The sequence below is a fragment of the Fundidesulfovibrio agrisoli genome (assembly GCF_022808715.1).
Taxonomy (GTDB): domain Bacteria; phylum Desulfobacterota; class Desulfovibrionia; order Desulfovibrionales; family Desulfovibrionaceae; genus Fundidesulfovibrio; species Fundidesulfovibrio agrisoli.
Map to the genome: position 1 here is coordinate 1 of NZ_JAKZKX010000008.1, position 56,201 is coordinate 56,201.

Sequence of the window (56,201 nt, forward strand, 5' to 3'; positions counted from 1 at the left end):
GGCCGGGCGGAATCGATGGGCGGCCCTTGTCGGAATAGAAGGGGTTGCACAGCTTCTCGGCGAAGACGTCGAAGCCGGACTTACGTAGGATCAGCTGGAGACGGTCGTAAAAGGCGTGTCCGCGTGACCTGGGAATTTCATCCCAGGCCAAATACATCTTCCCTTGCTGGTCGCCCTGACGGTCAAGACCCATCGCTTCACCTCCGCCCGCTCGATGGCCGGATTCTCGGTCACTTGGCAGTGTTTTTCAACACGCAGCTAAGCATGTCTAGGATCACAGACTGTTTTGCGGCCACATCCTCCGGTATGAGGTGAGCGTAACGCTGGGTCATCTCAATCCGCCTGTGGCGCATGAGCGTCTGAAGCTCGTAGAGGGTCACTTTCCCGCTCTGTGCGTGCCAGCTTGCGAAGCTGTGGCGCAGGGTGTGAAAAATGGCCCTCATTGTTTCGGGGGTGTCCTCTTTGTTGAGTCCAAAGGCCGTGCAGACGCGCTGGAAGGTGTCGGAGAGGGTGACGATCCGCTTCCCGTTCCGAGCCCTGAAGAGTAGGGCGCTGGGCCCGGTGACGTAGTTCTGGAGCATCCCGAACAGGGAGCCGTCAGGATCATGGACGCGAACCAGTTCCCGCCTGCCGCCCTTGCCCGTCAGGTGGATGACGCCATGCTCTGGCTGGAGGTCTGCCCCTGTCAGGCTGAACAGCTCTGTGGCCCTCAGCCCTGTCCGCAGGGAGAGCAAGGCCATGTCATGAAGTTGTTGAGAATGTCGCTCAAGTTCCTCAAGTAACGCCTGAGCTTCCTAGGGGCTGAAGAACCTGACGCGCTCGTTGTTGAGCTTGCCGACGCTAGTTCCGCGCTTCTCGTTAAACTCAAAGGGGTTCATGTCCCGCCAACGATTCTTGACCTCCAGGGCGTGCGTCACAACGCGACGAGCCAGGGCAAGAATGTGCTTCACCGACTGAGGAGAGAGGGCCTTGAGCTTGTCGGTCTTGAACGTGGCGACGTCGCTGGGGTCGATGTGAATGAGCTTGCGGCCACCAAACGGGGCTGCGAGGTGCAGGCGGTAACGGTTCTCTTCAGGGACGATGTGCTTACCCTGCAGTTTAGCCCAGGTCCGGTAGAGTTCCCAGCAGTCATCAAGGGTGGGAGAACCCGCCTTGAGCGACGGCACTTCCCCATTAGCAATGCTTGCTTTTCGCTGGGTCAGGATTTCGAAGGCCTTCCGGGCAGTCATTCCGGTGCTGGACCGGCCCACCTTCTCTGTGACGGTTTTGCCGTTCACGAAGTAGATGATCTCCCAGGCCCGATCCGGTTTCTTGCCATGAAAAGTGGCAAGCTCCCGAAAGTAGACGCCCCTGTAGCGGTCCCCGGCCTTCTCCCTCTGCGTGGTTCCCATGCTCGGGGTCATATCCAAGGCATTGCTACTAGGCAATGCCGCTTGCTTATGTCTTGCTTTTCAAAGAAGAAGGGGTCTAGGTGTGCAACCTAAACCCCTGTAATCTTTGGCGGGCAGTACAGGATTCGAACCTGTGGCCTTTGGCTCCGGAGGCCAACGCTCTATCCATCTGAGCTAACTGCCCGAAGAGCAGATTCAACTATGCCCAGCCTGTGTGAAAGTCAACCTTGGCGTACCAGGCCGACCACCTTTTTCTGGTCCTGCACGTTGGAGACGCAGACCATGTTGCGCCCGTTGGACTTGGCCAGGTAGAGCGCCTCGTCCGCCCTGCGGATCAGCTCTTCCTTGCGTGAGAGCGCGCCCGGCGTGAGCGTGGCCACGCCGATGGAGCAGGTCACCTGGAACTGCTTGTCCGCGTACTGGAAATTCTTGTGCTCGATCTTGCGGCGCAGGCGCTCGGCCAGCACCCAGGCCTGGTCCTCGTTGGTCTGCGGCATGATGACCACGAACTCCTCACCGCCGTAGCGGGCAGCGAAGTCCGTCTCCCGGCAGGATTCCTCCAGGATGGCCCCGATGTCCTTGAGCACCAAGTCGCCCGCCTGGTGCCCCAGGGTGTCGTTGATGGACTTGAAGTGGTCCAGGTCGAACAGCAGCAGGCTCAGGCTTTGCCGATAGCGCTGGTGGCGCTTGAGCTCGTCGGCGATCTTGTCGTCAAAGGATTGACGATTATGGATGAGGGTGAGCCCGTCGTGGTCCGCCTTGGTCTTGACCTCGCGAAACAGCATGGCGTTGCGCAGGGCCAACGCCAGGTGGTTGGCGGCGGCCGTGAGCGAGGTTACGTGGTCCTTGCCGAGGCGCAGATCCTTGTCCTTGCTGATGGCCAGGCAGCCGAAGGCGCTTCCCGCGACCTTGAGGGGCAGCAGCACCGTGGTCTGCGGGGAGGGCAGGGTGAGGCAGTCCTCCGGCAGGGCCTGGTTCAGATTCTCCACCGTGAAGCCGTCCACCGGGCCTCCGGCCAGTTTGACGGAGCTTGCCAGCAGGTAGTCGATCCAGGTCTGTCTGCTTTGCTGGTCATGGCAGGGGGCCAGGAACAGCTCGCCAACCAGCCTGCCGTCGTCGCCGGGCTGCCAGAACGCGCCCTGCAGGCCGTGCACGGGGAAGAGCAGGCTCAGGTCCTCCCTGGCGTTGGCCAGGATGATGCTCGGTTCGAGCGACTGGGAGGCCCTGGTGAGCACGGTGTTCAGAAAGATGATCTGGTCCGTCTTGCGGGCCAGGAGCTCGCGCTCGAGCATGATCTCGCGGGTCATGCTGAAGATGTCGTCGTAGAGGCCGCGCACTTCCTTGGCCCTGAACACCGCGTCGCGGATCTTGTTGGTCGAGACGGGCGGGGTGAGCGCGGTGAGGAAGCCGAGCTCCAGGATCTCCTCCACGTCCGGGCCTTCGTGGGGGCCGTCGAGAATGAGCACGCGCTGGGTGAGCTCCCAGTCGCGCAGGTGCCTGCGGGAGGAGGGCGGCAGGGCGTTCCACACGGACAGAGGCACCCAGACCGTCAGGGGGCTGGTCTTGTCCATGTCGCGCCTGGAGGGCAGCGCGTTCACGGGCCAGTTGCGCATCTGATAGCCGGGGCCGAGCGCCTGCTCCAGTTCCTTCATGAATTCGTCGCTCAGGCCCAGGCCCCAGATGAGCTCGGTACGGTTGCCGCGTCGCATGTCGATCCTCCGGTTGGTGCGTGGCTCCATTTCGCCGGACATCATGCAACATGCGGGCCAGCGCTGAAAAATTCACCGTTTCCGGGCGAAGGCTGGCATGTCGGCACGCCTTGTGCTTCATAGGAGGCATGGGAATAAAGCGCATATGGGCCAGCCTGGACCCCTTCTTCGAGCAGGGGCCCGTCATGGGCAGGACACAGGCCAACGCGGGCTTTCTCGACGGGCTGCTGCGCCTGGACCCTTACGACGCCTACCGCTTCTATCTTCCCTCGAAGGCGGCCTGCGAGGCCCTGAAAACGGAGCTCGCGCGGCGGCATCCCTCTCTCCTGGAACGGGGCGGGGTGGAGGTGGCCACCCGCCGGAGCCTGCCCGCCGCCCTGGCCGCCGACGACCATCACGCATTCCATCTCTCGGACTGCATCGTGATGCCGGGCTTTTTGGCCGCGCTGCGCAACGCCCGCTCCGGGCAAATTTTTCCCATCACATCGGTCACGCATTCCCTGAGCTACGCCCGCTACGGCCAGGATTTCCTCAAGCACCTGAGCCCCTGCACCAGCCCCCGCGACGCGGTGGTGGCCACTTCCCGGGCCGGGGCCGAGGTGGTGCGCGCCTACTACCGCAGCCTGCGCGAGGGCTACGGGCTGGACCCGGATCGATTCCCCGAACCCAGGGTGGAGCACATCCCCCTCGGTGTGGACCTGCAAGGCTACGCGCCTCCAGGAGAGGAGGCCCGCCGGGCCGCGCGCGCCGAGGCGGGCTACGGCGGGGAGACGGTGTTCCTGGTTCTGGCCAGGCTGTGCCACAGCTCCAAGATGGATTTCCTGCCCATCCTGCGGGCCTTCCAGCGCGTGCTCATGGGCTGCGCGCCCCAAGAGGGCGTTCGCCTCGTGCTGGCCGGATGGACCGACGAGGAGGACTGGGGGCGGCGCGCCCTGGAGGACATGGCCCGCAACATCGGCCTGCCCCTCAGCGTGGAGGAGCGCCCCAGCCACGAGCGCAAGCTGCTGCTCTACGCGGCGGCCGACGTGTTCCTGTCGCCCTCGGACAACCTGCAGGAGACCTTCGGCCTGACCCTGCTGGAGGCCCAGGCCATGGGCCTGCCCGTCATCGCCTCCGATTTCGACGGGTACCGCGACCTGGTGCGCCACGAAGCCACCGGCCTGCTCGTGCCCGCCACCGGGCTCGGTCTCACCACCGAGGTGGATCTGCTGGCCCCCCTGAGCTTCGACAACCACACGCATCTGTTGCTGGCCCAGCGCCTGGCCGTGGACGTGCCCTCCATGGCCGAGGCCATCGCCCGCCTGGCCGGAGACGCAAACCTCAGGCGGGAGATGGGTCAGCGGGCCAGGTCCGGGATGGCCGGATACTCCTGGGAGGCCATCGCCACGCGGCACGTGGAGCTCTGGGAACGGCTCCGGGAGCTGCCCGTCCCCCGGCCGGGAGCGGCAGCGCACCCCATGTCCGTGCCTTACTCCGCCGTATTCGGGGGCTACCCGTCGCACAGCCTGGAGACGTCGCCGCCGCTGGTGCTCAGCCGCCTGGGCAACGCCGTGTACAGGGGGCAGGATTTCCCGGTGGTCTATGAAGGGCTGGAGGGCGTGCTGCCCATGGAGGCCCTGCGCCCGCTGCTGGTGCTGGCGCGCAAACCCCTGCCCGCGCTCGCGCTGTGCGAGCGGCTGCGGGCGGCGGCACCGGAGATCGATGAGGAGCAGGCCCGGGCCATGCTGCTCTGGTGCCTCAAGCACGACCTCCTGGAGCGCGGCCGTGACTGACAAGCCCGCCATTCACCACCACATGCTCCTGGAGCGTCGCGGCGGCGCGGCCGCTGTTGCCCGCTCGTTGGCTGCGGCTCAGCGCGAATCCTCCTGGGAGGTGACGCTGAGTTGCGAAGCCCGTGAGCCCGCGCCTGAAGGGGGCGATGCCCTGGGCGGCAGCCCCGATACGGTTTTGGTGGAGCCCGGGCGCGTGGCCTTCGAGGCCCCGGCCGGGGCCGTGACGCATGTGCACGCCACCACGGACTGGGCGGCCCTGCTGGAGGGCTTCCTTGCCGCCGGGCGGAAACCGCTGCTCACGGTGCACGATTGTTCGCTGTTCACAGGCGGGTGCGTTTACCCGCTGGACTGCCCCAAGCGGGAGCGGGGCTGCCCCGACCCCTGCCCCAGGGGATTCGCGGATTCCGCCAGGGTTCTGGCCGTGAAGCTCGACCTGGTGCGCAGGCTCAAGCCCATGCTGGTCTCCCCGTCGGCCTGGCTGGCGCGCCAACTGCGTCAGGTGTGGCCGGACTGCCGGGTCAGGGTGGCGCCCAACGGCGTGCGCGTCCCCCTCGAACTGGAGGACAAGCTCGCAGCGAGGGCTGCGTTCGGCATCGCCCCACAGGCCAGGACGGCCCTCTTCCTGGCCCACGGCGGCGTGCGCGCGGCCTACAAGGGCGGCGGGCGCATCGAAGACATCTTTGCCAAGCTGCGGGAGCTGGCGCCCGGCACTCTCGGCGTGGTGGCCGGAGGGGACGAGAGCCGCATGGTCGAAGGCTTGGCCGTATTTCCCTATCTCGAAGGCGAGAGGCTGCGCTCGCTCATGCGCGCGGCAGACGTGCTGGTGTACCCAACCTTGGCGGACAACCACCCGCTGGTGGTGCTGGAGTCCATGGCCCAGGGCGTGCCGGTGGCCGCATACGGGGTGGGTGGGGTACCTGAGCAGATGACGGACGGCGTGGAAGGGTTCGTGGTCCCGCCGGGTGACGAGCCCTGGCTTGCCGGAGCGTGCGCCCGGCTGCTCTGCGACCAGGGCCTGGCCAGGGGAATGGGCCGGGAGGCCCGCGCCAGGGCGCTGCGCCACTTCACGGTGGAGCGCATGGCCCTGGATTACTGGCGCATCACCGAAAAAATGGCGGCGGAAGCCCTCCGATAAGGACAACCGCCGCACCAAACCGGGTGAAGTCCACCCGGAATCAGTTTTACAGGCGGCAAAGCGCCCGCGCGGTCAGGACTGGGCGGACCAGGCGATCTCGACCTTCAGCGACCCCTTGCAGCCGCCTTCCTTGGACTTGAGCTTGCCCTTGCATTCCACTTTGACTTCGTTGCCCACCGCGATGCATCCGCCCTCGGCGGGAAACCCGCCCTGGGCCAGGGAATCGGCCATTTGGCGCAGCAGCACCGCGGCGTCGTAACGAAGCATTTTATCCTCGATGTTCAAGAAAACGGTCTTTTCAGACATGGTGTCCTCCTGTGTGGCTAATTTCAAATTTCTAGACCATCCTGCCACAGCTTGCATGACATTTGGAAGAAATTAGCGCCGGGAGCGTCGCAAGATTCCTGGCCCCGGCCCAAGGGCGAGTCCTTCACTGCCTGCTTGCCCGAGAACGCCGGAGTTCTGACACCCGAAAGGGGTCATTCGCTGTCTGCCATCCAGGAACTGTTCCGGTAGGCTATTTTTTCCCGCCTGGGCCGGAGACGGCCTCGCGGTGCCTCGCTGGGAAGCCTCAGACCACCCTTTGTGCGGGCGTGGGCGGAATTTTTTTCATCTTCCCGCTTCAGCTGACCGTATTAGCAATTACTAATAATTCTTGATTGCTAGGTGGCCTGATAAAGCCGGAGGGGCCTCGTGGCTGCCGAGCGGGCCGGCGCCTGGCGTCAGATTTCCGAGCGCAAGCGCACGGCATTTGCAGGACCACCGCAAGCGCTCCCCGGCGGGACCGTTCCACCCTCCCCAGGCCGTCTCAGATGCCTGCGGAGCTGATAGCTCCGCAAGCAGCCCCATCCCTCGCAGCCTCATCCCGCCGGAACGGCGGACTTCGGCCGCATGGCCGTCTCGTCCGCCCGTATGGAAAATCCACAACGAGGGGTAGTTATGATTTCCAAGTGCACGCTGCTGCTGGTCGCCGCCGCCCTGGCCGTCGCCGGGCCGGGTTGCGTCAGGGACACCGCCATGAACGGCAGGTTCGCAAGCGCCAAAGCCGGAACCCCGTCCGAGTCTGAGATCAGCCTGACCCACAAGCCCGGGCAGTCCAGGAACCCGGCACAATTGGGCAGAACCTATGCAGAGCTTGAGGAGGACCTCCAGACCGGCATGTTCGCCGGAATCCTGCGCTTTGTGCGCAGGGCTGGCGGGTCCAGGCGTAGCCAGCAGGCCCCGGAGGATACGGCGCGGACCGACGCGGCTGGTTCGGGCCTGATGGAGGCATCCTCTGGGATGGGCCGTGCGGTGCGTCCCGCGAGTTACGAGCCGGGCTCAGGAGGGAATCAGGCGCGGGGCCTCCTCTTCAATGATGCGGACAGGGCGGGTTCGGGCCAGATCCCGGGCCAAATACCGGGCCGTGCGGCGCGAAATTATACCCCCGTGGATCCATTGGACATGAACTCGGGAACCGTGCAAAAAGAATTCGTCGCCCTCAACCAATAAGCATCAGCAAGGGAGAAATATGCGCAAGTTTGCTTCAGTTCTCGTCGCCGTGTTCCTGCTGTCCGGGCTTTGCGCCGCCACCGCCTCCGCCCAGGGCGCGGCCCCGGCGGACACCCGGAAGCACACCACCCTCGGCAAGTACTGCAACGCCATGGAAGCCTACATCATGTACCGTGGCAAGCCCAAGGAAGTGGCCATCCTGGATGTGCGCACCCCCGAGGAGTACGATTTCGTGGGTCACGCCGAGATGGCCGCGAACGTCCCCGTGAAGCTCTGCACCACCAAGTTCGACGCCGAGAAGAAGCACTACGGCATGGCCGACAACCCGGATTTCGTGGCCCAGGTCTCCAAGCGCTACGGCAAGGACGCCACCATCCTGGTGATGTGCCGCAGCGGTCAGCGCGCGGCCGTGGCCGTCAACCTGCTGGCCCAGGCCGGTTTCACCAATGTGTACAACGTAGTGGACGGTTTCGAGGGCGACGCCGTGAACGACCCCGAGAGCGTCTTCAACGGCAAGCGCATGCGCAACGGCTGGAAGAACTACGGCCTGCCCTGGACCAACGCGCTCAACCCCGAGCTGGTCTGGTCAAAGTAGGGAAGGCATTCCCCGGTGAGGCAAGGGCCGCCGCTCCCAGGGGAGCGGCGGCCCTTTTCGTTGCCAACCGCGGCGGGCTTTTCAGCCCTTGCGGGCGATCACCTCGATCTCCACGAGCACGTCTTTGGGCAGCCTGGCCACCTCCACGCCGGAGCGGGCGGGGAAGGGCGGTTTGAAGTAGCTGGCGTAGACCTCGTTAACGGCCTGGAAGTCCTCCATGTTCTTGAAGAACACCGTGGCCTTGACCACCGCGTCCAGGCCCAGTCCGGCCGCCTCCAGCACGGCGCAGATGTTGTCGAGCACCTGGCGGGCCTGGTCAGCGGCTCCGCCGACCACGATCTGGCCGGTGGCGGGGTCTATGGGTATCTGGCCGGAACAGAACAGCAGGTCGCCAGCCCAGACGGCCTGGGAGTAAGGGCCGATGGCGGCGGGGGCCTTGTCCGTGCTGACGCTTCGCTTCTCGCTCATGGCGGTCAACCTCCGTTTTTCTTCTTTTTGTAGCCCATTGCCGTGCCGAGGCCAAGCGCCCGGGCCGCCGCGTCACCCGGCGCATTTACGCCACGCCTGTTTTATGAAAAAAGAGCGCCTCGAACGCACAAGGAATCCCTCATGAAAGACATCCTCCTGGTACACATATTCGGCGCGGACAGGACGGGCATCGTCTCCAGCTTCTCCAACCTCCTGGCGGAGTACGGGGCGGACATCCTGGACGTGGGCCAGGCCGTCATCCACGACGACCTCTCCCTGGGCATGCTCATCCGCATCCCGGAGGACGCCCAGTCCGCCGCCGTGGTCAAGGATCTGCTCTACGCCGCCCACGAGATGGGCATCAGCTGCAAGTTCACCCCCGTGAGCGCGGAGGATTACAGCTCCTGGGTGGATTCCGCGGGCAAGCCGCGCTGGATCGTCTCCCTGCTGGGGCGCACCATCAGCGCGGAGCAGGTGGCGGCCGTGACCAGCGTGATCTCCCAGAACGGGCTGAACATCCAGTCCATCAACCGGCTCACCGGCCGCCCAACCCTCACGGAGACTGACCCGCAGCGCCCGGCCTGCATCGAGTTCTCGGTGCGCGGCGAGCCCGTGGACGTTGCGGCCATGCGCAAGGCCTTCCTGGCCATCGCGGCCCGCCTGGGTGTGGACATCGCCCTGCAGGAGGACAACGCCTTCCGCCGCAACCGGCGCCTGGTGGCCTTCGACATGGATTCCACGCTGATCCGCGTGGAGGTGATCGACGAGTTGGCCAAGGCCTGGGGCGTGGGCGAGCAGGTGGCGGCCATCACCGAGTCGGCCATGCGCGGCGAGTTGGACTTCAAGCAGAGCCTGCGCAGGCGGCTCAGCCTGCTCAAGGGCATGCCCGCCACCATGCTGGAGTCCGTCGCGGCGGGGATTCCCCTCAACGACGGGGCCGAGAAGCTGGTGAAGAACCTCAAGCGCTTCGGCTACAAGACCGCGATCATCTCCGGCGGGTTCACCTATTTCGGCGAGCTGCTGCAATCGCGCCTTGGAATCGACTACGTCCACGCCAACAAGCTGGAGATAGCGGACGGCCTGCTCACGGGCAACGTGGAGGGCGAAATCGTGGACGCCCAGCGCAAGGCGGCCTGCCTGCGCGAGATCGCGTCCAAGGAGAACATCTCCCTGCTGCAGACCATCGCCGTGGGCGACGGCGCCAACGACCTGCCCATGCTCAACCTGGCGGGCCTGGGCATCGCCTTCAGGGCCAAGCCCGTGGTCAAGGAGGGGGCGGGGCACGCCATCAGCACCCTGGGGCTCGATGCGGTGCTCTATCTGCTCGGCTTCCGCGACAGGGATATGGCCTGAGGCAAAAGAAGTCTGACTGTTCGTTCGCCGTGGGCCGGAGCTAGCTGGAAGCTCCGGCCCTATTGTTTTGCCATGCCTGGTTTCCCTCTGTTGTTTTTTACATTTATGTCTTGCTAATTTTTTCACAAGATGGCATAGGGCCGTCACCAATTTGATTCGACTCTGGTCGTGCTAGTGTATCTGCGCGGCTTCGTCGAAAATAACGCATATGCTCCTATGCGTTTACTGTATATTACAACAACAACCCAGTTTTTTGTCTGCTCTCTGTCTGTGTGACTGCATTTCGAATTGATTGTTTGCAGAGTGGAAATTAGCATACACTTTACATTGTCGAGGTGTATATGAATCGACTGGTTGTTGTTGTTTGGATCGTCTCTATATTCCTCGCGCCATCCTTCGCCTGTGCCCAGGCTGTCTATGTCGGCAGCAAGGCCTGTGGCGAATGTCATTCCGCCCAGTTCGATAGCTTCTCGAAGTATTCCAAGAAGGCCCATTCCTGGAATTCCATCGCCGTCATGATTCCCAAGCTCACGCAGGCCGAAATCGAAGGCTGTTATGAATGCCACACCACGGGCTACAAGAAGCCTGGCGGCTTCGTGAGCAAGGACAAGACCCCCGAACTTTCCGACGTGGGCTGCGAAACCTGCCACGGCCCCGGCTCCGCACATGCCGCCAGCAGCGACCCCAAGCTGATAAAACCCAAGCCTCGCCTTTCCGATTGCGTCGTCTGCCACAACTCGCAGCGCGTGTCGGACTTCAAGTTCAAGCCTCTCGTGGCGTCTGGGGCGCACTAGCTTTCCGGCCTCTCTGCGCGATGGATTTTCTCCATGCGCAGGGCGGTTCCGGGGCGCTTGTTCCACATCCAGCTCGTGGGCCGGCTCAGGCATCTGGGCAATGATCCCATGTGGAGTCCGTATGTTCCTCGCCAAATCGATTAACGCAAAGATCGCGATCCTCGTCGCTTCCATTTCCCTGGCCGTTTTCGGCGTCATCATCGTTTTCAACGCGGCCTCCCAGAAGAGCATGCTGCGACATTCCATCGAGTCCGCCTCCGAGGAGCTGGCCGATCTCGTCTACATGGATATCGCCAAGCCCATGGTAGTGGGCGACAACGCCTCCACAGCCGGGGAGTTCTCCGAAATACGGGAGAAATTCCCCCGGATAACGGCCTACATGACCAACTTCAAAGGCAACGTGACGTACGCCACCGACAATTCGGCGGTCCGCAAGGACATCGCCACCGTGCTCTCGGACTCGGCGCTGCTTACCGAGGTCAAGCGCGCCCTCGCGGCCCCGGTCAAAACCTCCATCATGGCGGAGGAGGGCGGCAAGCGCAGCAGCGCGCGGATCATCAGCATCCCCAACGCCGAACGCTGCCACCACTGCCATGGCTCGAGCCAGCCCATCCTGGGCCAGATCGTGCTGCTCAACGACGTCTCCGCCGAGTGGCGGGAAGCCGACTCCCACATCATGACCACCGCCCTGGTGGGCCTGGGCGGCCTGGTGCTGCTGGTGGGCACGTGCATATACGCCATCAGGCGGCTGCTGGTCTCCAAGGTGACCTCCATCGCGCACGGCTGTTCGCGCGTGGTGGATGGCGACTTCTCCGTGAACTTCGCGGTCACCGGGCAGGACGAACTGGCCACCCTGGCCCAGAGCCTGGGCATGATGGTGGCGGACCTCAAGAACAAGCTCGGCTTCTCGGGCGGCGTGCTCAAAGCCATCCCGACCCCGTGCGTGCTGGTGGGGCCTGACCACAAGGTTCTGTGGCTCAACACCCTGATCTGCGACCTGCTGGAAAAGGACGGCACCCCCGAGACCTACATCGGCCAGCGGCCCGGCGTCTTCTTCTGGAACGACGAGACCCGCTTCACCATAGCCGACCAGGCCATCGAGGAGCGCCGGGAGTTCCGTGGCAAGCGCGAGCGGGTCTGCCCGTCCGGCAAGGTGGTCCACGCCAACGTGGTGACCACCCCGTTCTTCGACATGGATGGCGAGATCCTCGGCTCCATCATGTTCTGGGAGGACATCACGGAGCTGCACGTGCAGCAGGAGCGCATCAAGCAGCAGCACGAGACCCTGGCCCACGCCGCCCAGCGCGCCGACCAGATCGCCATGGGTCTGGCCTCGTCCGCGCGGCTGCTCTCCGAACAGATCGAGGAGGCCAGCGCCGGTTCCGGCATGCAGCGCGAGCGCATCCAGGAGACGGCCACCGCCGTGGAGGAGATGAACGCCTCCATCCTGGAGGTGGCGCGCAATTCCGGCGACGCCTCGGGCAGCGCGGACAGCGCCCGGCAGAAGGCCGAACAGGGCCAGGCCATCGCCAGAAGCTCCATCGAGTCGATCATGGGGGTTCGGGAGCAGGCCGAAGCCATCAGGCACAGCCTGCATGCCCTGGGGGATCAGGTGGCCAGCGTGGGCAGCGTGATGAACATCATCAACGACATCGCCGACCAGACCAATTTGCTGGCCTTGAATGCCGCCATCGAGGCGGCCCGCGCGGGGGACGCCGGGCGCGGCTTCGCCGTGGTGGCGGACGAGGTGCGCAAGCTGGCGGAAAAGACCATGCACGCCACCGGCGAGGTCAACGCCGCCATCGTGGGCATCCAGAACGCCACCAGAGCGAACATCGACATGATGGAGGCGGCAGGCCGCGAGATCGAAACCGGGGCGGACATGGTGAACAAGGCGGGCGATGCCCTGGCGAGCATCGTGGCCGTTTCCGTGAGCACCGCCGACATGATCCGCTCCATCGCCACGGCTGCGGAGCAGCAATCGTCCGCATCGGAGGAGATCACCCGCTCCGTGGACGACGTGAACCGCATCGCCGACGAAAACAGCTCCATCATGCGGGAGTTGGCCAGGGCCACGGAGGACGTGGCGGAACTGGCCAGATCCATCGAATCCGTGATCCGCGAGATGCAGGGCTGACCCGGCCCCCGGGCCATCCAGCGGCGAACCGCGTTCAAGGGGCCGCCCGCCAGCTTGGGCGGGCGGCTCTTGCGTTTTGAGACGCAAAACCAGCCCTGGATGGCATGCTTGCTCCCCTTTGGGCGTTCGCGGGGGCGTGCCCGCCACCGTGCCCTAATCGAGAGGGGGGGCGTCTCACTCCGTTCCAAATTGGTAAGGGGTTGCCGGACGGATGATGGCCGAGCTGCTGCCCGGAGGGCTTCGGCGGAGGTTAGAGCAGCTCCTTCAAGGCCTCCCGGACGCGCATTTCGAGCCTGTCATAGTAATGGGCGCCGTACAGCGCCTCGTCGCGGCAGGCGGCCTCATCGCTCAGTCTGCTCGAAAGCAGGCCGTAGACCTCCCAGATGTCACGGGCCATGGACAGGAACACCTCCGGAGAACGGACCGCCGGATGCTCCTGCTGGCCCAGCAATTCGAGCAACTGGGCGACAGGCGCGAGTTTGCTCAGATACGATATGTCCCTGTACGTGATCATGTCCAACCTTGCCGTATGCGCATTGCTCAGGCCGCAATGCCCTATGCGGCGGTAGTAATATTAAATACTATATTCGTCAAGGGTATAAATATAACATTGCATGTCGTGGCCGGGTGAAATGGAAAAGGCCCGGTTGCCCGGGCCTTTGCTGTGCATCGGCGCGATTGTGGAAGCCTACATCCCCAGGGCCGCCGTGGCGCCGCCCCCGCGCATGCCCGCGATGACCCGCTGCAACTTGCCGGCCTGGTTGGCCAGGTCGGCCACGGCGTCGGCCGAGTGAGCCATGGTCTGGGCGGTCTCCTCGGAGATGCGGTTGATGTCCGCCACGGAGGAGTTGATCTCGCCGCTGGCGGCGGACTGCTGCTCGGCGGCCGTGGCGATGTTGTGGACTTCGAGCGACGTGGTGTCGGCCAGGTTCACGATCTCCTCGAGGGACTCGCCCGATGTCTCCGCCAGCCTGGTCACCTTGTCGATGAACTGGGCGGTTGCGTCCACGTTGGCCATGTTCTCCTTGGCTTCGTTCTGGATGCCCGAAATGGAGGACTCCACCTCGTGGGTGGCGGCCATGGTCTTCTCGGCCAGTTTGCGCACTTCGTCGGCCACAACGGCGAAGCCGCGCCCGGCGTCTCCCGCGCGGGCCGCCTCGATGGCGGCGTTCAGCGCCAGCAGGTTGGTCTGGTCCGCTATGTCGGTGATCACGTTCAGGATGCGCCCGATGCTCAGGGCGCGATCCTCCAGCGAGGCCATGCGGTCCTTGAGGGAAAGGGCCTGCGAGCGAACCTGCTCCATGGAGGCGATGACCTCCTTGACCACGCTCATACCCTCCTGGGCCTTGGTCCTGGCCGAGTCGGAGCGTTGGGCCGCGGCCTGGGCGTTGCGGGCCACCTCGGTGACGGTGGCGTTCATCTCCTCCATGGCGGTGGCCGTCTCCGCGGCGCGGCCTCGCTGCATGTCCGCTCCGCGGGAGGCCTGCTCCACCTGGGCGGAGAGCTCCTCGCTGGCGGAGGAGACGGCCTCGGCCACCAACTCCGCGTCGGAGGCGGTCTTGAGGAGCTGCTCCTGCTGGCTGGCGATCAGTTCTTCCTGCTCTTTGATGGCGGTGAGATCCATCCATACGGAGATGGTGCCCAGGATGTTGCCCTGTTCGTCGGAGAAGGGCGCCGAGGAGATGCGGGCGTGCCGCTTGGAACCCTTGTGGGTGGTGAAATCCATTTCCGTGGTCAGGGTGCGGCCTTCGCGCAGGGCTTTCGTGGAGAGCGTCTCGCGCTTGGAGTCGCCCCAGATGAAGCCGCCGGACGTCTGCCCGGTGTAATCCTCGGGCTTGCCCCCGCGTTCGATCAGGTCCACCATGAGCTGGTTGGTGAAGAGGGTGGTGTCTTCCTTGGAGAAAACGGAGCAGGGCACGGTGAAGCCCTTGAGCACGCCGGTGGCGAAGGACATCTCCTCCTTGATCTTGCAGAGCATGTCCAGAATGGACTTCTGGAGCTTGCCGAGCTCGTCCTCGCTGTCCACCTCCACGCAGGCGGCGAGGTTGCCCGCGGCGACGCTCTCGGCGAGGTGCTGGGTGGCCCTCAGCCGCCGAGTGATGCGCCGGGGCAGCAGCAGGGCCGCGCCCAGGCCCAGGATGACGACCGCGATGGAGAGGACGAGCACCTTGAACTCGCCCTTTTCGGCGTCCGACACCACCTTGGAGCTATTCTGCAGCCCGTGGGTCTGGGTAAGCTCAGTGAGCTTGTCCAGGCTGTCCATAGCCTCGTTAAAGCGCTTGGAGGAGTCGCCGGACATCAGCACTGAGGCCTCCTCCCGCTTGCCGGAGGTGGCGAGCTGCACCACCTTCTCGCTCACGGGCAGGAATTCCTTCCACTTGGCGGAGAACTGGCGCAGCAGATCAGTGCAGTCCTTGGTGAGGGCCAGCTTGACAAGCTTGGCCTCGGCGGCTTCCAGGGTCTGCTTGGCCTTGGCGATCCTGCCCATTGCCTTGGAGCGCTCAGCCTCGGTGTCGGATAGAATGTAGCGGAACTCGGCGCGCCTGAAGTCGTTGGCGGCTCTGCTCATGTCGGCGCTGACCGCCATTGCCGGGGACCACACGGCCGCCACTTCGGCGGAATCGTTGCTGATTCCGGAAAGAACGTAATGGTTGCTGACGACGATGACGAGCGTGAGGGCCACCAGACTGAGAAAGCCCGATACGAGTTTGATGAAAATGCTCACGTCGCGGAATAGATTCATAGCCCCCCCATTCTCATAGCCCAATAGATTAGAAGCAGCCCCCCCAGGCCGTGTGCTTCTCCTATCCATGGGAGTTGACGAAAACAAGTGAAATAATTCACTGGCAATGCGCCATATATCTGATTTTCTTAAATAGGTGAAGCACAACTGGTGCGAGGCTGTTTTCGCTGTGCAGAAGAAGATCACTCAGGATGAACACAACGTTACACGGATGTGTCAAATACAGCCTAGAATGCATCCAGGCCGCTTGGCGATACTGTGCCGGTGGACAGTGCGTATCGTTGTGGGATTGTGTACCGGGTAATGAAAAACCGGCCGGATTACTCCGGCCGGTTTCCAGTTCGAAATTGAACCCGGCGAGTCTGTTTTCAAGACAATGCGCTCGGCGGGCTACACCTCGAAGAGCATCTCCAGGTCGTTGCGGGTCAGGCTCTTCCAGGCGTCCTGCCCGGGGATGATGGCCTCGGCCACGCCTTTCTTCATCTCCTGAAGCTTCAATATCTTCTCTTCCACCGTATTGGAGCAGATGAGCTTGTAGGCGAACACCTGCCGCTTCTGGCCGATGCGGTGGGTCCGGTCGGTGGCCTGATTCTCCACGGCGGGGTTCCACCAGGGGTCGTAGTGGATCACGTAGTCCGCGCTGGTCAGGTTCAGGCCGGTGCCGCCCGCCTTCAGGGAGATCAGGAAGATGGGGATTTCCGGCGTGTTGTTGAAGCGGTCCACCTGCTCGAAGCGGTCCTTGCTGGAGCCGTCCAGGTAGGCGAAGGGGGTCTGGTTGATCTGCAGCCAACTGCGGATGATGTGCAGCATCTGCACGAACTGTGAGAACACCAGCACCTTGTGGCCTTCCTCCACGATGTCGGTGACGAGGTCCTTGAAGGTGTCGAACTTGCCGGAGGGCAGGTTGGTGTTCACGCCGGGCATGTCCAGCTTGAGGAGCCTGGGGTGGCAGCAGATCTGGCGCAGCTTGAGCAGGGCGTCCAGGATCGACATCTGGGACTTGGCCATGCCCTTTTCGTCCACGTCCTTGAGCACCTGGTCGCGCAGCTTCTTGGCCAGGGCGGAGTAGAGCTCGGCCTGCTCCTCGATGAGGGCGCAGTACTGGACGTTCTCCACCTTGGGCGGCAGGTCCTTGGCCACCTCGGACTTGGTCCTGCGCAGGATGAAGGGCTTCACGCGCCCGCGCAGGTAGTCCAGGGTTTCCTCGTCGCCATCCTTGATGGGCTTGACGATGCCGCGCTGGAAGGAGTTCTGGCTGCCCAGGAAGCCCGGCATCAGGAATTCGAAGAGGCTCCAGAGCTCGAAGAGGTTGTTCTCAATGGGCGTGCCCGAGAGGCACAGGCGCATCTTGCCGTTGAGGCGTCGCACCGAACGTGCGGTGATGGTGTTGGGATTCTTGATGTTCTGGGCTTCGTCCAGAATGATGGCGTTGAACTCGAAGTTGAGCAGCTCGTCCAGGTCGCGGCGGAGCAGGGCGTAGGTGGTTATCACCAGGTCCGACTCGGCGATCTTCTTGAACATGCCCTCGCGCTTGGCCCCGTACACGATGAGCCGCTTGAGCTGCGGCACGAACTTCTCCGCCTCGCGGTCCCAGTTGGGGAGCACCGAGGTGGGCACCACGATGAGGTTGGGAGCCTGGTGCCCGCGGGTGGCCATGTGCAGGACGAAGGTGAGAGTCTGCACGGTCTTGCCCAGGCCCATCTCGTCCGCCAGGATGCCGCCGAACCCGTAGTCCCGCAGGAAGTTGAGGTAGGAGAGGCCCTGGACCTGGTAGGGGCGCAGCTGGGCGTTGAGGCCCTTGGGCACGGTAACCGGCGTGATCTCCTGGAAGCTGTGGATCTTCTCGCGCAGGGAGTTCCAGAAGGAGTCCGTGTGGGCTTCGGGCAGATCCTCCAAGATCTTGTCCAGCACCGGGGCCTCGAACTGCTTGAAGCGCGTCTGGGGCGGCTTGTCCGGGTCGTAGCCCAGGGCCCTCAGCTTGTGGCCGATGCGCTTGAGCCAGCTTTCGGGCAGGCTGGTGTAGGAGCCGTCCTTGAGCTGGACGTAGCGCTTGCCCTGGGTCCAGGCCTTCCAGATCTTGTCGATGGGCACGCGCTGGTCGTCGTATTGGACGGCCAGCTCCAGGTCGAACCACTTCTCCTTCTCGTCGGACTCCACCTCGGCCACGATGACCGGCTGGGAGAGGCGCACCTTGTAGCGGGTCAGGTTCTTCTCGCCGAAGACGCGGTATTTTTCGATGAGCTTGGGGTAGGCGTCCAGCAGGAAGACGATGGCCTCTTCGGGCTCCAGGAACCAGTTGGCGTTGTTGCGCGGCTGGAAGTTCATCTCCTGCAGTTGCGAGATCAGGGCCGCCTCGGCGTCCTGGTCGCGGGCCATGAGGTAGCTCTTGCCCTCGAAGGTGTAGGAGCCGGTCTGCAGTTCGGGGTTTGGGCCTTCCTGGTAGATTTCGCCGTGCTCGGTCTCGTAGATGTTCTGCACCTGCATGGTGAGCAGGCTGCCTTCCTCGTCCAGGAACAGCTTGGGGCTGTAGTTGGCGGGCAGGAAGCTGGGCTGCATGCGCTCCAGGAATTCCTTCTGGCCGTGCAGGTCGGAGGCGGGGAACTTGGTCCAGACCCGGTCGAGGAATTCGGAGACGTCCGCGTTGGGGATGACGGGCTGGTTCTCAACCATGTCGCGGATGAACTGCGGGGGCAGGCCGGTCTGCACCGGGTAGAACCCCTTGTTCCAGCAGACCCACAGGGGCAGCTGCCCGTAGAAGAGCGCCTCCTGGCCCTGGATGGCGAAGGGCGCCTTGCCTGGGCGCGCCAGGTAGATGTCGAAGTGCAGGCCCTGCTCCTCGTCGAGGATGGGCCGCAGTTGCAGGCGCATGGTGGAGGACTCGATGCGCACGGGCTGGTCCGTGTCCTGCCAATAAAGATAGTATTCCTTGCCCACGGCCCACAGGAACCAGGAGATCAGGCCGGGGGGGATGTCCACCCGGTGGCCCCGGTAGTCGAGGTAGTGGCCGATCTGCTCCGCCACCAGGGGCAGGCTGGGGGCTGTTTCGCACCAATCCGGGTTCTGGATGATCTGTTCCAGGGTGATCTCGGTGTGCACCTGGGACAGGCCGGACTTGTTCTGGCGGCCCCGGAAGAACGCCACCTGCAGGCGGCCCAGCTCGGGGTAGAAGCGGTATATGATGTAGTGCTTGCCCGGTTCGGGCTCGAAGGCCGTCGCGAAGAAGCCGCGGAAGCTCTGCCGCCATTCGGTCTTGGGCTTGGCGTCGCCCGCGGCGACCTGTTGTTTGCTGCTTTCGAGGGACTTTATGTATTTGAGCGCAGTGGCGCCCACGTGGCGGCAGACGCCCGAGAAGGAGTCGGGACAATTGCAGAAGAATGTGACAGTCTCGTCTTCGAGGTTGAGGCCGAGTTCGGAAGTGTAGACTTGGAAGTCTTCCCCCTGGACTTGTCCCTCCACATCCCAGTATTGCTCTCTTTTCTTGACGTCGATTTTTTGGACGCCGTCCTGCGCGACGATTGAATGCGAACCGTCGATGATATATTCGGGAATCGTCTCCCGGACAAACTCCTGGAGGAGCCGCTTGGCTTTGCTCTCCTCGCTGGTAAGGGCCATGTCGCGCGTTACTCCGTTTCAGACCATTGCGTGATTGATCTCAACCCAAGTGCCATTGCCTAACACGATACTCTATGGATTTTTTTTCGCAAATCAAGCATTTCTCCCTCACGGGTGGGTTTTTGGGCCCACGGGGGCGCATCCGCGCGCTGATATTGGCCTTTGTCGCCTCACTGGCGGCCCCGGCATGGGCCCAGCAGGGGATATCAGGGCAGGAAAGCGAGGTTCCGACCCCCGGGGGACGCATCGTGATGGCCACCATCGGCGAACCAACCAACCTGATTCCGCCCCTGGCGACGGACTCGTCCTCCCACGCGGTCTCCTCGCTGCTCTACGTTTCGCCGCTGCGCTACGACAAGAACATCCACATAGAGCCCTACGCCGCGGAATCCTTCGAGGTGCTCGACGGGGGCAGGCATTTCCGCTTCAAGCTGCGCGAGAACATCCGCTGGACCGACGGCCAGCCCCTGACCGCCGAGGACGTGGAGTTCACCTACAAGCTCATGGTGGACCCCAACACCCCTACGGCCTACGCAGGGGACTTCCTGGCCATCAAGGAGTTCAGGCTCACCGGGCGCTACACCTTCGAGGTCTTCTACGAGAAGCCCTTCGCCAGGGCCGTCTCCACCTGGGCCTCGGACATCCTGCCCAAGCACCTGCTGGCCGGCGAGGATCTCTCCAACACCAAGTTCGCGCGCAACCCCGTGGGGGCCGGGCCGTACATCCTCAAACAGTGGGTGGAGAACCAGCGCGTGGTGCTGGAGGCCAACCCCGACTATTTCGAGGGGCCGCCCTATATCAAGGAAGTGGTCTACCGCTCCGTGCCTGACCAGACCACCCAGTTCCTGGAGCTCAAGGCCGGCAACCTGGACACCATCGACCTCACCCCGCCCCAGTACCTGTTCCAGACGGGCGGCCCCAAGTGGGAGGCGGGCTGGCGCAAGTACCGCTACCTGGCCTCTGCCTACACCTACCTGGGCTACAACCTCGCCCACCCCTTGTTCCGCGACAAGGCGGTGCGCCAGGCCCTGGCCCACGCCATCGACAAGCGCGAGATCATCAAGGGCGCGCTCATGGGCCTGGGCGAGCCCACCATCGGTCACTTCAAGCCCGACTCCTGGGCCTATGACCACGACATCAAGGACTACCCCTACGATCCCGGCCAGGCGCTCATGATGCTGGCCCAACTGGGCTGGAAGCGCGAGAGCCCCACAGGGCCGCTGATGAAGGATGGCCGCCCCTTCGCCTTCGCCATCTTCACCAACCAGGGCAACGAGCAGCGCATCAAGGCAAGCGCCATCATCCAGAACCAACTGGCGCGCATCGGCATCCAGGTGAAGGTGCGTACCATCGAGTGGGCCACCTTCATCAAGGAGTTCGTGGACCAGCGCCGCTTCGAGGCGGTGCTTCTGGGCTGGTCCATCCCGCAGGACCCGGACGCCTTCGACGTCTGGCACTCCTCCAAGACGGCCAAGCCCGGGCTCAACTTCGTGGGCTATTCCAACCCGGAGGCCGACTCCCTGCTGGAGGAAGGCCGCAACATGATCGACCCGGCCCTGCGCAAGCCCGTGTACGACCGCTTCCAGGAGATCCTCCACGAGGATCAACCCTACTGCTTCCTGTACACTCCCTACGCGCTGCCCATCATCTCCGCGCGGGTGCACGGCGTGGAGCCCGCCCCGGCGGGCATTACCTGGAACTTCATCCGCTGGTGGATACCCACCGCACAACAAGGCGTGGCATACTCGCAATGATCCGCATCAACGAAATCATGGACAAGGTCGCGCCGTACATGTCCCAGGCCGACCAGGACCTCATCACCAAGGCCTACGTGTATTCGGCCACGGCACACGCCGGTCAGGTGCGTCTCTCCGGCGAACCCTATCTCTCGCACCCCCTGGAGGTGGCCAACATCCTGGCGGAGATGCGCCTGGACGCCCCCAGCGTGGCCGCGGGACTGCTCCACGACACCGTGGAGGACACGATAGCCACCATCGACGAGATCGAGGAGCAGTTCGGCGAGGAAGTGGCCGACATCGTTGACGGTGTCACCAAGATCAGCCTGATGACCTTCGAGAGCAAGGAGGAGGCCCAGGCCGAGAACATCCGCAAGATGGTCCTGGCCATGGCCGAAGACATCCGGGTCATCCTGGTCAAGCTGGCGGACAGGCTGCACAACATGCGCACCCTGGACTTCCAGAAGCTCATGAAGCAGCAGCTCATCAGCCAGGAGACCATGGACATCTACGCCCCGCTGGCCAACAGGCTGGGCCTGCACAGGCTTAAAGTGGAACTTGAGGATCTCTCGTTCAAGTACCTCAAGCCCGACGTCTACGACCAGCTCTACCAGGGCGTCTTCCAGCACGAGGTGCTCAACGACGAGTACATCGCCAAGGTCATAGCCATCATCAACACGCTCATGGACGAGAACGCCATCAAGGCCCGCGTGCACGGCCGCAAGAAGCATCTCTGGTCCATCCACAACAAGATGAAGGCCCAGGGGCTCGACCTGGAGCAGGTGCACGACATCGTGGCCTTCCGCATCATCGTGGCCAGCCTCAAGGACTGCTACGCCGCCCTGGGCCTGGTGCACTCCCTGTGGAAGCCGGTGCACGGCCGCTTCAAGGACTACATCTCCATGCCCAAGGCCAACATGTACCAGAGCCTGCACACCACCGTGATCGGGCCGGACGGCGAGCGCATCGAGATACAGATCCGCACCGAGGAGATGAACCAGCTGGCCGAATACGGCGTGGCCGCCCACTGGGCCTACAAGGAGCGCAGCAAGGCGGGCAAGATGGCCGCCAAGGACGCCGAGCGCTTCACCTGGCTGCGCCAGATCATGGACTGGCAGCGCGAGGCCACGGACTCCAAGGAGTTCATGCACTCCCTGCGCTATGACCTCTTCCAGGAGGAGGTCTACGTTTTCACGCCCAAGGGCGAGGTCAAGGAGATGCCCGAGGGCGCCACCCCAGTGGACTTCGCCTACGCCATCCACACCGAGGTGGGCAGCCACTGCACCGGGGCCAAGGTCAACGGCAAGCTGGTCCCCCTTTCCTCCACGCTGCACAACGGCGACACCGTGGAGATCATCACCGACAAGCACCGCCACCCCAGCAAGGACTGGCTCAAGTTCGTCAAGACCGCCAAGGCCCGCACCCGCATCAAGCACTGGGTCAAGACCCAGGAGCGCTCCGAGGCCATCTCCCTGGGCAAGGAGCTTCTGGAGAAGGACGGGCGCAAGATGGGCGTGAACGTGCAGAAGGTGCTCAAGGAGAACGGCTTCGCCCCCATCTGCGCCGAATACAACTTCCCCAGCGTGGAGGAGCTGTTCGTGGCCATCGGCTACGCAAAGCTCACGCCGCGCAAGGTGTTGCGCGCCTTCCTGCCCAAACCGGACGCCACGGCCAAGCCCGAAGCCGCCGAGGAGCACGCCGCCCAGGAGGCCGCCAAGGCCAAGGGCGGGGGCGAGTCCATCAAGATCAAGGGCGTGGACAACCTGCTGGTAAGCTTCGCGGGCTGCTGCAACCCCCTGCCCGGCGATCCTGTTGTCGGCTACATCAGCCGGGGCAGGGGAGTCATCGTGCACACCCACGATTGCCCGAACCTCATGCGTCTGGAGCCGGAGCGCCTGATGCAGGTCTCCTGGGAGGGCCACGAAGAGAAGCCCTATCCGGCCAAGATCGTCATCCTGGCCCACAACAAGAAGGGCGTGCTGGCCAAGATAACCGCCATACTCACCGAACAGGGCGTGAACATCGACGCCGGCTCCTTCACCTCCATGGTGGACGGCCGCACGGAGATATCCCTGACCGTGGAGGTCAAAGACTCCTCCCACCTGTACCGCACCATCGACCAGTTGCGCAGGCTGCACGAGGTGGTGGAGGTCAAGCGCACCGTGGAGGACAGGGCCGGGAACATCCAGGATTGAGCGGAATCCCGCGTTCGTCCGCAACCAATTTCCGGAGCCGACCAGGCATGAACATCGACAGAAGGCGTAACAAGATGAACCTGCCGTGCCTCATGGCCTCGCCCGAACGGGCCAAGGAGCTCAAAACCCTATCCGTGGGCTTCCCGTCCGTCTCCCTTTCCGTCCAGGCCCTCGGCGACCTGGAAATGATCCTGAGCGGGGCCTATGCACCATTGGAGGGCTTTCTCTCCAAAGCGGATTACGAGAGCGTGCTGGACGGTATGCGCCTGGCCGACGGGCGCTTCTGGCCCATGCCCGTCTGCCTGGAGGCGGAGAGCGGGCAGGCGGCGAAATTCAAGCCCGGCGACAGCCTGGCCCTGCGCGACGGCGAAGGCTTCATGCTGGCCGTGATGCACCTCGAGGAGGCCTGGAAGCCTGACCTGGCCCGGGAGGCCCGCGCCGTCTACGGCACGGACGACCCGGCCGCGCACCCGGGCGTGCGCAGGCTTCTGGAGCGGCCGGACCTGACCTACCTCTCCGGCCGGATCGAAGGGCTGCACCTGCCCCAGCACGTTGATTTCGGCGGCCTGCGCCACCAGCCCGCCGACGTGCTGCGTTCGGCGGACGCCTCCGGCTGGGTGCGGGTGCTGGGCGTGACGCTGGACTGCGACCTTCACGGCGGCTTGCGGGAGAGCCTGATGCTCGCGGCCAGGCGCGTCGGTGGCAGCATCCTGGCGCTCTCCACCGTCAACCGCGACCTGCTGGGCTGGGACGACCACTTCACCTCGGTTCGCTGCATGAGCGCCTTCGCCGAGGCTTTCCCCCGCGACATGCTGCGCCTGACCCTCAGCCCCATGTGCGAACGCCTGGCCGGACCCAGGCAGGCCCTGCTGGAGGCCTGCGTGTTCGGCAACTTCGGCTGCACGCACATGCTGGTGCGCAACACCCACGCGGATCCGGCCCCCGCCGGTCAGACCCCGTTCTACCCCGGTGGGGAGGCGCAGCGGCTCGTCGCCCTGCACGCGGCGGAAACCGGAGTGGAATGCGTGGCGCCGGAGGAGATGGTCTATCTGGAGAGCCGCGCGCAGTTCGTGCCGGCCTCTTCGGTGCCCAGCGACGATGCGGGCGTGAGGTCCGTCGAGCCCTCGGAGTTGCGGCGCAGGCTGGAGTTCGGGCTGGAAATACCCACCTGGTGCTGCCCGCCGGGCGTCGTGCGGGAGCTGCGCCACGCCTTTCCGCCCAGGAGCGAGCAGGGCTTCACCATCTTCATCACCGGGTATTCCGGGGCGGGCAAGTCCACCCTGGCCAAGATCCTCCACGTGAAGCTCATGGAGCTGCGCCAGCGGCCCGTAACCCTGCTGGACGGCGACATCGTGCGCAAGATGCTCTCCAGCGAGCTCGGGTTCTCCCGCGAGCACCGGATGCTCAACATCCGGCGCATGGGCTACGTGGCCAGCGAGATCACCAAGAACAGGGGCGTGGCCATCTGTTCGCCCATCGCGCCCTACGCGGAAGCCCGCCGCGACGCCCGGGCCATGGTCGAAAAGTACGGTGGATTCATCGAGGTGCACCTGTGCACGCCCATCGAGGTCTGCATCCAGCGCGACCGCAAGGGCATCTACGCCAAGGCCAGGGCGGGGCTCATCAAGGGCGTCACCGGCATAGACGACCCCTACGAAACGCCCGCCGCGCCCGAACTGCGGCTGGACACCACCAGCATGAGCGCGGCGGAGACCGCACACGAGGTGCTGCTGTTCCTGGAACAGGGCGGCTACATAGGGTAGGGGGAACCGCCATTTCCCGCGGGGTTTTTCAGCAAAATGCCGCGGGCGGCTCCATCAGGCTCGGGGGGCGCGGGCTATTCGCTGATGCCCACGGCGAGGTTCATTTCCGCGTTGAGCGCGCCTTCACCCGTCTTGTTCAGGATCAGGCTGCGCACCCGCACGCCCGCGGGGTCGTCCTCGATGTCCTTGAGGAAGTCCAGCAGGTTCTTGAGGTCCACGCCGTTCATCTTCACATCCAGTTGCGACTCGCGCTTGTTGCCCGGCAACTGCTTGGTGCTGGGCTGCATGGAGGTGATGTTGCCCTTGAGTTCGTGGGTGGTGGCCAGGGAGTCCACCCGGCCGAAGAGTGAGAAATCCGCCGGAGGGGCCGGCTTCTGCTGGTATTCAGACGACTTGCCAAGCCTGGTCTGCAACGTCTTGGCCTGGGCGAGCTGCTGCGCTGCCTCGACAAGCTGCCTGTCCAGGCGGGTGGAACGCTCCGAAAATGGCTGGATCACCCAAGCCCAAAGCCCGATGATGACCGCCAATCCGCCCACGGCGTAGAGTCCGTGCTGTCTGGTGAGGTTCATTGCGCACCTGCCGCGCCGGGCCGATGGGCCACGTTCATGTCCATGCGGAATTCGACGCCAGTCCTGTCCTGAGTGGGTTTGACACCCTTGATGTCCACTTCCTTGAACACCTTGGAGGCGATGAGCTTGCGCTTGATCTCCTCCACGGCGTTGAAGTCCTTGGCCTGCGCGTCGATGGAGATGTGGCCGTCATCGAAGGACAGGCGCAGCAGCTTGACGCCCAGGTTGGGCGGGATGCTCCTGTGCAGGGCCGCCAGCACGGGCAGGGCCACGGAGGCCTTTCCGGCGGCGAAATCAAGTTCTTCCTGTTGGCGTTCGTTGACCATGCGGCGCATGATGGAGAGCTTCTGGTCCACGCCCAGGTTGGCCGGGGCCTCGGGGAGGGCGGCCGAAACGATGGCGTTGGTCTGGTCCCGCAGGGTCTTGAGCTCGTCGGACTTCCTCATCTGACCCAGCACTGTGGTCAGAATGGCGCTCAACGCCAGCACGGCGGCGGCGGCCCCCACGAGGGCGATCATCCGCTTGAGGGTCTTGCGTCCGATGGCGGGGGGCGAACCCGGATGCAGGAAATCCAGGCCGGGGCAGAGCCCCAGGGCCATGCGCGCCGCTCCGTAAAGCCCCAGCGCCGTACAGCCGAGCTCGCGCAACGCAGGGTTCTCGTGGAAGGCCTTGGGGAAGGTTATCCTGTGGGGCTCGATCCCCCCAAGCGCCAGCCTGACGGCGTTCAGACAGCACTCCGGGGGCTCCTCGCCGTGCGGGCGGCCCACGGCGGCCGTCTCCACAGAGTCGTAGCCGGTGGCGACCACGGTCAAGGCGCCAAGCCTGATCTCCTCGGCCAGGATGCGTACCGTCTCCTCGGAGGAGCAGTCCTCGATTGGCACGCGCCTCCAGAACAGGGGCTGGCCGTCGCAGCGCAGAAGGATGTCCACGTGCTTCGCGGCGGGCAGCAGCGTCAGTCCGGGGGGGTGGGCCTGCGGGGCGTCCTCCGCCAGGGCCGCGTCCTCCCCGGCGATGTCCAGGCTGGCCAGCGTGGTCTCGAAGCCCTCCTCCAGGAGGGCGGCCACGAGATCCTCAACGAAGTCGCGGTCGATGGCCGCCGCGATCACGGTCTTGCCGGGGCCGTGCAGGGGCGTCTCCGAGAAGGCGGTGAGCTGCGTGTCTGCCGGGTCGGGCAGCCCGGACTCCATCAGGTGCCCCAGCACCGAGCCGATCTTGGCCCGCTGCGTGAACGGCAGATAGAGCCTGCGGAACACCGCCCTGGAGGCGTCCAGCGCCAGGGCCAGGGTTTCCTGCAGCATGCCGTTGGCCTGCGCCAACTGGCGGATGGCCTGGGCTATTTCGCGCGGGCCCGCGTCGTCGGGCAGATCGCCCCGCGCATAGCCTCCGAACTCCAGGCCGCGCGGATGGCGCGAGAGCTTCAGCAGGGCGATATGGTCCTGGGCCACGAGGGCGACGAGGGCGGTGACGTGCATAGGGCCTATCTGTATCCTACTGTACCTGCAGGTACAACAGCGCGATGGGCTGCGGCCTGTTCGAATTGAGCTGCCGCTTGAACACTGCGTGGGCCCTGGAGGTGACGGAGCCGGACGAACATTCCAGGTCCGCCGAGAAATAGAGGCTGCGCGTGGTGAACATGCCCAGCTGCACCTCCTCCTTGCCCAGGCCCTGCACGATGGGGCCGAGCCAGTCCGTGCCTTCGAGCCGGGGCCGGTTGGAGGGCGTCCGCCTGAATGTGTCCACGGTTCTGGCGAAATCCTCCGCCTTGTCCTGGTCCAGCCCCACGGCCAGGGCCGCCAGCACGGGCAGGGGGGCGGTGTTCACGTTGACCAGCCCGCTGGACCAGATGGTCACCAGATCCTTGAGGCCCACTTCACCCGGGCGGCCGTAGTACAGCTCGTCGCTGACGCCCTTCACCAGCCGCAGCTCCGCCACTGTGTCCAGCGCGCCGCCCTTCACCCGGTAGGGCAGCCCGGCGTTCAGGTAGGGCTCGTCCGCCTGGACCAGGTCGGCGGTCTTGGCGGGGGAGGTCATCCAGGACTCCAGGGCCGAGGTGATGGCCTCCGCCCGGGCGGAATCCAGCAGGAAAGGCCGCCCGCGCAGCAGGCGCAGGAAGGCCTCGCGGTAGACCTGGTGCCCCTTCATGTCCGGGTGGATGGAGTTGATGGGCAGTTTGCCCGTCTCATCCACGATGCGGCCCTTGAGCTTGTCCCCGAAGAACCACGCTCCCGGGACGTTGTCCCCGGCCGGAAACACGTCCCAGCTTTCGCCGAGGTAGTCCGATCCGGTCAGGGAGGCGTCGCGCATGAGCACCTTGCCCGCGCTGAGCACCGCGGATTCCACCATGAGCCTGGCCTGGACGCGGCTGAGCGCGGCCTGGGCCCCGAACACCTCGGCCTCCGCGCTGGAGATGATGCGCACCGTCAGCGAGGCCAGCAGCCCCGTGAGGATGAGCACGTAGATCAGGGCCGCGCCCGATTGCCCGGCACCTGCCTGCACGGCGGCGGCCTTGCCGCGCGCGGGCATCATTTCTGCCCCCCCAGGGGGCCAGGAGGTATGGCGCGAACCGGCAGGTTTGCCACCAGCTCCAGGGGGAAGACCCGGTTCTCCTTGCCGTGCACCTGCCCTGTCAGCCGTACCTGGACCGGAATCTGCCACTCCCCGGAGAGCATGCGGGAGCGGTTCTCCCAGGTGGCGGTGGCTTCGCCCGTGCTGGAGAAGAACATGATCGCGGGGTCGGTGACGCGCCGTACTATCTCGACGTCGGTCACCGGGCGGTCCTTCCCTGCGCGCCAGGGCATCTCTGCGTAGGGCCATTCCCGCCGGCACAGCGTGTATTCGCCGGTGTGTTCCGGGTCGTCGCGCAGCACGTACTCCACCCGGACGATGGCCATGGAGGGGAAGCTGTCGCGGAAATCGAGGCTGGAGGCCGACGCAAAGGCCATAACCACGTCTTCGTCGGACGGGGTGTCCATGTCCTTGGGCCTGTTGCGCCCGCCCACGAAGGAGAGGAAGGTGGTGGCCGCGTTGCGGTTGGAGTCCGAGTAGAGCACGGAGCCCAGGTCGTTCTTGAAGAGCCAGGCGCTTATCCTGAGCTGTTGGCTCAGTTGCAGCCGCTCCTCCACGTCGGCGGCGGTGTCCGTGACGCGGGAGAGAACGGCGTAGCTGCCCATGAAGATCATGCCCGTAATCAGCAGGGCTATCATGACCTCCACCAGGGTGAAGCCGGCCTGGGCGCATCGCCTCGTCACGGGCGCACCAGCAGCCTGCTGAGGGTGACCTGGTTGATCTCACCGGTGCCCCAGGTGACCTTCACGGTGAGCAGGGGAAGGTCCGGGTCGGCGGGGCCGTTCTTCACCTCGAGCGACCATTGCATGTCCTGGTCCGGTTCGGGGAACTGGCCCGTGCCACCGGGCAGGTTGCCGGGGCCCTTGAGTTCCGCCTCGGCCACGATGCGCGCGGCCAGCACGGAGGCGCGCTCGATCTGGGCCGCGCGGATGCGCTGGTCCTGAAGTTTGGCCAGAGAAGCCAGGAGGGTGACCATGACGATGGAGATGATGGCCACCGCCACCAGGGATTCGATGATGGTCAGGCCGGACTGGCGGGAACCGGAGGATGGGGCCATGGCCTACTGGTCCTTTTGGTCCTTGGTGTCGGAGCTGGTGACACTGGCCCAGGGGGTCAGGAGCGGGCGGTAGCGCTTGCGGAAGGCCTCCAGCTCCTGCGATTCGCTGCGCGTGCCGAACCGCAGGGAGGAGCCCACGGCCTCCATCACGGCGACCTTCTTGCCGCCCGCCTCGGACTTCTCCGGGAACACGAGCAGGAAGGGCTCCACCAGCCCCACGGGGTACACGTCGATCCGCAACGGCTTGCCTTCCTCCTTGGACTGGCCCACGGGCGTCAGCCATGCTTCTGGGCGGAAAGCTGCGGGCAGGGGCAGGCGCTCGGCCTTGATGCTGCTCTTCATCGGCGCGCCCCTCTTGACCATCACCGCCAGGGACTTGCCCGGGTCGATGGTGAGCTGCCAGGCCTCGCCGGAGAGGATGGCGTCGGTCATGCCCCTGTGGACCAGCCCGGTGATGCGGCGCACGGTGGACCTGTCGCTCTCGCTGCCCATGACCGCGTTGATGGCGGGCAGGGCCAGGCCCACGGCCAGGCCCATGATGAGCATCACGAAGGCCAGCTCCAGGAGGGTGAACCCCGCCTGGCCCCCCGGGCGCGCCTGCCGGGGCGCGTCCGGGGCCGGGAGGCCGGTCCTGCCGTGAGGCGGGTTGAGGCGCATGCTGGCGGCCGGGGCTAGTTGATTTCCCAGCTCTTGATGTCCGCGTTGGGGCCTTCGCCGCCCGGCTGGCCGTCCGCTCCGAGGCTCACGATCTCGAAGTCGTTGTGCTCGCCGGGGGAGATGTAGATGAACTCGTTGTTCCAGGGGTCCTTGGGCAGGGGGCCGTCCAGGTAGCCGCGCGGCGGATAGTTCTGGGGCACGCGGCCCATTGTGGGCTTCTCCTTGAGGGCCTTCAGGCCCTGCTCGGTGGTGGGGTAGACCCCGTTGTCGAGCTTGTACTGTTTGATGGCCATGGAGAGGCTCTCGATCTGGGCCTTGGTCTTGACCACCTTGGCCTTGTCCGGCTGGTCGATGAAGCGCGGCACCACCAGCCCGGCGAGGACGCCGAGGATGACGATGACGACCATCATTTCGATGAGCGTGAAGCCGGACTGGGAACGGCGGAAACGCGCCGCGAAGCGGTTGCTGGTCGGGTTGGGATGCATGGATACTCCTTTGGCGATTGGGAGCTCAGCCAATGAGGCTGCTCATTTCGAAAATCGGAAGCATGACGGCCACCACCATGAAGGCCACCACCGCGCCCATGGCCAGAATCAGGGCGGGCTCCACCACGGAGCTGGCGGCGGTGACGCGGTTCTCCACTTCGGCCTCCAGCATCCTGGCCACGGTGAGCAGCATGGTGTCCAACTGGCCGCTCTGTTCGCCCGCTGAGGCCAACTGGAGCACGATGGGCGAGAACACGCCCGTGGCCCGCATGGGTTCCGTGATGCCCGCACCCTGCTGGGCCTTCTCGCGGACTGCGGCCATGGCCTCGGTGAACACGGTGTTGCCCGCCACGGCCGCGCCGATGTCCACGGCGTCCAGCAGGGTCACGCCCTGCTTGAGGCAGGTGCCCAGCGAGCGCGTCAGGCGGGCCATGGCCGCCTCGTGCACGATGGGGCCGATCACCGGCAGGTGGAGGATGATGCGGTCCAGCACGCGGCGCACCGCCGGGATGCGCATCACCCTGAGCATGGCCAGGAACAGGCCCACAAGGCCGCCCAGCATCAGCGGCCAGTAGGAGCGCATGAAATCCGTCACCGCTATCAGGATCACCGTGGGCACCGGCAGGTCGCGCTTGAGGTCGATGAAGATGCGCGTCACCTCGGGAATCACGTAGAGCAGCAGAATTGAGATGACCAGCGCCCCGAAGACCAGGATGAAGCATGGGTACATCATGGCCGCCTGGAGCTTGCGCTTCAGGGCGTACTGCCGCTCCAGGTACGTGGAGAGGTTGGACATGACGATCTGCAGCGTGCCCGAGGATTCGCCCGCCCGGACCATGTGGATGTACGTGTCCGGGAAGACGCGCGGATGCTCGGCCAGGGCCGCCGAGAGCTCCCAGCCTTCCTTCACGCGCTCCAGAATGTGGGAGAACACGCGCTGCGCGGGCGCCGTCGGCATGTTTTCGATAAGACCGGAAAGGGCCTTGTCCAGCGGCAGGCCCGCCTCCAGCAGCGTGGCCAGGACCTGCGTGGCCCCCGTGAGCTGCTGGCGCGTCACGCCGGAGAAAAGCACGGGCATCTGCCAGCCCGAACGGGTCGGGGTTTTCTCCACCACGGCGTCGGCCTGGGCGGCGCTCAGGCTCTTGACGAAGAGCTTGCGCTGCAACAGTGCATGCCGGGCGGAGGCGGCGCTGTCCGCCGCGAGGATGCCCTTGCAGTTCTTGCCCAGGGCGTCGATGGCCACGTATTCGAATACTGGCATGGTGTCGCCGTCTTACGGTTTTTTCTTGAGGACTTCCTGCTGCCCCTGGCGCAGCAGGACCATGTGGTCGTCCTCGATGGAGAGCACCACCGCCTCACCCAGGGCCTGGCCCACGGAGACGTTCTTGGGCGCCCTGGAGGACTTGTCCACCAGGAAGGCCATGCTCCACTGCGGGTCGGTGTGCACCGCGGTGCCGATGAGGTCGTAGGCCACGGAGGAGTCGGGCAGGGCGGCGTCATCGCTGGGGGCTTCGACGGCCTCCTTGCGGACTGCGCTGAAGAGGTTTCGGCTGACGATGGCCTCCACGTCCCCGCCGCCGGAAAGGTCTCCCTTGGCGGCACCGGGGCCGCCCTGGCCGGCCGGGGCCGGAGACTCGATGCCCGCCTTGCCCGCGGGAAGCGTGGGCGAAGTGAAGAGCCCCTTGGCCACGATCATGGCCGAGATGGCGCAAAGCAGCGCGGTGAGCGCGTAGCTCACGGCCTTGAGGGAGAACTCCGACATCACGGCCTCCTGCGGGCGGGCCGCCCGGCTGACGCCCGGCGGGGCCTCACGGCCTGGCTCCACATGCGATTGTCAGCGACGCCAGGCAGCCTCAATTGCAGAGACCCAGTTTCTTGGACTCGTCATACCGTTCGCACAGGCCGAGCATGCAGGCGACGCTCAAGTCCTCGCAGCCCTTGTTCGGGTTGTTGGTGCGCATCAGCAGCAAGCCCCGGTTGTAGTATGCCTCGGCGAAGTTGGACTTCAAGTACAGGGCCTGCGCGTAGTCCTGCAGGGCGCCTTGCACGTCGTTGAGCTGCTCGAGGATGATGGCCCTGTTGTAGTAGAGGTCGGGATCGCGCGGGGAGGCCTTCACGGCGGCGTCGAGGGCTTTGCGCGCATCGGGGAAGCGCTTGATGGTCCAGTAGATTTCGGCCTTGTTGGCCAGGGCCGGGGCGAAATCCACCTGGAGGGAGAGCAGCTTGTCGTAATCCGCCAGGGCCCGGTCGAAGTCCTTCAGGCGCTGATAGGCGATGGCCCTGTTGAACAGGCCCTCGAAGTTGCGGTTTTCGCTCAGGCGCAGGGCCATGTTGAAGTCGTTGAGGGCCTTCTCGTTCTGGCCCAGGCTGAGATAAGCCAGGCCCCTGTTGTTGTAGGCCTTGAGCATGGAGCCGTCCAGGGAGAGGGCCTGGGTGAAGTATTCGACGGCGCGGTCCGCCTTGTTGAGCTTGTAGGCGGCCGTGCCCAGGTTGAACCAGGCCGTGGCGGAGCGGGAGTTTCTCTGCGTCACCTGCTCGAAGTCCTTGTAGGCCAGGTCGTACTGGTAGAGCTGGAAATAGGCCTGCCCGCGCAACTGGTAATCGGCGGCGGACTGTTGCGAGCCGCTCAGGTGCATGGTCATTTGCTGGACGACCTTCTCAGGGTCGTCCATGCGCATGGCGTCCGCCTCGCGGGTGGCGGGAGGCTGCTTGACAGTCTGGTTGCAGCCGCCCAGCAGCGCAAGGCCCAGAAAGGCCAGCAGCAGGGGCCGCAGAAGACGTCGGACGGCATGGCGTTGAGCGGCATCGGAGGGGACGGCCTGGCGGAGCGGGTGGTGTATGGTGTGCAACACGTGGACCTTTTTTGATATGTTTTGTCTCACGGACGCTGTGATGTCAACGCGTGCTCCGCTCCAAACGCCCGGAATCAGGGGGCCGTACCGCGGAAACACCCTGAAGTCGGGCGGCCAGCGCCGCGCGCGCCTGGTTCACAGGGGCGCGTAGCTCAGGGGCAGGCTCAGGAAGAAGGGCCACTGCGATCCGAGCGCCGTCTGCACCGGGGCGAAACCGATAGTGGGCGAAACCGTGCTGGTCGTCTGCCCGGTGGTCGTTGTGGTCGTTGTCGTGGTCGTGGTGGTCGCCAGGGTTGTGGAGTTGACGACTGCGTTGCCCGCCACCGCCTGCAGGCTGGCGGCCTTGGCGCGGTCGTTGGCGGCGTCGGTGTTCAGGCTGCTCTGGAGCCCGAGGTCGGTGGTGGTGGCGGCCATGTCCGACTCGATGGCGGCGCGCAGGGTGTAGAGCCCGGCGTACTCGGGCGAAAGGTTGATGGCCTTGGTGGCCTGGGCCAGCGCGTTCTGCAGGAGCTGCTGGTTGCCGGGGTTGGTTGGCGAGGCCGTACCGGTCTGGATTTTCCACTGGGCGTAGTAGGTCAGGGAAATGTTGCCCACGATGTCGGCGTTGCCCGGCGCGATGCCCAGAGCCTGGTTCAGGTCGTTCAATGCGTTCTGGTAATTGAGGATCTGCAGCCAATAAATGCCGCGGGAAGTGAGCGCGAAGTCGGACCCGGGGGACTGGGCCACGGCCCCGTTGAGCTGCGAGAGCGCCAGCGAGGAGCCGCCCTGGCCCGCATAGGCCAGCCCCAGGCCCGCCTGGCCGACCACGTTCAGGGCGTCCAGCGTGAGAGCCTGGGAGAAGGTGGCGTCGGCCGCGGTGAACTGGGCGGTGTGCAGGTTGGTCAGGCCCTGCTCCAGCCAGGAAGGAAGGATCTTGGATTTGTTGCCCTGCTGGAGCGCGGTGCAGGTGGCCAGCGGCAGGATGGTCTGGGCGATCATCTGGTTCTGCTGCTGCTTGGCGGCGTTTTCAGCGGCTTCCTTCTGGTCGAGGTTTTCGGACACGGGCAGCTTGATGGAGCTCCCGGAGGACCCGAACGCGGACACGGTGCCGGAGGAGCTGCTGCTCGAGGTAGACGTGGTGCCTGTGGTCGTCGTGCCGGTTAGGGAGCTGCTGGACGTGGTGGTCCCGGTGGTTGTGCCAGTTGTGCCGGTGGTGGTGCCGGTGGTGCTGGTGGCGGTGGTCGTCCCGGGAACAAGGAACGACGAGCCGAGGGCCAGCGAGGAGTACAGGTAGGGCGAGATGAGGCCGTCGTTGTAGTAATAGTTGTTCGTGGTGTTGCCCAGTGCGTCCTGCAAGGTGTTGTTGATGAGGTACTGGTCGCAGAGGGTGGAATTGCGATAGAGCTCGCCAGCGCGGCGCGCGTCCGACCTGGCCTGGCTGTAGGAGCCCAGATAGAATTCGGCCATGGCGCGCAGCAGGAACGCGTCGGCGTTTTCGTTGTTGCTCAGGCGCAGGGCCTTGTTGCTGGCGATGAGGGAGTTTGAGTACTGCCCGCTGTTCAGGCTGTCGCGCGCGATGACCAGCAGGGTGTTCACATCGTTGGCGGCGATCACTGCGGAGGAGGCGTCCTGCGCCGGGGACGGAGCGGGAGCAGCAAGGCAAACCCACAGCAGAACCGGCAGGGAGTAAACGCAGGCCCGGACGATGCGGGCCAGGCGGTGACGGATGTCCGTGCGTATCGGCATGGCGGACCTCAATGAAGTCATGGTTGTCGGAAGCGTACCAAAGTTAAATCCCAGGCGGTGAATTGTCAATCTGACTGACCGTCCGCCAGGACCGCCTTGTCAGCCAGGGGGATAGTGTGTATCGCCCTTGCGTCGAAGCGCGTTTGCACGTGGCTTTGCCCTATTCTTCCGGAAAAAACCAGCGAATGAACAAGAATTCATCCTCACCCATCGGCATCTTCGACTCCGGCGTGGGGGGCCTCACCGTGGCCCGCGCCGTGATGGAGCGCCTGCCGCGCGAAAGCGTGCTCTATTTCGGAGACACCGCCCGCGTGCCCTACGGCGTGAAATCCAAGGACATCATTTCGCGCTACGCAGTGGAAATCGCCAAGTTTCTGCTGGAGAAGCGGGTGAAGATGCTGATCATCGCCTGCAACACCATGGCCGCGGTAGCCTACGACGCCGTCCGGGCGCTCTCCGGGGTACCCGTGCTGGAGGTCATCGACGCGGGGGCGCGCACCGCCGTGGCCCACACCCGCAACCATCGCATCGGGATCATCGCCACGCCCTCCACCACCTCCAGCGGGGCCTACCTGCAGGCCATCCAGCGCTACGAGCACGACGGCATGTTCATCACCACCCAGGCCTGTCCGCTGTTCGTGCCCCTGGTTGAGGAAGGCTGGACCGAGCACCCCGTCACCCGGCTCACGGCGTTCGAATACCTCACGCCGCTGCTGGCGCAGAACATCGACACGCTGGTGCTGGGGTGCACGCATTACCCGCTGCTCAAGCCCATGCTCCAGTCCGTGATGGGGCCGGGGGTGCAGCTTGTGGACTCGGCCGAGGCCATCTCCCTGCGCGCCGAGGCGCTGCTGCGGGAGATGGATATGGAGAACACCTCGGGCGAGCCGCCCAGCCACGTGTTCCACGTGACGGACGTGCCCCACCGGTTCCAGGAGGTCGGCGAGCGCTTCCTGGGAAGGCCGCTGGACCGGGTGGAACTGGTGAGCCTGTAGCCTGGGCCGGGCCCCTCAGCCGCCCGCCAGTTTGACCGTGTAGCCCAGCTTCTTCAGTTCCAGGGCCAGGGCCTCCCTGTGGTCGCCCTGGATCTCGATCACGCCTTCCTTGATGGCCCCGCCCGCGCCGCAGCGCTGCTTCAACTGCTTCGCCAGCTTCTCCAGGGCCTCGCCCTGCAGGGGCAGGCCTGTGATGAGGCTGACGCCCTTGCCCTTGCGCCCCTTGGTCTGGCGCATGATCCTCACGATGCCGTCTCCCGGAGCGGAGGCTTTGCGTGTCGCGCACACGCACCCCGACGCGGGCTTGCCGCAGGCCGGGCACATGCTGCCGTGTTCGGTGGAGTAGACCGGGCCGGAGTTGTTCCTGTCACGTTGGTTCATGCACTTCTCTTGGCTGTCGGGATTCGCAGGCGTGCGGGTGATGACACCCTGCCGCCCGGTGGTTTCGCGCTCCGCAATGACCGAGCTGCCGCGCCATGTCCAAACATAAATGTCCCCGGCGGGCTGGCGATGTTCAGCGGTGCCCGCCGCCCCTGCCGCCCCCGCCGTGTCCTCCGTCCGGGCCTCCGTAGCCTCCGGAAGAGGACGGCCCTGGCCCGACATACGGATTCTGGAAGTGTCCGCCCTGCGCGGGAGCCGGCGGAGGCCCGGGCGGCCTCCCCGGGTTGGCCGCCGGGAGGGAACCCTCGCGGCCGCCCCAGCCGTGCTGGGTCCCCTCGGGATGGGGTTGATGGGCGGGCGGCGGAGTCACGGCGGCGGGCGGCGTCTGGCCCCCAGGGTACCCCCTGAAGCCTGGCGGCGGCGCGGCCACAGCCGGGGGCTCCATATGGGGCTGCGGAACCGCCGCTGCGGGGGGAGCCACCCGGGCCGGGGGCGTGCCCACCGGGGGCGGAACGTGCGTGGGGGGCGCTGCCGGCGCGGGAGCCGGAAAGCGCCCGGGAGGCGCGGCCACACCCGGAGGGGGAGGCGCGGCCGGGCCGCGCGGTATCGGTGTGGCCGCCGTTCCGGGCTGGCCGTAGCGCTGCCGCGCCGGGCCGTAGGTGTAGCCGTATCCCCGACGGTGTGCGGTTTCGTACACCCAGGGCCTGTAGGCGGGCGCGCCAGTGACAACGCCCCGGTTGAACGGCGCCACGCGGTACGGGTTCACGACGATGCTGCGGCGGTGGAAATCGAAGCGGCTCCAGTCGGTAATTGCGATGCCTACGACCACCCCGGCCGCGAACACGACCCCGTAACGGGGATAGTAGCCAGGGAACCAGGCCAGGGGCTGATAGGCCGGATACCACCAGGAACCGTAGACCGTCAGCGGGTCGTAATAGGGGACGTACACCACCCCTGCGGCCGCCGGCTCCACCAGGATGTAGCCCCCCTGATCGGTCACGCTCTGCTGCGAGCCGGAGGCAAGCGACCCGGCGTCCTGGGCTCTGCGGCGCAACTCCTGGATGACGTCCGTCACCTCGGCCTGTTCCGTCAGAAACGCCTCACCCAGCCTGGCGGTGTTGTCCATGTTGCGGACCATCTCCGACAGCACGGCCGGATAGTGGCAGAGGGATTTGACGCTGGGGTCCCAGGGCTGGTCCAGCAGGGCTGCGTTGAGGCGGTCGGCGTCGAGGCCGGGGTACTGCCGCAGCCACTCGTCCGCTTCCTGGAGCTCGCCGGGATAGGTGGAAGCCATGAGGATCTGCGAGAGCAGAGGGTCGGGGTAAAGCGCGATGGGCGCGAGAAGCTGGGCCAGCTCCGCCCGGGAGAAGGAGCCTGAGCCGGGCTGTGCGCAGGCGGGACCTGGGATTGTCCAGGCCGCCAAGAGCACGGCGGAGAGCATCGCGATTCGAAATTTCATCATGGTGGCCTCCAGGCCCCCCTTGGCGGAAGGTCCGGTTACTTTGAGCCGTTACGGGCGCACAAGCCCGCCCGGCCCGATTCTGACAAGATAACGCCATCCCGGAGGGATGCCAATGGCGGCCATGAGGGAATCCCTGCCGTCATGCCTTGTGGGGTCCCGATTCGTTTTGTATAGGTTACGGGTTCGGGGTGCGCGCCACCAAAATGGGTCCAGATATCAGCACACTTCGTGCTGGGACGCGCACCGTAGCCTTATCAACTCAACGCGGTTTTCCATTTTGTCGGTCTTGAAAAGGAGATTCTCATGTTCAAGGGTGCGAATTATGTCACTGCAACTCTTCTGGCGGTTGGCCTTTGTCTTCTGCCGCAACTTGCGGTCGTTTCTTTCGGCATGGATATGACCTCTGGTGTGCCTCGCGTCGGCGATACGTCCAAAAGAGATGCAAAGGCGCAAGCTGATGCGAAAATGAAGTATGATTCCGTGAATAAGGGCGTTGATACGATGGTTGAAGGTTCAGACATGATGCTCAAGAAAGACAAACAGGCGATGTCTGAAGGGCAGAAGCTGATTGCCAAAGGGTACAAGATGGTCAGGTCATCCGCGCCGAAGGACAAGGGCGGCATGAAGATGATGAGCGGCGCGGACATGATGATGAAGGCCTCGGAGCTTATGATGGGAAGTTCCGACGCGGAGATGAAGCAGGGCGAGGGCATGATGAAGGAAGGCGTCTATACGCTTCTTGAAGGGAAAGGGATGCTGATGGATGGTGTGAAATAAGGAATTTTCCGCTTTTTGCCGGCGAGGTATGCGCCAAACCGCAGCGGACAACCCGGTTCCGGTGCATCTTGCCTTTGTTGCTTGTTCGAACACCTTCCGGCGACAGCGGATGGCACGCTCCGTAAGGGGGACGACCTTTCTTGGGGTCGTCCCTTTTCTTTTGGCCGCCCCACGGTGTCCGGTTGCATCGATCCGGCGGCTTGCCCACACACCTCTCCAAATATTCCCTGGCAGGTTCCAGCATTATGTTCCTAATGCATGCCCATGCTATGGGCATGACACGGACTTGTTCGAGAAATGGCTTGAACGGGTCATCCGGCTGGCCTAGAGGTGGTACACTCGGCGACCGGCCCTGGAGCGCAGGTGGCATACGCCGGCACCGGCCTAGCCATGACCTGACTTTCTGTTCGGTATCAAAGGAGAATGTCATGAAGACGGAGCTGCTCAACCCTCAAAACAGCGCGGTCATTTTCATCGACCATCAGCCGCAGATGACTTTCGGCGTGGAGAGCATCGACCGCCAGACGCTTTTCAACAACGTCCTGCTGCTGGCCAAGGCGGCCAGCATTTTCAAGGTGCCCACCATCCTCACAACCGTGGAAACCAAGAGTTTCTCGGGCAACATGTGGCCGCAATTGCTGGATGTCTTCCCAGGGCAGGAGCCCATCGAACGCACCAGCATGAATTCCTGGGAGAGTACGAGCTTCGTTGAGGCCGTAGCCGCCACAGGCCGCAAGAAACTGGTCATCGCGGCCCTCTGGACCGAGGTCTGCCTGGCCTTCCCCGCGCTGGAGGCCTTGGGCGCGGGCTACGAAGTCTACGCGGTGGAGGACGCCTCGGGCGGCACCAGCGTCACCGCCCACAACGCCGCCATGCGCCGGATGGAGCAGGCCGGGGCCGTGCCGGTCACGGCGCTGCAGGTGCTGCTGGAATACCAGCGCGACTGGGCTCGCAAGGAGACTTATGACGCAGTGCTGGCCGTGGTGAAGGAGCACGCGGGCGCGTACGGCCAGGGCGTGGAGTACGCCTACACCATGGTGCACGGTGCGCCCGCCAGCCGGGCCAAGGGCACATGAGAGCGGATTATGCGCCCCGGCCGCGATCACGAAGATAGCGGCCAGGATGTTCGAACCATCCGCGCCAGTGAGCGTAATTGAACGGGGCCGTCCGGTCAGCCGCGCGCCATAACGAAGAAACCCGGGCCATTGAGCCCGGGCTATCAGTGCGACTACAGGGTATCGTGGACGAATTGTGAAGGTAAGATGGCGAGGGTGTCCGTCGAATTGATGCTATAACTATCTGTAATTAAGTGATTTATTGAATGTGGTTCTTGTGGGTTACCCGCAAAGTTACCCGCAAATAATTTTTCTTCCACTTTTTTTCAAACTTCTTGATGCCCCTTCAGTCCTTGCGGATTGGTCCCGAAACCCCACATTTTAAGCAACGTCGACGATCACACTCGCGAAAGCCTGACCCAAGCTTTATAGCGACAGAATGGAAACATGTTCATCAATTTGCCCCCCTAGTTGAATCCGCAGTGAGACTTACCCCATGTAACGTGCCACACTGCTTCCCAGAATCGTCACGCGGTCCAGTCGAAAATGCATTGACAAGCCTTCCTGTTACAGTTCCGTTTCCATCAACTGTTTCAAGGAAAACCGTTCCAAGCTGATCAACGACAACACTCTGTCCATTACCATTGATTGTTTTTGTAAGTACGACAGTAACAACGCGGGGACTATTCGATGGGTCTCCAAACTTTGGATTGCTGCCAACAATAGATTTTGTCGCGGAATCCCATTTGGCATCAGAATCTTGATTAAATAAATAATCAAATCCTCTTTTATTATCTTGCTTCATCTTCCCTGGTTCAGTACGGATAACATCCCCTTGACTGTATGCCTCGTTTACACAAGTAATAATATTATTATAGTAGTCCTTCGCCCCACTTGAGGACCCAAGCCTAATCGAACCATGCCAATTACTAGTTATGCCTGCATCAGTGTACACAGTTACAGATGTACCAACATCTGCGTTTGTGAACGATGTGGGCCGATATACAGCCCAAGGCTTTAAGCAATTTGTACTTTTAATGCAGTAGATAGAAGCTCTTGCTGTCGCAGTGACATCTGCTTGGTTTTTGTTAACAATCTGAGCGAGGAAAAGACGGACGGGATTCCCTCTTTGAGCAGTAAGTCCTGCTGTAACCTCTACAAATCCAAGCCCATTTGTATCTATAACAACATCATTGATTTGCATTGCGGCCGCTGGGTTGTCTGCTGCCTTTATATTTTCATGTCCAAATTCCAGCGCTTCAGACGCAACGTCTGAGCGCACCTTATTCGTGACAGTGCCATAACCAACTAGCTTCACAGCGCCTGCCATAGCCGCAGCATCGACTGCAGCCTGTAATTGACCACGCTTTAATTTCAAGTAACCTAGATCAACCGCAAACGCACCAAATCCTGCAAGAACAATTAGTGATATGGCCACCAACACCGACACGGAACCGCTTTCATTTCGAAATTTCGCCTTCTGCATGTCAATTCCTAGTCGCAATGCTGTATAAGAGTTTATAATATATTAACCATTCCACGCACAGCAGAAATCAAGTGGTACTAACAAGCTACTCTATGTCCATCCGTCGAAAACTCACCAAACATAGTGCCACCTGGCACGTTGTGCGCAATACCATGCAAACCAAAATTGAAAAAAACAAACCAACAACAAGCATGCGGAAAACAATAATCATTGCATGTCGCCACACCTTTTAAACTTGATAACGCGCGACAGCAGGAACAACAGATGACCGCACTCTACCAATCTCTTAGCCCACCCCTGTGAACTATGTGGGCATCTTATTCTGTGACTTCAGCCACTTAACAACCGAACTACTTTAGTCGCGATATATAAATTAGAAGTACGAACAACACAACCCCCATGTAAACAGTCGATGAGTACGTGTATCCAACTCTCGCCCCCCCTTATACACATACTATTCTGCTTGGTCAGCACGCCAGGGCGAGGCATCGGGCCAAGCGCGCTCGTGAATCCGAATGACAGCCTCGATTCACGCATTTTAAACCTCGCCCATGAACGGCAAGCGCCCCGGCTACTTATCCTGGCAGTCGCGGGGCGTCTGTTTTGCATCCGTCAGCAAGACGGACATTACAGGCTGAATACCCACTCGCTCGCGGTGCCTGCCTGCTTCCCGGTGACGGTGCCATGCGCCGTGAGGCTCTGAATCGCGCGCGTAGTTGTGCATGATACGGGCTTACGGCATGTCATTTCAAATCATCCTGCTCGGCATGTCGCGCCAATCGCAAACCAAACAAAACGCCCCCGGATTTCTCCAGGGGCGCTCGCTGTCTCGGTGATCAGGAAGGGGCCTTTTTCACTTCATAAGGGGGCTTCTGCTTGACCCTGGCATGTATTCCCCCGTCAGAAGGCTTAGGATTCATCCTAGTGCCAGAATCGGGCTGTGGAGCACTGAAGTTCATCTGCCGTTTGCCCTGCTCGCTGCGCTTCCTGCGGACCTCTTTGCTGACGTTGGGGTTGCGGCCCAGTCGGTACGGCCAGAGGGGGCAGGGCGGGATATGGTCATACGGCGTGTTCGCGTCACAGTCCTTGGGGCCGTCTGGCATGCAGTCCCGGCAACGTGCCTTGATGGCCTTGAGCAGAGAGCGGGAAACCTTGGGCGGTATCTTCCCAAAGCGGTAATGCCAGAGGTCGCAGGGATGCCGCTTGTCTGGCCCGGAGACGCACAGGGCGACCTCACGGGATGACCCGCCAGAACACCAGACACAGAACGCCCGGATGGCATCCAGCGGAGAGCGGCGCTTACCCTGGAACACGTTCGCGGTGTCTTTAGGCTTCCGCATGTTCTACCTCCAGGGCTTCCGCGATCCTCGCGGCCTCTTCCCGTGTCAGCGCCTCGCGCCTAGCCCCATATGCTTTCGCCTGCTCTAGCGTTTTCAGTTCTTCCCGAAATGGTGATTTGCGGTGTGCGTTGCCTGGTCCTTCGGAGGTGCAATTGTCGCACTTCGGAAGTGCAACGGTTGCACTCAAACCATTAAAGAACCAGCGAGCCGAAGAATTCGTGCGCCTGTGAGTGACAACCCCCTTTTCTTCCAGGCCAGCTAAGGCAGTTCGCACCGTCCGCAGGCTGAGTCCAGTTTCAGAAGCAACTACCTTTCCCGAAGGATTGCATAGTCCTGTGACTGAATTCCTGTGCCAAATGAGACATGCGGCAACCCACTTTTCAGACGGTGTAAGGTCATTGTTAGCCATGATGGCTTGCATCAGACTGACGTTATTGTGCTTGACGCCTTGAGGGTGGTCCTGCATGGATGGGGTGCTTACTTCCCCTTTCCTGTTTTCAGCATTACCCCGGTTGCAGCCGGGGTTTTGCTGTTTCTGGGGGGCGCTATTCATGCGCTGCCCCCTGGCCCGAGGCCAGACGTTCCACCAGGGCGTCAATCTGACTCTCGGGCCATGCCACAGCACGGGCTCCGAGTTTCACCGGGCGGGGGAACACTCCCTGGCGCACGAGGTCGAGGAAACGGCTCCGCTTGTAGCCTACACGGTGAAGGACTTCAGGAAGACGGACAAGCCGGTCATGGGGAAAACGGGGAGGCTGCTGTTTCTGTTGAGCATCTGCTTGCATAAAGTCTCCTTTTTGCCCGCCATTGGCCGTATTCGACCCATGGAGGACTATGATGGAGACTGCCTAGCTCAGTACAGGGGAGGACAATCAATCAGGACAATGCGGTTGTCCTGGGGACAATTATTTGTCCTGGGGGAGGACACTGGATAATCCAGCAAGCGCTTCCTTTGCCTGCGCCACGTCCCGGCGTATATATCTGCCATGTCTGGCTTCAGAGTACTCTTGTTTAGGCCAAAGTATGGCCGCAATCTCACGATTTGTCTTGCCTAGCATTTTCAATCCATAAGCGGCGACACCCCTTTTAATGTTGGTTGACGAAATACTCATGTCAATGTCGGCCAAGTTTTCATCCACATCGCGAACTACTGCTTGCGGTATCGTTTTTTGCAGGGAATTTACCATGCTTTCTAGCATGTCAATCCGCGCTTCGGCGGATTCATATGCCTGGAAATTGTCAGCTATGAATTCAAACAGATCAATATTATCGGCAATATACTCGAGTTTCTTTTCCCGTTCGGCTTGTGCCTGTAATGCCCAATCGCTGACCATAGTAGCCCCCTGTAACTGTTCCCTTTGAAAGAACCCCGGCCAGCCCGTCAGGGTCACGGGTATTCAGGGCGGGTAGCTATTCCGCCCCTAGGCAGGGGAGGTTTATCGACTTATGGCATGTCAGCTTCCACAGGTCCACAGACCTATTTAGCCCTCAAAATTCTCTGAATAGCCTGGAGGCCGCGAGAGGTGGTTGCGAGTGATCCTAGAGCCTGAATCGGTCTGTGGAGCAGGGATTTGCCAAGCACTAAAGGTGCCGCTGCCTCGCCAGTTGGGCTACGCCTGCTGGCTGGCCTTGGGTGTGAACTTCGCGCCCAGGTATTCGCGGCGGTCCATGCCGACGAAGTGAAGCTTCCGATGATAGAGCCCTACAACCCCCAAGTGCTCCAGCACTCCCTTGTCGAAGGCTTCTAGGCGATCCTCGGCGGCACGAATGAGGCGTTCCAGTATCATGAGGCTCCCCACTACTTCTTGGTCGTCTTGATGGTGCCAATAGATTCTGTCCACGGCCTCCTTGAGCGGTGCAAGAGCCATGTAAATGGTTTCGTCCAGGGTTTCGGCGATCAAATCCTTGCCCTTGTCTTCTGCTGTCGTTACCAGTTCGTCAGCCATGATCGCACCTCCATGCGGTTACGGTGAGGCCGGGCCGGGGTGCGTCACCACCCCCGCCGGGCCGTTATACTGGCCGCCCCCTCCGGGCTGTTTCAGCTCACGCTTTCACGGTGGATCGGGACCACCTTCACGCCAGATTTTAAAACTGCCAAAAACTCAGCCCATGCCTGCATCATCTTGCGCCGCTCGGGGAGGTGCCCGGCCCGGTTGTATGCGGCCTTGACCTTGTTGCGCTCCGCATGGGCAAGCTGGCGCTCGATCACGTCCGAAGGCCAGCCTTGCTCATGGAGCAGTGTAGAGGCCATCGCCCGGAAGCCGTGCCCGGTCATCTCCTCTTTCGAGTAGCCCAGGCGGCGGAGTGCGGCGTTGATGGTGTTTTCACTCATGGGCCTGTCTTGCGTGCGCCCGGACGGGAAGCAGTAGCGCCCGCGCCCCGTCAGCGGCTGTAGCTCCCGCAGGATCGCCACGGCTTGCTTGGAGAGGGGCACGATATGCGCCTCGCGCATCTTCATCTTCTCGGCAGGGATGCGCCATTCCGCTGCCTCAAGGTCGAACTCCGACCACTCAGCCCGGCGCAGCTCGCCAGGACGCACGAAGGTCAGCGGGGCCAGCTTGAGCGCAGCCTGTGTCTCCGGGGTGCCGGAATAGCCGTCTATCGCCCTGAGCAGGGCGGCAACCTCGCGGGGGTCGGTGATGGAGGCGAAGTTCTTCGGCTTGCCCTTGGAGAGCGCGCCGCGAAGGTCTGAGGCGGGGTCACGTTCGCAACGGCCCGTGGCGACGGCATAGCGGAACACTTGGCCGCAGAGAGTGCGCAACCTCCGCGCCGTCTCCTCCGCTCCGCGCGACTCCACCCGGCGCAGCACGGCCAGCAGTTCCGAGGCGCTGATTTCCTTGATTTGCCTGCGGCCCAGGAAGGGGAATACGTCCAGCTCCAGGCGGGAAATGTTCGTCTTGGCGGTGCGTTCGGTCCATGAGGACGCTATGCGGGCGTGCCACTCGCGGGCCACGGCCTCGAAGGTGTCCGCCTGCTCCGCCTCCAGGGCCTTGCCATCCTTGCGCGCCTGGGAAGGGTCAACACCGTTCGCAAGGAGCTTCCGGGCTTCGTCGCGGCGCTCCCTGGCTTCCTTCAAGGCAACGTCCGGGTAGACGCCAAGGGAAAGCATCTTCTCCTTGCCCTCGAAACGGTAGCGCAGTCGCCACCACTTGCCGCCGTTGGGGCGAACTTCAAGGACAAGGCCGCGCTCGTCAGCCATCTTGTAAGGCTTGGGACCGGGTTTGGCGTTTTTGACCGCAATGTCAGTCAAATAGCTCTTCGTGGGCATGGCAGCCTCCAAACCTCGCACCAGGAATGGGTTACCCGTGCGGGTAAGTCTGTTACCCCGATTGTTACCCGCACGGTTACCCGGATGTCAACGGACCATAGCGGACTAGCCCGGACCGTTCGGCCCAGGCTTACGTTGTGATTTCAGGTGGTTTCTGACTTTGTCGGACTTGCTTGGAAGGTGATTTGGCGGAGAGGGTGGGATTCGAACCCACGTGCAGGTTATTAGCCCACAAACCGATTTCGAGTCGGTCCCGTTACGGCCACTTCGGTACCTCTCCGCGCCGTGAAGGAAAGGCACCTTAGTGAAAACGGGGCGCTCTGGCAAGCGTTCCGTGCGCTGAAAACGGGGCGTCCGGAGGTCTGTGTCTGGGGTCGCTGTGGCGGGCCGCTTGGATGTAAATATATCCGGCAGCGGAATGCGCGCTTAATTTTTTCGCGCCTTGCGCCGGGCCGCGAAAAAGCGCGAGAGCGTCGCTCCGCATTCGTGGGCCAGCACGCCCTCGAGCACTGCCGGGCGGTGGTTCGTGAAGGGCAGGGCGGCCCCGTCCAGGTTGGAGACCAGGGCCCCGGCCTTGGGGTCGCGCGCGCCGAAGACCACGCCGTCCAGTCGGGCGTGGATCACCGCTCCCACGCACATAAGGCAGGGCTCCAGGGTCACGGCAAGGATGCAGCCGCCCAGGCGGTAGTTGCCGAGCGCCTGCCCGGCCTGGCGGATGGCCAATATTTCAGCGTGGGCCGTGGGGTCGTTCAGTTCGATTGAGGCGTTGCGGGCCTGCGCCAGAATCCGGCCCGTGGCGGCCTCGATCACCAGCGCCCCCACCGGAGCCTCGCCCGCCTTGCCCGCAAGCCAGGCCTGGCGCAGGGCGCGGGCCATCACCGCCCTCCAGGACCGCCATCCGGCAGGGGGGGTGTTGGCGTCCAGCGCGAGGGTGCGTGGGGAATTCATCCGTTTCGAGGAGCGGGCGCATCCCGAAGAATGCGCCCGCGGACGTTGCGGCCTGGGATCAGGCGTTTTCCTTCAGGTGGCGCACGGCGTTCTCCAGGATGGAGATGCCGAGCTTCGGCGTCTCGCCGCGCATCCACCCCGGGTGGTTGGTGGGGTGGTTGAAGGCCTCGGGATGGGGCATGAGCCCCAGGATGCGCCCGGAGGGGTCCGTGAGGCCGGCGATGGCCATGGGCGACCCGTTGGGGTTGGCCGGGTACTCCATGGTGGGCTTGCCGGTTGCCGGGTCGGCGTACTGCAGGGCGATGAGGTTCTCGGTGACGATGCGCGAGAAGGTGGCGTTGTCCTCGGGGATGATCATGCCCTCGCCGTGGCGCACCGGAAGGTCCAACTGGTCCAGGCCCTTGGTGAACACGCAGGGGCTGGCCTGGTTGACGCGCACGGTGACCCAGCGGTCCTCGAAGCGGCCGGAGTCGTTGTTGGAGAGGGTGACCTGGCGCTCGAAATATTTTCCGTCCAGGGCGGGCAGCAGCCCGAGCTTCACCAGCAGTTGGAAGCCGTTGCAGATGCCCAGGATCAGGCCGCCGTCCTCGAAGAAGGTGCGAAGCTGGCCCAGCAGGGCCTCGCCCTCGGCTGTTTTTGCATATTTCCAGCGGATGGCTCCGGCCTGGCCCGCGCCAAGGTCGTCGCCGTCGAGGAACCCGCCGGGAAAGATGAGGAAGTTGTAGCCGGGCAGGCGCACCCGTCCGGCCGTGATGTCGGAAAAATAGACGATGTCGGTCTGGTCGGACCCCGACAAATTGGCCGCGTGGGCGGACTCCGCCTCGCAGTTGGTGCCGTATCCGGTGATGACCAGGGTTCTGACTCGGGCCATGAAAGTCGCTCCAGGGGTTTCTTGAAAAAATCGGACCGGTCGCTTAGACGTGTTCGGAGACATTACGTGCCCCCGAGCGAAGCGTCAACCGGGCGGGGGCTTTATACACTTTTGCCAGCGGCTAAGGAGGCCGGGCTTCATGAAAACCAAGTTTATTTTCGTCACAGGGGGCGTGTTGTCCTCCCTGGGCAAGGGGTTGTGCGCCGCCTCCATCGGCGCGCTATTGCAGGCGCGCGGCTTGAAGGTGACCATCCAGAAGCTCGATCCGTACATCAACGTGGACCCGGGCACTATGAACCCCTTCCAGCACGGCGAGGTCTACGTCACCGACGACGGCGCCGAGACCGACCTGGACCTGGGCCACTACGAGCGCTACCTCGGCGTGCCCATGAGCCAGAACAACAACTTCACCTCCGGGCGCGTCTACAACACCGTCATCCAGAAGGAGCGGCGCGGCGACTACCTGGGCGGAACCGTGCAGGTGATCCCGCACATCACCGACGAGATCAAGCGCTCCATCCTTGGCGTGGCCCGCGACGAGGACGTGGCCATCATCGAGATCGGCGGCACCGTCGGCGACATCGAAGGCCAGCCCTTTCTGGAGGCCATCCGCCAGCTCCGCTCCGACCTGGGCAAGGACAACGTCCTCTACATCCACCTGACGCTCATCCCCTACCTGCGCGTGGCGGGCGAGCTGAAGACCAAGCCCACCCAGCACAGCGTCAAGGAGCTTCGCTCCATCGGCATCCAGCCCGACATCATCATCTGCCGCTCCGAGATCGAGCTGGACTCCTCGCTGAAGTCCAAGATCGCCCAGTTCTGCAACGTGGACGCCGACGCCGTGTTCACCGCCGTGGATGTGAAGAACATCTACGAAGTGCCGCTGAAGCTCTACGCCGAAGGCGTGGACCAGAAGATCGCCATCCTGCTGCGCCTGCCCGCCAAGAACGCCGAGCTGCGCCCCTGGGAGGACCTGACCCACGCCCTGGCCAACCCCAAGGGCGAGGTGTCCATCGGCATCGTTGGCAAGTACGTGGACCTCAAGGAGGCCTACAAGAGCCTGCACGAGGCCCTGATCCACGGCGGCGTGGCCAACAACTGCCGCGTCAACCTCGTCTACGTGAACTCCGAGGAGATCACCCAGGACAACGTGGTGGAGCGCCTGGGCAGCCTGGACGCGGTGCTGGTGCCCGGCGGCTTCGGCTCGCGCGGGGTGGAGGGCAAGATCATCGCCATCCGGTACGCCCGCGAGAACAAGGTGCCCTTCTTCGGCATCTGCCTGGGCATGCAGCTGGCCTGCATCGAGTTCGCGCGCAACGTGCTGGGGCTGACGGAGGCCAACTCCGAGGAGTTCAACCGCTTGAACCCCGACCCCATCATCTACCTGATGCGCGAGTGGTACGACTTCCGCACCAAGAAGCTGGAGCGCCGCGACGCCGACTCCGAGATGGGCGGCACCATGCGCCTGGGCGCCTACCCCTGCGTAGTCAAGCCCGAGACCAAGGCCATGGAGGCCTACGGCAAGCCCCAGATCGAGGAGCGCCACCGCCACCGCTACGAGTTCAACAAGGCCTACTACTCCCGCATGGAGGAGAAGGGCATGGTCTTCTCCGGCCTGTCGCCCGACGAATCCCTGGTGGAGATGGTGGAGCTGCCCGAGCACCCGTGGTTCCTGGGGTGCCAGTTCCATCCCGAGTTCCATTCCAGCCCCATGAAGCCGCATCCGCTCTTCAGGGAGTTCATCCGCGCGGCCAAGGCCCGCCGCAAAGCTTGATGAGGAGGCGCGCCCGGCCCGGCTTGACGAGCCGGGCGCTCCGCCTTGCCAGGGATGTGCGCATCCTGGTCCTGGATGTGGACGGGGTGCTCACCGACAACCGGGTGCTCTACGACGCCGACGGCCTGGTGCTGAAGAGCTTCAGCGTGCTCGACGGCCTGGGCATCAAGCTCTTGCAGCGCGCGGGCTTCGAGGTGGCGGTCATCAGCGGCCTGGACAACGCCCAGGCCCGGCGCCGCCTCAATGAGCTCGGCGTGGCCGAATTCAACGGCGGCCACAGGCGCAAGCTCCCCATCCTGGAGGACATGCTGCGCGCCCGCGGCCTTGACATGAGCCATGTGGCCTACATGGGCGACGACCTGCTGGACCTGCCGGTCATGGCCGCCGTGGGCCTGCCCATGGCCCCGGCAGACGCCCAGCCCGAGGCCCTGCGCCTGGCGGCCTGGATATCGCGCAAGCCCGGCGGTTGTGGCGCGATCCGCGAGGCGGTGCGCCTGTTGCTGACCGCACGAGGGGCCGACATGGCCCAACAGGAGGTTTGAGCCCAGGGACACCTTGCGTGAACCTAGAAATTAGTGCATAAGCAGCCTTCGCGGCGGATATTCGGCATTTTTCTTGCTAGCCGTCATGTTCCGTACCGAGGAGGATACCCGGCCGATGGCCCTGGAGCTCAGACAGCAACTCAAACTCTCTCAGCAGCTGGTGATGACCCCCCAGTTGCAGCAGGCTATCAAGCTGTTGCAGCTGTCCCGTCTGGAACTGATGGAGACCGTGCAGCAGGAGCTGCTCGAGAACCCGCTGCTGGAAGAGGTGCTCGTCGAGGATGAGCGTCCCGCCCCGACCATCGCCGAGGATTCCCACTCCCCCGACGCCACCACGGATGAAGGCGCCATGCAGCGCGAGCTGCTCAAGACCGCCGAGTGGGACGACTACATCGGCGACTTCGCCTCCACCTCCCGCCAGGCCACCGTGCGCGAATACGAAGCCCCGGAAGAGGGCTTCTCCTTCGAGGCCAGGCTGACCTCCAAGACCTCCCTCGAGGGTCACCTCTCCTGGCAGATCAATCTTTCCGAATTCACCCAACAGGAACGGGCCGTGGCCGACGCCATCGTCGGCAACCTGGACCACATGGGCTATTTCCGCTCCTCCCTGGAGGAAATCGCCCAGGAGACGGGAGCGGACGAGCCCCTGGTGGAATCCGTGCTGTACAGGCTGCAGCGTTTCGACCCCGTGGGCGTGGCAGCCCGCAGCCCGCAGGAGTGCCTGCTGGTGCAGCTCGAGGTCTACGGCTATACGGACCCCATCCTGCTGGAGATCGTGCGCGAACACCTCGAAGACCTTGAGAAAAAGCGCTACAAGCCCCTGGCCAAGAAGTTCAAGCTGAGCCTGGAGGACATCAAGCAATACCTTGATATCATCCAGTCGCTGGACCCCATGCCGGGCTCGCACTTCAGCTCCTCCGAGCCGGTCTACGTGAACCCGGACGCCTTCGTGTACAAGTACGGGGACGACTTCGTCATCGTGCTCAACGAGGACGGGCTGCCCAAGCTCCAGCTTTCGCCCTATTACATGGAGGACATGAGCCGCTCCTCCACCGGCTCCGACAAGGACTACCTCCAGGACAAGATGCGCTCCGCCCAGTGGCTGATGAAGAGCCTCTACCAGCGCCAGCGCACGCTGTTCAAAGTGCTGGAGAGCATCGTCAAGTTCCAGCGCGGCTTCTTCGAGCACGGCGTGACCAAGCTCAAGCCACTGATCCTCAAGGACGTGGCCGACGACATCGGCATGCACGAGTCCACCGTGAGCCGCATCACCACGAGCAAATACGTGGCCACTCCGCACGGCATCTACGAACTCAAGTTCTTCTTCAACTCCTCGCTGGAACTCGACGACGGCACCTCCGTGGGCTCCGAGTCGGTCAAGGCGCTCATCAAGCAGCTCATCGCCACCGAGGACTCCAAAAAGACCATCAGCGACGAGCAAATCGCCGAGATTCTCAAACAGAAGTTGCAAGTCAACATCGCACGCCGTACTGTGGCAAAGTACAGAATGGCCATGGGGATCGAGTCGTCGTCCAAACGCAAGGAAATTCTCTAAAACCCCGCATCCCCATGCGGTAAGACCTTGGAGGCTCTATGAACATCGCATTCCACTTCAAGAATTTCGAACCTTCCCCCGGCCTGCGGGAATACGCCAGCAAGCGTTTCGAGAAGCTTTCAAAATACATGAGCAACGCCGACAACGCCGAGATGGTCGTCACCCTGCTGGTCGAGAAGACCCGCCAGATCATCGACGTGGTGCTGGACGCCGACGCCATGCACATTTCCGCCCATGAGCGCTCCGACGACATGTACTCCACCGTGGACCTCATCACCGACAAGCTCGAGGCGCAGATCCGCAAGATGCGCGAGAAGATGAAGGACCGCCGCAAGCAGCCCGAGGCCCCCGTGACCATGGGCGTTGTCAGCTTCGACGAGGCGGGCAAGGTCAACGCCATCGAGGAGTCCGACAAGTACAACCCCAAGCCCATGAGCGTGGACGAGGCCGCCGAGCAGGTCAACGCCATGAAGTACGAGTTCCTGGTGTTCCAGAACGCCGACACCGACCGCATCAACGTGATCTACAAGCGCAAGAACGGCGACTTCGGCCTGATCGACCCTGGAGTATCCAACTGATGCGCCTGGCCGAGTACCTCCGCAAGGACTTCGTGCTCGACAGCCTCGCGGCCGATGGCAAGCCCGAAGTGCTTGCCGAACTCGTGGCCCCGGTGGCGCGGGTCTTTCCGGATATCGACGCCCAGAAGGCGCTGCGCGTGCTGCTGGACCGCGAGAGCCTCGGCACCACGGGCATAGGCGACGGCGTCGCCATCCCGCACGGCAAGATGGACTCCCTCAAGGAGATCGTCATCGTGGCGGGGCGCAGCACCGGCGGGGTCGACTTCGAAGCCCTGGACCACAAGCCCTGCCGCATCTTCTTCCTGGTGCTCGCACCCGAACACGTTGCCGGCATGCACCTGCGCATCCTGGCGCAGATCTCGCGCCTGCTTTCGGACGAGAGCTTCCGGGGGGCCTTCCTGGACGCCCCGGACCAGGAGGGGCTCTGGCGGGTGCTCACGAGCCACGCCTGATAAGCGTCATGTACTTGCGCCGGTAATCTGCTACTGTCCGTCCCCGCCGCGCCCAGAGCGCGGCGGGGACTTCCATATTCACAAGGAGCGTGCCGCTATGGACTCCGGCGCGAACAGGCTTTCCGTGGTGGTCATCACCGGGCTTTCAGGCTCGGGAAAATCCACCGCCATCAACGTTTTCGAGGACATGGGCTACTTCTGCGTGGACGGCCTGCCCGCCATGCTCATGCCCAAGCTCGTCACCCTCTTCGACGAGCAGTCCGCGCACCGCTACCGGGGCCTGGCCCTGGGCATGGACGTGCGCCAGGCCGACTTCGACTCCGACTGGCTGGACGCCCTCGAAACCCTCAAATCCTCCGGCAACCCGCCGCAGATCATCTTCACCGAGGCCTCCACCCGGGAGATCATGCGCCGTTACGCCACCACCCGCCGCCCGCACCCCTTCGAGTCCGAAGGCTACGGGCTGGGCGAGGCCGTGGAGGAGGAGCGCCGCCGCATGGCCCCCCTGCGGGACGCCGCCGACCTGGTGATGGACACCACCGACTTTTCCATTCATGACCTGCGCCGCCAGCTCCACGAAAAATGGATGTTCCTCGAGGGCAAAGGCCCGGACATGAAGGTGCACATCATGAGCTTCGGGTTCAAATACGGGCTGCCCACGGAGTCCGACCTGCTCTTCGACCTGCGCTTCCTGCCCAACCCCTATTTCGAGCCCTCGCTCAAGGAGATGTCCGGCAAGGACGCCCTCGTGGCAGACTATGTGCTCAAGTCCGAGGAGGGCAGGCAATTCCTCCCGAAATTCCTGGATTTCCTCTCCGGCCTGATCCCCCTCTACGCCAAGGAGGGGCGCTACAGGCTGACCATCGCCCTGGGCTGCACCGGAGGCAGGCACCGCTCCGTGGCCACGGCCGAGGCCCTCTTTGACACATTGCGGAAGGCGGGATACACCGTCTCCCTGGAACACAGGCATATCGAAAAAGGCTGACAGACCAACGATGAGCGATACTTCTTCCGTTCCCGCCGCAGTCGGCGTGGTCATCGTGACCCACACCGACTACGGCCAGAAAATACTGGCCGCGGCGGAAATGATCCTAGGGCAACAGCGGAATGTGCGCACCGTCAGCGTGGAGGTCGGCGTCGACACCACGCAGACCGTGCAGATTCTCGACGCCTCCATCAAAGAGGTGGAGCAGGGCGGCGGCGTGATCATCCTCACGGACATGTTCGGAGGCACCCCCACCAACCTGTCCCTCTCCCTCATGGCGCAGCACACCATCGAGGTGGTCACGGGCGTGAACCTGCCCATGCTCATCAAGATTCTCTCCTCCCGCTTGAAACCGCTCGCGCAACTGGCCGCCGAGGCCAAGACCGCGGGGGTGCAGGGCATCGTGGTCGCCGGCGAGATCCTGCGGAAAAAGGTGGCCGGGGAATAACGCGTGGTCTGGGTCCGCATCGACAACAGGCTGGTGCACGGCCAGATCATCGAGGCGTGGCTGCCCTACACCGACGCCCGGACGCTGGTGGTGGGCAACGACGATCTGGCCAAGGACGAGCTGCGCCAGCAGATCATGTCCATCGCCATACCCCTGGGCGTGGAAATCGTTTTTCTGGAGGTCGCCCAGGTGGGCGCCTACCTTGAGGATAAGAAGCTCCGCGACAAAAACGTCCTGGTGCTCTTCGCCGACTGCCGCGACGCCACCAGGAGCCGCAAGGCCGGGCTTGGCTACGCCTGCCTGAACCTGGGCAACCTGCACTACGGGCCGGGCAAGCGGCAGGTCTGCCAGCATATCGCCCTGAGCAAGGACGACGAGCTCTGCCTTGAGGGCCTCCAGGCGGAGGGAGTGAGCATCGATTACCGCTGCATCCCCAGCGACCCAGCCGAACTCGGCTGACGGCCCCGCAAGACGGGGAGGGCGACGCTGAATGGGCTTTTCTTTTCCCGGCGGGGCGGGTATGGCTTGTGGGCTTGAAATCCTGAAGACCGGGATGAAACGATGGAAATAGACGCCACCCTTTTCCCCTACGTTCTCGCCAACGCTTTTTTTTTGCCCTCTTTTCCTGCTTCCGCTTCCTGATCAACCTTCCCTTGCTGGACAGGCCCCTGGCCGTGGGCTTCTTCTGGGGCGCGGTCACGGGCGACTTCACCGTGAGCCTGGGCGTCAGCCTCTTCTTCGAACTCGTCTGGCTTGACCTCTTTCCCGCCGGCACCATCATCCCGCCCCAGTCCCTGGCCCCCACGCTGGCCAGCCTGGCCGTGGTGCGCCACTTCGACATAACGCAGCCCGCCGTGGCCGCGCTGGTCATGGTGGCCTCCCTGCCGCTGGGTTTGCTCTTCGCCCAGTTGGAGCGCTACCATCGGCAGTACGAAAACCGCGCGCACTCGAGCCTGCTGGTCTGGGCGCGCTATCCCTCCAGGTCGTTCGGGCCAGTGAAGCTTACGCGCAACTCGATCCTTGTCATGGCCCCGCTGAACATCGTCGTGTTCGCCCTGTCGCTCACGCTGCTCACGGCCTTCACCGCGGTCATGCTGCCCATGGTTTCGCCCCTGCTGGGGCGCATCCCCATGACCTGGCCGCACCTATGGGTCATCGCCAGCATCGGCGCGGTGCTCTCGCTGCGGCACCGGCCCGCCTACGCGATCCTGCTGGGGGGCGTGGGCCTGGCTCTGGCCAGCCGCCTTGTGCATTGAGGATACGTTCCGCTGAGGATCGTACTTGGCAAGGACCAACCTTTGTGATATTTGGCGCAAGTTCATTTCGCATAATCACCTCAGGAGGGATTCGAACATGGCAGCCTACGTTGTTGGACACAAAAACCCGGACACCGACTCCATCACCGCGGCGATTGCCGTCGCCGACCTGATGACCAAGCGCGGCATCGAAGCCGTCGCCGCGGCCCAGGGCAAGACCAACCCTGAGACCGACTTCGTTCTCGGCAAGTTCGGCGTGAAGGCCCCCGAGATCGTCACCGACGCCACCGACAAGAAGATCATCCTTGTCGACCACTCCGACCTGGCTCAGAGCCTGGAGAACCTCTCCAAGGGCGAGATCCTGGGCGTCGTGGACCACCACAAGCTGGGCGACGTGACCACCCCCAACCCGCTGGAAATGTGGGTCTGGCCCGTGGGCTGCACCGGCACCATCATCAGCAGCATGTATGACTTCTACGGCATCGAGATGCCCAAGGCCATCGCCGGCATCGTGCTGTGCGCCATCCTGTCCGACACCGTCATGTTCAAGTCCCCCACTTGCACCCCCGAAGACAAGAAGGCCTGCGACAAGCTGGCCAAGATCGCGGGCGTGTCCGACATGATGGCTCTGGGCATGGAGATGTTCAAGGTGAAGTCCGCCGTGGACGGCACCCCCATCCGCGACCTGGTCTACCGCGACTACAAGGACTTCAACATGTCCGGCACCGGCGTTGGCATCGGCCAGCTGGAAGTCGTGGACCTGTCCATTCTGGACAAGTACAAGGCCGACCTGCAGGCCGACATCGTCAAGGTGAAGACCGAGAAGGGCCTGCACTCCGTGTTCCTGCTGCTCACCGACATCATGAAGGAAGGCTCCGAGATGCTGATCGCCTCCGACGACCCCTCCGTGGTCGAGAAGGCTTTCGGCCTGAAGCCCGCCGGCACCTCCGTGTGGATGCCCGGCGTCATGAGCCGCAAGAAGGACGTGGTTCCCAAGTTCGAGAAGGTGTTCGGCGCCTAGTCGCCCCCTGACCGGGCATAAGTCCGTCCGGCCCGGAGCGGGAAACCGCTCCGGGCCTTTTTGTTTTTTTCAGCGGGCTAGTGAGAGGCGGTGGCTTGCGCGGCGCGGACCTGGCGGATGAGCTCCAGGGCCTCGGGGGAGGGGCGGCGCTCGATTCTGCGGTATTCGCGGCAGTCCCGGCTGCGCTCCATCATGCGCAGGTC

Annotated in this window: 51 protein-coding genes, 2 tRNA genes and 3 pseudogenes (1 of these 56 running past the window's edge); 23 read left to right on the forward strand and 33 right to left on the reverse strand. The window is 63.6% G+C overall.

The features are described from left to right. From MLE27_RS07660 to MLE27_RS07680, 5 genes and pseudogenes are all read right to left on the reverse strand, one after another. A pseudogene (locus tag MLE27_RS07660) lies at nt 1-193 on the reverse strand (transposase); the annotation flags it as partial. Nucleotides 194-230: 37 nt separating this feature from the next. After that, nucleotides 231-782 (reverse strand): annotated as a pseudogene (locus tag MLE27_RS07665) (tyrosine-type recombinase/integrase); the annotation flags it as partial. Between the two features lie 12 nt (nt 783-794). Beyond that, complete coding sequence (locus MLE27_RS07670) at nt 795-1,391, reverse strand: hypothetical protein (RefSeq protein WP_243311479.1); 597 nt, start codon at nt 1,389-1,391, stop codon at nt 795-797. Between the two features lie 107 nt (nt 1,392-1,498). After that, nucleotides 1,499-1,575 (reverse strand) — tRNA-Arg (locus tag MLE27_RS07675). 37 nt (nt 1,576-1,612) lie between these two features. Further along, nucleotides 1,613-3,100, reverse strand: coding sequence for a GGDEF domain-containing protein (locus MLE27_RS07680; RefSeq protein WP_243311480.1), 1,488 nt, complete (start codon nt 3,098-3,100; stop codon nt 1,613-1,615). 128 nt (nt 3,101-3,228) lie between these two features. Between MLE27_RS07680 and MLE27_RS07685 the strand changes: the two genes are divergently transcribed. Both MLE27_RS07685 and MLE27_RS18130 read left to right on the forward strand, forming a co-directional pair. Next, the gene (locus MLE27_RS07685; protein ID WP_243311481.1) at nt 3,229-4,872 is read left to right on the forward strand and encodes a glycosyltransferase family 4 protein; all 1,644 of its coding nucleotides are present in this window, start codon (nt 3,229-3,231) and stop codon (nt 4,870-4,872) included. Beyond that, nucleotides 4,865-6,007, forward strand: a complete 1,143-nt coding sequence (locus tag MLE27_RS18130; RefSeq protein ID WP_243311482.1) for a glycosyltransferase — start codon at nt 4,865-4,867, stop codon at nt 6,005-6,007. The genes MLE27_RS07685 and MLE27_RS18130 overlap by 8 nt, the downstream gene beginning before the upstream one ends. A 72-nt stretch (nt 6,008-6,079) precedes the next feature. On the opposite strand, the gene MLE27_RS07695 is transcribed toward MLE27_RS18130, so the two are convergent. Continuing rightward, nucleotides 6,080-6,313: an amphi-Trp domain-containing protein gene (locus tag MLE27_RS07695; protein ID WP_243311483.1), complete on the reverse strand. Its 234-nt coding sequence runs from the start codon at nt 6,311-6,313 to the stop codon at nt 6,080-6,082. A 633-nt stretch (nt 6,314-6,946) separates the two neighbouring features. Between MLE27_RS07695 and MLE27_RS07700 the strand changes: the two genes are divergently transcribed. Both MLE27_RS07700 and MLE27_RS07705 read left to right on the forward strand, forming a co-directional pair. Beyond that, a complete protein-coding gene (locus MLE27_RS07700; protein ID WP_243311484.1) occupies nt 6,947-7,498 on the forward strand; it encodes a hypothetical protein in 552 nt (183 codons plus the stop codon). A gap of 19 nt (nt 7,499-7,517) precedes the next feature. Further along, the gene (locus tag MLE27_RS07705; RefSeq protein ID WP_243311485.1) at nt 7,518-8,093 is read left to right on the forward strand and encodes a rhodanese-like domain-containing protein; all 576 of its coding nucleotides are present in this window, start codon (nt 7,518-7,520) and stop codon (nt 8,091-8,093) included. Nucleotides 8,094-8,174: 81 nt separating this feature from the next. Here MLE27_RS07705 and MLE27_RS07710 read toward each other — a convergent pair whose 3' ends face one another. After that, nucleotides 8,175-8,561: a RidA family protein gene (locus MLE27_RS07710; RefSeq protein ID WP_243311486.1), complete on the reverse strand. Its 387-nt coding sequence runs from the start codon at nt 8,559-8,561 to the stop codon at nt 8,175-8,177. A 141-nt stretch (nt 8,562-8,702) separates the two neighbouring features. Between MLE27_RS07710 and serB the strand changes: the two genes are divergently transcribed. From serB to MLE27_RS07725, 3 genes are all read left to right on the forward strand, one after another. Continuing rightward, nucleotides 8,703-9,914, forward strand: coding sequence for a phosphoserine phosphatase SerB (gene serB, locus MLE27_RS07715; RefSeq protein ID WP_243311487.1), 1,212 nt, complete (start codon nt 8,703-8,705; stop codon nt 9,912-9,914). A gap of 341 nt (nt 9,915-10,255) precedes the next feature. Then, nucleotides 10,256-10,708: a cytochrome c family protein gene (locus MLE27_RS07720; protein ID WP_243311488.1), complete on the forward strand. Its 453-nt coding sequence runs from the start codon at nt 10,256-10,258 to the stop codon at nt 10,706-10,708. Between the two features lie 121 nt (nt 10,709-10,829). Next, on the forward strand, nt 10,830-12,845 hold the full coding sequence (locus MLE27_RS07725; protein WP_243311489.1) for a methyl-accepting chemotaxis protein: 2,016 nt from the start codon (nt 10,830-10,832) through the stop codon (nt 12,843-12,845). Nucleotides 12,846-13,095: 250 nt separating this feature from the next. Here the strand turns inward: MLE27_RS07725 and MLE27_RS07730 are convergent, their stop codons facing one another. The 3 genes from MLE27_RS07730 to MLE27_RS07740 all read right to left on the reverse strand — a co-directional run bounded on the left by MLE27_RS07730 (nt 13,096) and on the right by MLE27_RS07740 (nt 19,200). Next, nucleotides 13,096-13,359, reverse strand: a complete 264-nt coding sequence (locus MLE27_RS07730) for a hypothetical protein (RefSeq protein ID WP_243311490.1) — start codon at nt 13,357-13,359, stop codon at nt 13,096-13,098. A gap of 174 nt (nt 13,360-13,533) precedes the next feature. Continuing rightward, a complete protein-coding gene (locus MLE27_RS07735) occupies nt 13,534-15,588 on the reverse strand; it encodes a methyl-accepting chemotaxis protein (protein ID WP_243311491.1) in 2,055 nt (684 codons plus the stop codon). 390 nt (nt 15,589-15,978) lie between these two features. After that, a complete protein-coding gene (locus MLE27_RS07740) occupies nt 15,979-19,200 on the reverse strand; it encodes a DEAD/DEAH box helicase (protein ID WP_243311492.1) in 3,222 nt (1,073 codons plus the stop codon). A gap of 251 nt (nt 19,201-19,451) precedes the next feature. Between MLE27_RS07740 and MLE27_RS07745 the strand changes: the two genes are divergently transcribed. The 3 genes from MLE27_RS07745 to MLE27_RS07755 are packed head-to-tail and all read left to right on the forward strand — an operon-like array spanning nt 19,452 to nt 24,894. Next, nucleotides 19,452-20,954, forward strand: a complete 1,503-nt coding sequence (locus tag MLE27_RS07745) for a peptide-binding protein (RefSeq protein ID WP_341482514.1) — start codon at nt 19,452-19,454, stop codon at nt 20,952-20,954. Then, a complete protein-coding gene (locus MLE27_RS07750) occupies nt 20,951-23,131 on the forward strand; it encodes a RelA/SpoT family protein (protein WP_243311493.1) in 2,181 nt (726 codons plus the stop codon). Before MLE27_RS07745 ends, MLE27_RS07750 begins: the two co-directional genes overlap by 4 nt. Before the next feature lie 47 nt (nt 23,132-23,178). Continuing rightward, nucleotides 23,179-24,894, forward strand: coding sequence for a bifunctional sulfate adenylyltransferase/adenylylsulfate kinase (locus MLE27_RS07755; RefSeq protein WP_243311494.1), 1,716 nt, complete (start codon nt 23,179-23,181; stop codon nt 24,892-24,894). A gap of 74 nt (nt 24,895-24,968) precedes the next feature. Here MLE27_RS07755 and gspM read toward each other — a convergent pair whose 3' ends face one another. From gspM to MLE27_RS07810, 11 genes are all read right to left on the reverse strand, one after another. Then, the gene (gene gspM, locus MLE27_RS07760; RefSeq protein ID WP_243311495.1) at nt 24,969-25,463 is read right to left on the reverse strand and encodes a type II secretion system protein GspM; all 495 of its coding nucleotides are present in this window, start codon (nt 25,461-25,463) and stop codon (nt 24,969-24,971) included. Further along, nucleotides 25,460-26,935, reverse strand: a complete 1,476-nt coding sequence (locus MLE27_RS07765) for a PilN domain-containing protein (protein ID WP_243311496.1) — start codon at nt 26,933-26,935, stop codon at nt 25,460-25,462. The genes gspM and MLE27_RS07765 overlap by 4 nt, the downstream gene beginning before the upstream one ends. 16 nt (nt 26,936-26,951) lie before the next feature. Further along, the gene (locus tag MLE27_RS07770; RefSeq protein ID WP_243311497.1) at nt 26,952-27,989 is read right to left on the reverse strand and encodes a type II secretion system minor pseudopilin; all 1,038 of its coding nucleotides are present in this window, start codon (nt 27,987-27,989) and stop codon (nt 26,952-26,954) included. Continuing rightward, nucleotides 27,986-28,711 (reverse strand): prepilin-type N-terminal cleavage/methylation domain-containing protein, encoded by a 726-nt coding sequence (locus MLE27_RS07775; RefSeq protein WP_243311498.1) that lies wholly within the window; start codon nt 28,709-28,711, stop codon nt 27,986-27,988. Before MLE27_RS07775 ends, MLE27_RS07770 begins: the two co-directional genes overlap by 4 nt. Continuing rightward, nucleotides 28,708-29,085: a type II secretion system protein gene (locus MLE27_RS07780; RefSeq protein ID WP_243311499.1), complete on the reverse strand. Its 378-nt coding sequence runs from the start codon at nt 29,083-29,085 to the stop codon at nt 28,708-28,710. Before MLE27_RS07780 ends, MLE27_RS07775 begins: the two co-directional genes overlap by 4 nt. A gap of 3 nt (nt 29,086-29,088) precedes the next feature. Beyond that, a complete protein-coding gene (locus MLE27_RS07785; RefSeq protein ID WP_243311500.1) occupies nt 29,089-29,742 on the reverse strand; it encodes a pilus assembly FimT family protein in 654 nt (217 codons plus the stop codon). A 14-nt stretch (nt 29,743-29,756) separates the two neighbouring features. After that, a complete protein-coding gene (gspG, locus tag MLE27_RS07790) occupies nt 29,757-30,227 on the reverse strand; it encodes a type II secretion system major pseudopilin GspG (RefSeq protein WP_243311501.1) in 471 nt (156 codons plus the stop codon). Nucleotides 30,228-30,252: 25 nt separating this feature from the next. Next, nucleotides 30,253-31,488, reverse strand: a complete 1,236-nt coding sequence (locus MLE27_RS07795; protein WP_243311502.1) for a type II secretion system F family protein — start codon at nt 31,486-31,488, stop codon at nt 30,253-30,255. A 12-nt stretch (nt 31,489-31,500) separates the two neighbouring features. Then, nucleotides 31,501-31,989 carry a type II secretion system protein N gene (locus tag MLE27_RS07800; protein ID WP_243311503.1) on the reverse strand — a complete coding sequence of 163 codons (489 nt, stop codon included), beginning with the start codon at nt 31,987-31,989 and terminating at the stop codon, nt 31,501-31,503. Between the two features lie 91 nt (nt 31,990-32,080). Beyond that, nucleotides 32,081-33,079, reverse strand: a complete 999-nt coding sequence (locus tag MLE27_RS07805; protein WP_243311504.1) for a tetratricopeptide repeat protein — start codon at nt 33,077-33,079, stop codon at nt 32,081-32,083. A gap of 135 nt (nt 33,080-33,214) precedes the next feature. After that, nucleotides 33,215-34,804 carry a tetratricopeptide repeat protein gene (locus MLE27_RS07810; protein ID WP_243311505.1) on the reverse strand — a complete coding sequence of 530 codons (1,590 nt, stop codon included), beginning with the start codon at nt 34,802-34,804 and terminating at the stop codon, nt 33,215-33,217. Between the two features lie 185 nt (nt 34,805-34,989). Here MLE27_RS07810 and murI point away from each other — a divergent pair, with 185 nt between their 5' ends. Continuing rightward, the gene (gene murI, locus MLE27_RS07815; RefSeq protein WP_243311506.1) at nt 34,990-35,799 is read left to right on the forward strand and encodes a glutamate racemase; all 810 of its coding nucleotides are present in this window, start codon (nt 34,990-34,992) and stop codon (nt 35,797-35,799) included. Between the two features lie 15 nt (nt 35,800-35,814). Here the strand turns inward: murI and MLE27_RS07820 are convergent, their stop codons facing one another. After that, the gene (locus MLE27_RS07820; protein ID WP_243311507.1) at nt 35,815-36,180 is read right to left on the reverse strand and encodes a translation initiation factor Sui1; all 366 of its coding nucleotides are present in this window, start codon (nt 36,178-36,180) and stop codon (nt 35,815-35,817) included. 133 nt (nt 36,181-36,313) lie between these two features. Beyond that, the gene (locus MLE27_RS07825; RefSeq protein ID WP_243311508.1) at nt 36,314-37,642 is read right to left on the reverse strand and encodes a DUF3300 domain-containing protein; all 1,329 of its coding nucleotides are present in this window, start codon (nt 37,640-37,642) and stop codon (nt 36,314-36,316) included. Between the two features lie 303 nt (nt 37,643-37,945). Here MLE27_RS07825 and MLE27_RS07830 point away from each other — a divergent pair, with 303 nt between their 5' ends. Beyond that, nucleotides 37,946-38,419, forward strand: coding sequence for a hypothetical protein (locus tag MLE27_RS07830; RefSeq protein ID WP_243311509.1), 474 nt, complete (start codon nt 37,946-37,948; stop codon nt 38,417-38,419). Nucleotides 38,420-38,847: 428 nt separating this feature from the next. Further along, nucleotides 38,848-39,495 carry a hydrolase gene (locus MLE27_RS07835; RefSeq protein WP_243311510.1) on the forward strand — a complete coding sequence of 216 codons (648 nt, stop codon included), beginning with the start codon at nt 38,848-38,850 and terminating at the stop codon, nt 39,493-39,495. A gap of 433 nt (nt 39,496-39,928) precedes the next feature. Here MLE27_RS07835 and MLE27_RS07840 read toward each other — a convergent pair whose 3' ends face one another. The 9 genes from MLE27_RS07840 to MLE27_RS07875 form a co-directional block, all read right to left on the reverse strand. Next, nucleotides 39,929-40,960 (reverse strand): pilus assembly protein TadG-related protein, encoded by a 1,032-nt coding sequence (locus MLE27_RS07840; RefSeq protein ID WP_243311511.1) that lies wholly within the window; start codon nt 40,958-40,960, stop codon nt 39,929-39,931. 1,326 nt (nt 40,961-42,286) lie between these two features. Further along, nucleotides 42,287-42,853 (reverse strand): helix-turn-helix domain-containing protein, encoded by a 567-nt coding sequence (locus MLE27_RS07845; RefSeq protein ID WP_243311512.1) that lies wholly within the window; start codon nt 42,851-42,853, stop codon nt 42,287-42,289. Next, nucleotides 42,846-43,085, reverse strand: a complete 240-nt coding sequence (locus tag MLE27_RS18255) for a helix-turn-helix transcriptional regulator (RefSeq protein WP_423747975.1) — start codon at nt 43,083-43,085, stop codon at nt 42,846-42,848. Before MLE27_RS18255 ends, MLE27_RS07845 begins: the two co-directional genes overlap by 8 nt. Nucleotides 43,086-43,205: 120 nt before the next feature. Next, a complete protein-coding gene (locus MLE27_RS07850; protein WP_243311513.1) occupies nt 43,206-43,634 on the reverse strand; it encodes a hypothetical protein in 429 nt (142 codons plus the stop codon). A 276-nt stretch (nt 43,635-43,910) separates the two neighbouring features. Then, nucleotides 43,911-44,246, reverse strand: a complete 336-nt coding sequence (locus tag MLE27_RS07855) for a hypothetical protein (protein ID WP_243311514.1) — start codon at nt 44,244-44,246, stop codon at nt 43,911-43,913. A 92-nt stretch (nt 44,247-44,338) separates the two neighbouring features. After that, entirely contained in the window at nt 44,339-45,568 is a 1,230-nt protein-coding gene (locus MLE27_RS07860) for a tyrosine-type recombinase/integrase (RefSeq protein ID WP_243311515.1), read from the reverse strand. A gap of 186 nt (nt 45,569-45,754) precedes the next feature. Further along, nucleotides 45,755-45,848, reverse strand: a tRNA-Ser gene (locus tag MLE27_RS07865). A gap of 146 nt (nt 45,849-45,994) precedes the next feature. After that, nucleotides 45,995-46,516 carry a tRNA adenosine(34) deaminase TadA gene (tadA, locus tag MLE27_RS07870; RefSeq protein ID WP_279355733.1) on the reverse strand — a complete coding sequence of 174 codons (522 nt, stop codon included), beginning with the start codon at nt 46,514-46,516 and terminating at the stop codon, nt 45,995-45,997. Between the two features lie 58 nt (nt 46,517-46,574). Beyond that, entirely contained in the window at nt 46,575-47,387 is an 813-nt protein-coding gene (locus MLE27_RS07875) for a phosphoribosylformylglycinamidine synthase subunit PurQ (protein WP_243311517.1), read from the reverse strand. A 139-nt stretch (nt 47,388-47,526) separates the two neighbouring features. Between MLE27_RS07875 and MLE27_RS07880 the strand changes: the two genes are divergently transcribed. From MLE27_RS07880 to MLE27_RS07925, 10 genes and pseudogenes are all read left to right on the forward strand, one after another. Next, nucleotides 47,527-49,161 carry a CTP synthase gene (locus MLE27_RS07880; RefSeq protein WP_243311518.1) on the forward strand — a complete coding sequence of 545 codons (1,635 nt, stop codon included), beginning with the start codon at nt 47,527-47,529 and terminating at the stop codon, nt 49,159-49,161. A gap of 56 nt (nt 49,162-49,217) precedes the next feature. Continuing rightward, on the forward strand, nt 49,218-49,703 hold the full coding sequence (locus MLE27_RS07885) for a KdsC family phosphatase (protein WP_341482512.1): 486 nt from the start codon (nt 49,218-49,220) through the stop codon (nt 49,701-49,703). A gap of 115 nt (nt 49,704-49,818) precedes the next feature. Then, nucleotides 49,819-51,258, forward strand: coding sequence for an RNA polymerase factor sigma-54 (gene rpoN, locus MLE27_RS07890; RefSeq protein WP_243311519.1), 1,440 nt, complete (start codon nt 49,819-49,821; stop codon nt 51,256-51,258). Between the two features lie 38 nt (nt 51,259-51,296). Beyond that, nucleotides 51,297-51,836: a ribosome hibernation-promoting factor, HPF/YfiA family gene (hpf, locus tag MLE27_RS07895; RefSeq protein WP_243311520.1), complete on the forward strand. Its 540-nt coding sequence runs from the start codon at nt 51,297-51,299 to the stop codon at nt 51,834-51,836. After that, nucleotides 51,836-52,288, forward strand: a complete 453-nt coding sequence (locus tag MLE27_RS07900) for a PTS sugar transporter subunit IIA (protein WP_243311521.1) — start codon at nt 51,836-51,838, stop codon at nt 52,286-52,288. Before hpf ends, MLE27_RS07900 begins: the two co-directional genes overlap by 1 nt. A 97-nt stretch (nt 52,289-52,385) precedes the next feature. After that, the gene (gene rapZ / locus MLE27_RS07905) at nt 52,386-53,273 is read left to right on the forward strand and encodes an RNase adapter RapZ (protein ID WP_243311522.1); all 888 of its coding nucleotides are present in this window, start codon (nt 52,386-52,388) and stop codon (nt 53,271-53,273) included. Nucleotides 53,274-53,283: 10 nt separating this feature from the next. Beyond that, entirely contained in the window at nt 53,284-53,721 is a 438-nt protein-coding gene (locus MLE27_RS07910) for a PTS sugar transporter subunit IIA (RefSeq protein WP_243311523.1), read from the forward strand. A 3-nt stretch (nt 53,722-53,724) separates the two neighbouring features. Next, entirely contained in the window at nt 53,725-54,180 is a 456-nt protein-coding gene (locus MLE27_RS07915) for a PTS sugar transporter subunit IIB (protein WP_243311524.1), read from the forward strand. Nucleotides 54,181-54,344: 164 nt separating this feature from the next. Next, nucleotides 54,345-54,977 (forward strand): annotated as a pseudogene (locus MLE27_RS07920) (PTS sugar transporter subunit IIC); the annotation flags it as partial. Between the two features lie 97 nt (nt 54,978-55,074). Continuing rightward, entirely contained in the window at nt 55,075-55,998 is a 924-nt protein-coding gene (locus MLE27_RS07925) for a manganese-dependent inorganic pyrophosphatase (protein WP_243311526.1), read from the forward strand. 77 nt (nt 55,999-56,075) lie between these two features. Here MLE27_RS07925 and MLE27_RS07930 read toward each other — a convergent pair whose 3' ends face one another. Beyond that, nucleotides 56,076-56,201, reverse strand: partial view of a DUF2087 domain-containing protein gene (locus tag MLE27_RS07930; protein WP_243311527.1) — the end only. The gene runs 435 nt beyond the window's last position; 126 of the gene's 561 nt are visible here — the last part of the coding sequence; its start codon lies beyond the right edge, outside the window; it ends in the stop codon at nt 56,076-56,078.

Excerpts from the sequence above, each read along its gene's own strand:
- MLE27_RS07670 (WP_243311479.1), bottom strand. The coding sequence starts at position 1,391 with ATGGGAACCACGCAGAGGGAGAAGGCCGGGGACCGCTACAGGGGCGTC.
- MLE27_RS07680 (WP_243311480.1), bottom strand. The coding sequence starts at position 3,100 with ATGCGACGCGGCAACCGTACCGAGCTCATCTGGGGCCTGGGCCTGAGC.
- MLE27_RS07685 (WP_243311481.1), top strand. The coding sequence starts at position 3,229 with ATGGGAATAAAGCGCATATGGGCCAGCCTGGACCCCTTCTTCGAGCAG.
- MLE27_RS07695 (WP_243311483.1), bottom strand. The coding sequence starts at position 6,313 with ATGTCTGAAAAGACCGTTTTCTTGAACATCGAGGATAAAATGCTTCGT.
- MLE27_RS07700 (WP_243311484.1), top strand. The coding sequence starts at position 6,947 with ATGATTTCCAAGTGCACGCTGCTGCTGGTCGCCGCCGCCCTGGCCGTC.
- MLE27_RS07705 (WP_243311485.1), top strand. The coding sequence starts at position 7,518 with ATGCGCAAGTTTGCTTCAGTTCTCGTCGCCGTGTTCCTGCTGTCCGGG.
- MLE27_RS07710 (WP_243311486.1), bottom strand. The coding sequence starts at position 8,561 with ATGAGCGAGAAGCGAAGCGTCAGCACGGACAAGGCCCCCGCCGCCATC.
- serB (WP_243311487.1), top strand. The coding sequence starts at position 8,703 with ATGAAAGACATCCTCCTGGTACACATATTCGGCGCGGACAGGACGGGC.
- MLE27_RS07720 (WP_243311488.1), top strand. The coding sequence starts at position 10,256 with ATGAATCGACTGGTTGTTGTTGTTTGGATCGTCTCTATATTCCTCGCG.
- MLE27_RS07725 (WP_243311489.1), top strand. The coding sequence starts at position 10,830 with ATGTTCCTCGCCAAATCGATTAACGCAAAGATCGCGATCCTCGTCGCT.
- MLE27_RS07730 (WP_243311490.1), bottom strand. The coding sequence starts at position 13,359 with ATGATCACGTACAGGGACATATCGTATCTGAGCAAACTCGCGCCTGTC.
- MLE27_RS07735 (WP_243311491.1), bottom strand. The coding sequence starts at position 15,588 with ATGAATCTATTCCGCGACGTGAGCATTTTCATCAAACTCGTATCGGGC.
- MLE27_RS07740 (WP_243311492.1), bottom strand. The coding sequence starts at position 19,200 with ATGGCCCTTACCAGCGAGGAGAGCAAAGCCAAGCGGCTCCTCCAGGAG.
- MLE27_RS07745 (WP_341482514.1), top strand. The coding sequence starts at position 19,452 with ATGGCCACCATCGGCGAACCAACCAACCTGATTCCGCCCCTGGCGACG.
- MLE27_RS07750 (WP_243311493.1), top strand. The coding sequence starts at position 20,951 with ATGATCCGCATCAACGAAATCATGGACAAGGTCGCGCCGTACATGTCC.
- MLE27_RS07755 (WP_243311494.1), top strand. The coding sequence starts at position 23,179 with ATGAACATCGACAGAAGGCGTAACAAGATGAACCTGCCGTGCCTCATG.
- gspM (WP_243311495.1), bottom strand. The coding sequence starts at position 25,463 with ATGAACCTCACCAGACAGCACGGACTCTACGCCGTGGGCGGATTGGCG.
- MLE27_RS07765 (WP_243311496.1), bottom strand. The coding sequence starts at position 26,935 with ATGCACGTCACCGCCCTCGTCGCCCTCGTGGCCCAGGACCATATCGCC.
- MLE27_RS07770 (WP_243311497.1), bottom strand. The coding sequence starts at position 27,989 with ATGATGCCCGCGCGCGGCAAGGCCGCCGCCGTGCAGGCAGGTGCCGGG.
- MLE27_RS07780 (WP_243311499.1), bottom strand. The coding sequence starts at position 29,085 with ATGGCCCCATCCTCCGGTTCCCGCCAGTCCGGCCTGACCATCATCGAA.
- MLE27_RS07785 (WP_243311500.1), bottom strand. The coding sequence starts at position 29,742 with ATGCGCCTCAACCCGCCTCACGGCAGGACCGGCCTCCCGGCCCCGGAC.
- gspG (WP_243311501.1), bottom strand. The coding sequence starts at position 30,227 with ATGCATCCCAACCCGACCAGCAACCGCTTCGCGGCGCGTTTCCGCCGT.
- MLE27_RS07795 (WP_243311502.1), bottom strand. The coding sequence starts at position 31,488 with ATGCCAGTATTCGAATACGTGGCCATCGACGCCCTGGGCAAGAACTGC.
- MLE27_RS07800 (WP_243311503.1), bottom strand. The coding sequence starts at position 31,989 with ATGTCGGAGTTCTCCCTCAAGGCCGTGAGCTACGCGCTCACCGCGCTG.
- MLE27_RS07810 (WP_243311505.1), bottom strand. The coding sequence starts at position 34,804 with ATGCCGATACGCACGGACATCCGTCACCGCCTGGCCCGCATCGTCCGG.
- murI (WP_243311506.1), top strand. The coding sequence starts at position 34,990 with ATGAACAAGAATTCATCCTCACCCATCGGCATCTTCGACTCCGGCGTG.
- MLE27_RS07820 (WP_243311507.1), bottom strand. The coding sequence starts at position 36,180 with ATGAACCAACGTGACAGGAACAACTCCGGCCCGGTCTACTCCACCGAA.
- MLE27_RS07825 (WP_243311508.1), bottom strand. The coding sequence starts at position 37,642 with ATGATGAAATTTCGAATCGCGATGCTCTCCGCCGTGCTCTTGGCGGCC.
- MLE27_RS07830 (WP_243311509.1), top strand. The coding sequence starts at position 37,946 with ATGTTCAAGGGTGCGAATTATGTCACTGCAACTCTTCTGGCGGTTGGC.
- MLE27_RS07835 (WP_243311510.1), top strand. The coding sequence starts at position 38,848 with ATGAAGACGGAGCTGCTCAACCCTCAAAACAGCGCGGTCATTTTCATC.
- MLE27_RS07840 (WP_243311511.1), bottom strand. The coding sequence starts at position 40,960 with ATGCAGAAGGCGAAATTTCGAAATGAAAGCGGTTCCGTGTCGGTGTTG.
- MLE27_RS07845 (WP_243311512.1), bottom strand. The coding sequence starts at position 42,853 with ATGAATAGCGCCCCCCAGAAACAGCAAAACCCCGGCTGCAACCGGGGT.
- MLE27_RS18255 (WP_423747975.1), bottom strand. The coding sequence starts at position 43,085 with ATGCAAGCAGATGCTCAACAGAAACAGCAGCCTCCCCGTTTTCCCCAT.
- MLE27_RS07850 (WP_243311513.1), bottom strand. The coding sequence starts at position 43,634 with ATGGTCAGCGATTGGGCATTACAGGCACAAGCCGAACGGGAAAAGAAA.
- MLE27_RS07855 (WP_243311514.1), bottom strand. The coding sequence starts at position 44,246 with ATGGCTGACGAACTGGTAACGACAGCAGAAGACAAGGGCAAGGATTTG.
- MLE27_RS07860 (WP_243311515.1), bottom strand. The coding sequence starts at position 45,568 with ATGCCCACGAAGAGCTATTTGACTGACATTGCGGTCAAAAACGCCAAA.
- tadA (WP_279355733.1), bottom strand. The coding sequence starts at position 46,516 with ATGAATTCCCCACGCACCCTCGCGCTGGACGCCAACACCCCCCCTGCC.
- MLE27_RS07875 (WP_243311517.1), bottom strand. The coding sequence starts at position 47,387 with ATGGCCCGAGTCAGAACCCTGGTCATCACCGGATACGGCACCAACTGC.
- MLE27_RS07880 (WP_243311518.1), top strand. The coding sequence starts at position 47,527 with ATGAAAACCAAGTTTATTTTCGTCACAGGGGGCGTGTTGTCCTCCCTG.
- rpoN (WP_243311519.1), top strand. The coding sequence starts at position 49,819 with ATGGCCCTGGAGCTCAGACAGCAACTCAAACTCTCTCAGCAGCTGGTG.
- hpf (WP_243311520.1), top strand. The coding sequence starts at position 51,297 with ATGAACATCGCATTCCACTTCAAGAATTTCGAACCTTCCCCCGGCCTG.
- MLE27_RS07900 (WP_243311521.1), top strand. The coding sequence starts at position 51,836 with ATGCGCCTGGCCGAGTACCTCCGCAAGGACTTCGTGCTCGACAGCCTC.
- rapZ (WP_243311522.1), top strand. The coding sequence starts at position 52,386 with ATGGACTCCGGCGCGAACAGGCTTTCCGTGGTGGTCATCACCGGGCTT.
- MLE27_RS07910 (WP_243311523.1), top strand. The coding sequence starts at position 53,284 with ATGAGCGATACTTCTTCCGTTCCCGCCGCAGTCGGCGTGGTCATCGTG.
- MLE27_RS07925 (WP_243311526.1), top strand. The coding sequence starts at position 55,075 with ATGGCAGCCTACGTTGTTGGACACAAAAACCCGGACACCGACTCCATC.